At 62.4% G+C, this 57,671-nt stretch carries 35 protein-coding genes, 1 tRNA gene and 1 pseudogene (2 of these 37 running past the window's edge); 22 read left to right on the forward strand and 15 right to left on the reverse strand.

Translation table 11 applies throughout. The features are described 5' to 3' along the window. The 11 genes and pseudogenes from EYQ35_09870 to EYQ35_09920 all read left to right on the forward strand — a co-directional run. Positions 1–1,296: pseudogene (locus EYQ35_09870) on the forward strand (hypothetical protein) (it extends 894 nt beyond the left edge of the window). Positions 1,297–1,680: 384 nt separating this feature from the next. Then, positions 1,681–9,285 (forward strand): hypothetical protein, encoded by a 7,605-nt coding sequence (locus EYQ35_09875; protein ID HIF64442.1) that lies wholly within the window; start codon positions 1,681–1,683, stop codon positions 9,283–9,285. A gap of 266 nt (positions 9,286–9,551) precedes the next feature. Further along, positions 9,552–14,798: a hypothetical protein gene (locus EYQ35_09880; GenBank protein HIF64443.1), complete on the forward strand. Its 5,247-nt coding sequence runs from the start codon at positions 9,552–9,554 to the stop codon at positions 14,796–14,798. Continuing rightward, positions 14,798–15,331, forward strand: coding sequence for a hypothetical protein (locus EYQ35_09885; protein ID HIF64444.1), 534 nt, complete (start codon positions 14,798–14,800; stop codon positions 15,329–15,331). Before EYQ35_09880 ends, EYQ35_09885 begins: the two co-directional genes overlap by 1 nt. Positions 15,332–15,356: 25 nt before the next feature. Continuing rightward, positions 15,357–21,995, forward strand: coding sequence for a hypothetical protein (locus tag EYQ35_09890; GenBank protein HIF64445.1), 6,639 nt, complete (start codon positions 15,357–15,359; stop codon positions 21,993–21,995). 171 nt (positions 21,996–22,166) lie between these two features. Then, positions 22,167–24,035 carry a YncE family protein gene (locus tag EYQ35_09895; protein ID HIF64446.1) on the forward strand — a complete coding sequence of 623 codons (1,869 nt, stop codon included), beginning with the start codon at positions 22,167–22,169 and terminating at the stop codon, positions 24,033–24,035. Beyond that, positions 24,032–24,670: an SCO family protein gene (locus EYQ35_09900; protein ID HIF64447.1), complete on the forward strand. Its 639-nt coding sequence runs from the start codon at positions 24,032–24,034 to the stop codon at positions 24,668–24,670. The genes EYQ35_09895 and EYQ35_09900 overlap by 4 nt, the downstream gene beginning before the upstream one ends. Next, a complete protein-coding gene (locus EYQ35_09905; GenBank protein ID HIF64448.1) occupies positions 24,667–25,332 on the forward strand; it encodes an SCO family protein in 666 nt (221 codons plus the stop codon). The genes EYQ35_09900 and EYQ35_09905 overlap by 4 nt, the downstream gene beginning before the upstream one ends. After that, entirely contained in the window at positions 25,229–26,962 is a 1,734-nt protein-coding gene (locus EYQ35_09910; protein ID HIF64449.1) for a c-type cytochrome, read from the forward strand. The genes EYQ35_09905 and EYQ35_09910 overlap by 104 nt, the downstream gene beginning before the upstream one ends. A 266-nt stretch (positions 26,963–27,228) precedes the next feature. After that, positions 27,229–28,812, forward strand: a complete 1,584-nt coding sequence (locus EYQ35_09915) for a trypsin-like serine protease (GenBank protein HIF64450.1) — start codon at positions 27,229–27,231, stop codon at positions 28,810–28,812. A gap of 104 nt (positions 28,813–28,916) precedes the next feature. Continuing rightward, positions 28,917–30,776, forward strand: a complete 1,860-nt coding sequence (locus tag EYQ35_09920; GenBank protein ID HIF64451.1) for an HAD-IIIC family phosphatase — start codon at positions 28,917–28,919, stop codon at positions 30,774–30,776. A 6-nt stretch (positions 30,777–30,782) separates the two neighbouring features. Here EYQ35_09920 and EYQ35_09925 read toward each other — a convergent pair whose 3' ends face one another. From EYQ35_09925 to EYQ35_09940, 4 genes are all read right to left on the reverse strand, one after another. Further along, positions 30,783–32,060: an alpha/beta hydrolase gene (locus EYQ35_09925; protein HIF64452.1), complete on the reverse strand. Its 1,278-nt coding sequence runs from the start codon at positions 32,058–32,060 to the stop codon at positions 30,783–30,785. A 123-nt stretch (positions 32,061–32,183) separates the two neighbouring features. Then, the gene (locus EYQ35_09930) at positions 32,184–32,930 is read right to left on the reverse strand and encodes an SDR family NAD(P)-dependent oxidoreductase (GenBank protein HIF64453.1); all 747 of its coding nucleotides are present in this window, start codon (positions 32,928–32,930) and stop codon (positions 32,184–32,186) included. Further along, the gene (locus EYQ35_09935) at positions 32,911–33,660 is read right to left on the reverse strand and encodes an SDR family oxidoreductase (protein HIF64454.1); all 750 of its coding nucleotides are present in this window, start codon (positions 33,658–33,660) and stop codon (positions 32,911–32,913) included. Before EYQ35_09935 ends, EYQ35_09930 begins: the two co-directional genes overlap by 20 nt. Before the next feature lie 14 nt (positions 33,661–33,674). Next, positions 33,675–35,855 (reverse strand): TonB-dependent receptor, encoded by a 2,181-nt coding sequence (locus tag EYQ35_09940; protein HIF64455.1) that lies wholly within the window; start codon positions 35,853–35,855, stop codon positions 33,675–33,677. 85 nt (positions 35,856–35,940) lie between these two features. Between EYQ35_09940 and EYQ35_09945 the strand changes: the two genes are divergently transcribed. Continuing rightward, positions 35,941–36,627, forward strand: a complete 687-nt coding sequence (locus tag EYQ35_09945) for a nitroreductase family protein (protein HIF64456.1) — start codon at positions 35,941–35,943, stop codon at positions 36,625–36,627. 33 nt (positions 36,628–36,660) lie between these two features. Then, on the forward strand, positions 36,661–37,647 hold the full coding sequence (locus EYQ35_09950; GenBank protein HIF64457.1) for an LLM class flavin-dependent oxidoreductase: 987 nt from the start codon (positions 36,661–36,663) through the stop codon (positions 37,645–37,647). A 4-nt stretch (positions 37,648–37,651) separates the two neighbouring features. On the opposite strand, the gene EYQ35_09955 is transcribed toward EYQ35_09950, so the two are convergent. Then, positions 37,652–39,142 (reverse strand): mercuric reductase, encoded by a 1,491-nt coding sequence (locus tag EYQ35_09955; GenBank protein ID HIF64458.1) that lies wholly within the window; start codon positions 39,140–39,142, stop codon positions 37,652–37,654. Then, on the reverse strand, positions 39,139–40,143 hold the full coding sequence (locus tag EYQ35_09960; GenBank protein HIF64459.1) for a radical SAM/Cys-rich domain protein: 1,005 nt from the start codon (positions 40,141–40,143) through the stop codon (positions 39,139–39,141). The genes EYQ35_09955 and EYQ35_09960 overlap by 4 nt, the downstream gene beginning before the upstream one ends. 120 nt (positions 40,144–40,263) lie before the next feature. Here EYQ35_09960 and EYQ35_09965 point away from each other — a divergent pair, with 120 nt between their 5' ends. Then, positions 40,264–40,893 (forward strand): hypothetical protein, encoded by a 630-nt coding sequence (locus tag EYQ35_09965; GenBank protein HIF64460.1) that lies wholly within the window; start codon positions 40,264–40,266, stop codon positions 40,891–40,893. Here the strand turns inward: EYQ35_09965 and EYQ35_09970 are convergent. From EYQ35_09970 to EYQ35_09990, 5 genes are all read right to left on the reverse strand, one after another. Further along, positions 40,890–41,954, reverse strand: coding sequence for a dihydrodipicolinate reductase (locus tag EYQ35_09970; GenBank protein ID HIF64461.1), 1,065 nt, complete (start codon positions 41,952–41,954; stop codon positions 40,890–40,892). The two genes, EYQ35_09965 and EYQ35_09970, sit on opposite strands and share 4 nt — an antisense overlap. A gap of 175 nt (positions 41,955–42,129) precedes the next feature. Next, positions 42,130–45,204, reverse strand: coding sequence for an efflux RND transporter permease subunit (locus EYQ35_09975; protein ID HIF64462.1), 3,075 nt, complete (start codon positions 45,202–45,204; stop codon positions 42,130–42,132). 26 nt (positions 45,205–45,230) lie between these two features. Further along, a complete protein-coding gene (locus EYQ35_09980; GenBank protein HIF64463.1) occupies positions 45,231–46,232 on the reverse strand; it encodes an HlyD family efflux transporter periplasmic adaptor subunit in 1,002 nt (333 codons plus the stop codon). Position 46,233: 1 nt separating this feature from the next. Next, complete coding sequence (locus EYQ35_09985) at positions 46,234–47,547, reverse strand: TolC family protein (GenBank protein HIF64464.1); 1,314 nt, start codon at positions 47,545–47,547, stop codon at positions 46,234–46,236. A gap of 108 nt (positions 47,548–47,655) precedes the next feature. Further along, positions 47,656–48,054, reverse strand: a complete 399-nt coding sequence (locus EYQ35_09990; GenBank protein ID HIF64465.1) for a hypothetical protein — start codon at positions 48,052–48,054, stop codon at positions 47,656–47,658. A gap of 183 nt (positions 48,055–48,237) precedes the next feature. On the opposite strand from EYQ35_09990, the gene EYQ35_09995 reads away from it, so the two are divergent. Then, positions 48,238–49,008, forward strand: a complete 771-nt coding sequence (locus EYQ35_09995) for a hypothetical protein (GenBank protein ID HIF64466.1) — start codon at positions 48,238–48,240, stop codon at positions 49,006–49,008. 62 nt (positions 49,009–49,070) lie between these two features. Here the strand turns inward: EYQ35_09995 and EYQ35_10000 are convergent, their stop codons facing one another. The 3 genes from EYQ35_10000 to EYQ35_10010 all read right to left on the reverse strand — a co-directional run bounded on the left by EYQ35_10000 (position 49,071) and on the right by EYQ35_10010 (position 52,098). Next, a complete protein-coding gene (locus EYQ35_10000) occupies positions 49,071–50,045 on the reverse strand; it encodes an LLM class flavin-dependent oxidoreductase (protein HIF64467.1) in 975 nt (324 codons plus the stop codon). Positions 50,046–50,494: 449 nt separating this feature from the next. Beyond that, a tRNA-Asn gene (locus EYQ35_10005) sits at positions 50,495–50,570 on the reverse strand. Between the two features lie 97 nt (positions 50,571–50,667). Beyond that, positions 50,668–52,098, reverse strand: a complete 1,431-nt coding sequence (locus tag EYQ35_10010) for a hypothetical protein (GenBank protein HIF64468.1) — start codon at positions 52,096–52,098, stop codon at positions 50,668–50,670. Positions 52,099–52,151: 53 nt separating this feature from the next. On the opposite strand from EYQ35_10010, the gene EYQ35_10015 reads away from it, so the two are divergent. Further along, on the forward strand, positions 52,152–53,711 hold the full coding sequence (locus EYQ35_10015) for a hypothetical protein (GenBank protein ID HIF64469.1): 1,560 nt from the start codon (positions 52,152–52,154) through the stop codon (positions 53,709–53,711). Positions 53,712–53,724: 13 nt separating this feature from the next. Here the strand turns inward: EYQ35_10015 and EYQ35_10020 are convergent, their stop codons facing one another. Beyond that, the gene (locus EYQ35_10020; protein ID HIF64470.1) at positions 53,725–53,967 is read right to left on the reverse strand and encodes a hypothetical protein; all 243 of its coding nucleotides are present in this window, start codon (positions 53,965–53,967) and stop codon (positions 53,725–53,727) included. A 150-nt stretch (positions 53,968–54,117) separates the two neighbouring features. Between EYQ35_10020 and EYQ35_10025 the strand changes: the two genes are divergently transcribed. The 6 genes from EYQ35_10025 to EYQ35_10050 form a co-directional block, all read left to right on the forward strand. Next, positions 54,118–54,339 (forward strand): Flp family type IVb pilin, encoded by a 222-nt coding sequence (locus tag EYQ35_10025; protein HIF64471.1) that lies wholly within the window; start codon positions 54,118–54,120, stop codon positions 54,337–54,339. 228 nt (positions 54,340–54,567) lie between these two features. Continuing rightward, positions 54,568–54,738 (forward strand): Flp family type IVb pilin, encoded by a 171-nt coding sequence (locus EYQ35_10030; protein HIF64472.1) that lies wholly within the window; start codon positions 54,568–54,570, stop codon positions 54,736–54,738. A gap of 81 nt (positions 54,739–54,819) precedes the next feature. Then, positions 54,820–55,377: a prepilin peptidase gene (locus tag EYQ35_10035; protein HIF64473.1), complete on the forward strand. Its 558-nt coding sequence runs from the start codon at positions 54,820–54,822 to the stop codon at positions 55,375–55,377. Further along, on the forward strand, positions 55,353–56,120 hold the full coding sequence (gene cpaB, locus EYQ35_10040) for a Flp pilus assembly protein CpaB (GenBank protein ID HIF64474.1): 768 nt from the start codon (positions 55,353–55,355) through the stop codon (positions 56,118–56,120). The genes EYQ35_10035 and cpaB overlap by 25 nt, the downstream gene beginning before the upstream one ends. 9 nt (positions 56,121–56,129) lie before the next feature. Next, complete coding sequence (locus tag EYQ35_10045) at positions 56,130–57,338, forward strand: hypothetical protein (protein HIF64475.1); 1,209 nt, start codon at positions 56,130–56,132, stop codon at positions 57,336–57,338. A gap of 18 nt (positions 57,339–57,356) precedes the next feature. Beyond that, on the forward strand, positions 57,357–57,671 hold the 5' end (the start) of the coding sequence (locus EYQ35_10050) for a hypothetical protein (protein HIF64476.1). 879 nt of this gene lie beyond the right edge of the window; the window shows 315 of its 1,194 coding nt (coding positions 1–315); its start codon is at positions 57,357–57,359; its stop codon lies beyond the right edge, outside the window.

Here is a 57,671-nt window from a genome sequence, read left to right on the forward strand (position 1 = left end):
GGCGTAGAGACCTGCGACGCGGCGGCTGACTGCCAGGACAACGCCGACCCCAACGCGGATGACGGCGTGGGCTGTACCGATGACAGCTGTGACGAAGTCAACGACGTCATCGTCAACGCCGTCAACGACGGAAACTGCGATGACGGGCTGTACTGCACGGGCGTTGAGACCTGCGATGCCACCGCCGACTGCCAGGACAACGCTGACCCGGATCCCAACGACGGCGTGGACTGCACCGATGACAGTTGCGACGAGGAGACCGACTCGCTGGTCAACGCCGCGAACGACGGCAACTGCGATGACGGGCTCTACTGCACGGGCGTAGAGACCTGTGATGCCACCGCCGACTGCCAGGACAACGCCGACCCGGATCCCGACGATGGCGTGGACTGCACCGATGACAGTTGCGACGAGGAGACCGACTCGCTGGTCAACGCGGTGAACGATGGCAACTGCGACGACGGCTTGTATTGCACTGGCGTAGAAACCTGTGATGCCACCGCCGACTGCCAGGACAACGCTGACCCGGATCCCGACGATGGCGTTGCGTGCACCGATGACAGCTGCGACGAGGAGACCAACAGCCTGCTGAACGTGGCCGCTGACCCGTTTTGCGAAGACGAGAACGGTTGTACCGATGATCGCTGCGATTCGGCGTTGGGATGCGTGAACGAAGACAACGCGGCGTCTTGCGACGATGGCGATGCCTGTACCGTGAGTGACCTGTGCTCGGGTGGCAGCTGCCAGCCAGGATCGGCCGCTGACTGCGATAACGGCAACGTATGCACCGACGACGCCTGCGACTCAGTTCTTGGCTGTCACAGCGTGGACAATAACGCTTCCTGTGATGACGGCAATGCCTGTACGTTGGAAGACAGTTGCGACGGTGGCGGCTGCGTGCCCGGAGACAGCAGGCAGTGCGAGGACGAGAACACCTGCACAGACGATAGTTGCGATCCGGCCGATGGTTGCGTGTTCTCCGACAACGCGACCAGTTGTGACGACGATGACCCCTGCACGGGCGAGGATCTGTGCGGAGCCGGCTCCTGCTCAGGTATTTACCTGGTGACCGAATGCTGCGGTGACCCGGACTCCAGCGGCTGGGTGGGTGTGTCAGATGCCCTGCGCATACTGCAGAACGCGGTGGGCATGGACGTGCTTTGTCCGCTGGCCCTGTGTGATGTCAACGGCAGCGGATCTGTCACCGCCAGCGACGCCTTGATGGCGCTACGCGTAGCAGTTGGGACCGACCTGGAGCTTGCCTGCGAGCTGCCTACGCCGCCATCGGCCGAGTAAGCAGCAGGCCCGCGGCCAGCCAACTTGCCCGGCTCCAAGGGGCCGATCAGGCCTGAGATTACCCCCGGACGACATCGATCGGCCGGGGGTTTTTTCGTAACTGGGAACACGCACCCCCATTAAGGGGAAGTACTTTCCAGCCCCCCGGAAATCGGCTTGCCGTGTCACGGGGGGGGCGCTCCCCTTACTGGGGGGGGATGACCGCACAGATACCCCGATAGGCAAGAAAAGACTTGAGCTATTAACGATTTACCCGCTTGGGGGAGAGACAGCGAAGCTTTCTTTTGGCTAACTTCAATCCAGCGCCTTCAAGCGGGGTTTCTTTATGACCCTGGGGGCATTTTTATTTCATTCGAGTTTTTCTACGGGGAGGAGATTTAGAAAATGATAACTACCGCAACACGTACCTATAGGCGCGTACTCGCATTCACGGGAATTTTTGCCGTAACTACTTTACTTGCGCTTTCGATGGGCAGCGTGGAGGCCACCAGCCAACAGTTGTTAGATCTCGGCGCTGCCGCACCGCAGGACGGCTTGCACCTCAACTTGTGTCATGGCGAAGCCGGTGCAGTCGAGATGCTCGGTAATATCGACAGCCTGATACTAGATGATCCAAACGATCCATGGTCGGCGGGCATCATCACCGTTGCGGGGCAGACCGCGATAGTACCGAAAAACCTGCTGATTGATCTTCCGGCCAACCGCCTGAGCTTGCAGCAGCTGTTTGCCGACGCCCCGGCGGCCTGCGTGGTCACTGGTGAGAGCGGCCTGGCCTCGGCCGACGTCTGTACCGCCGGCGCCCTGGGCGGTGTGGCGGTTATTCTGGCCAACATGATGCCGGACTTCCAGATCATCGTCGGCGACATGTTCATCATGAAAGCCGGTATAAATCCCGGTGGCCTGCCCGCCGGCTTCATACAGTCCGGCCTGGTTACTTTTGCCGACTACGACGAGGGCTACGTGGTAATCAACGGCACTCCTGGCGACCCGACCACGGGCGTGATGATACGCCCGAACGATCCCGAGGGTGTGCACACGGTGCAGCGCGGTGCCGGTTGCTCCGTTGACGTCGGTGGCAATGTGATCAACAACTGCAGCCCTGACGTCCGCTTTACCAACGATCCTTCCAACTACACCTTCAACCATCTAACGGGTGTACCCTGGTGCTTACCGAGTACCGTTGCTCGGGATTTCACCGACGAGAACGGAAACGTAGTAACGGCTCAGTCCGACGTGTTTGGCGAGGGCGACGCTCTTTGCCCGGCCAGCAACAAGGACGACTTCGATCCCGCAACCACCAACTGGGTGGTCCCGGATTCGAGGCGCTTCGTGCCGTTGGCGGTGGGAGACCCCATAGGAGCAGATGGTAACTTCGAGACCGTTAACGGAGTAACGTTCTTCTCGGCCCACACCATAGTCATAGAGCTGTCCCCAACGACCCGGGATGACCCCAGCCAGCCCGACTACCTGCTGGTGGCTGAAGTCGGAGGCGACGTTTCTGGTTTTTCCAACGCACGCTTGAAGGGGATGGCCATAGGCATGGACAGTTTTGAGTCGCAGGTCGACGTGGCGGTGATCGACATCGATCCGGCGACCAACGAGGACAAGGCGCGCATTGTATTAAGCACGGTGGGTAATCCGCATACCGTTTGCATGGGAGTGAACCCGCTGCTGCCCCCCGGCGGCTTACCCGGGGCCGTTCCCTGCTCCGTAGACAACGGCGGTAACATATTCAAGATCATTTTTGACGTTGATTTTGTTGTCGGGGTGGGCCCAAAACGTTCGTTTTGCACCAACCTGTTCAACGCCGGGCTGAGGGCCTCGGCAGTTTGCAGCCTGGGTGAGGAAGTCGCGACGTTCTTACCGATAACGCGCGAAATGATAATGGTCAGTCGCCACCAGGCGGTTGTTAACGCAGCCGGCTCCGGCTCTCTCAACATAAACGGAAATCCGGCCGTCCACGGTGAGTATCTGTCGCCGCAAGGCGTAGGTCATCCCGAGTTCGACGAAGTGACTTTGACTAGTGTAGGCACTGCCTTTCAGTTTGACGGTATTCCCTGGAACCTCGACCGGCGCCTGGGCCCGGGTGGCTGCGTGGACACCGACGGCGACGACGAGGTCGATTGCGAGAGCCTGGTTGACTTTCCGGTGGGTAGCTTTGGCCTGGATCCTTTTCCTTGGGATCCGTTGGATCCCAGGGTGCGTGGTCCCCGCCTGGACGGCGACAATGTTGACTTACCGCTGGGGAGTGCACACCGCGTTCTGAGTCACTGGCCCCACAGTCCCGGCGCGGCCGCGGTGGTCGACGCCCAGGGGAATGTAATAACTCCAGCGATTGCGCCCGACCAGATTCCGTGGCCGCCTGCAACGGCTGCAGGACAAGAAGGGGGAGTTCTCGACTGTAGTGACGGTGACCCCTGCACGGTTGATTCCTGCGATGAGCATGAAGGCTGCTCGCATGTGCCCTCGACGGGTGACAATTGCGACGACGGAGACGCCTGCACATTGGGCGACGTCTGTAACGCCGGTGTGTGTGAATCCGGATCGCTTGATTGCACCGATAACACTTGCACGGCCACGTGCGACGACGGCAACGACTGCACGGACGACGGTTGTGCTGCCGGTGCCTGCACGACGACCAACAACGTGGTGCTTTGCGACGATGGAGATGAGTGCACGACGGGCGACAGCTGCAACGGCGCCGGTGTTTGCACGGGAGGCGTTCCGCCGATCTGTGACGACGGCGATCCCTGCACGGCCGACAGCTGCGATTCGCTGCTCGGATGCGTTGATTCCTTCGCGGCAAGCGGCACCTCCTGCGATGACGGCGACGCTTGCACGAGCAATGACCAGTGCGACGGGCTTGGTGACTGCCAGGGGGGCGGGGCTACCGGCTGCGACGATAGCAATCCCTGCACCGACGATTTCTGTAACTCCGCGGGAGGTTGCTTGAATGTATCCAACTCCGCGCAATGCTCAGACGGCGACGCGTGCACGGTGGACGACCTGTGTTTAGGCGGACTGTGTGTTTCCGGAGCCACGGACGACTGTGACGATGGTGACATCTGTACGGTTGATAGTTGCGATGCGGTTGGCGGTTGCGCCAACACTTTCGCTGGCGGGGCTTGCGACGATAACAACCCCTGCACCGACGATGTGTGCGACGCTTTAGGCGGTTGCGTGAGTACGGCCAACGCGGCTTCTTGCGACGACGGTGACCCTTGCACTACTGGAGATAGTTGCCAGGCGGGCGCCTGCGTTGGCGGAGGTCCGACCGACTGCAGTGACGACAACGTCTGCACCGACGACAGTTGCGGCGTGGGTGGCTGTGTACACACTGCCAACGTTGCCGCTTGTGACGACGGCAACGACTGCAACACGACCGACTTGTGCACCAATGGGGTATGCGTTGGTAGCGGCACCCCGAATTGCGATGATTTGAACCTGTGTACTTTCGATTCCTGCGACCCGATCTTGGGTTGTACCAACGATCCCAACACGTCGGCCTGCGACGACGGCGACGCCTGCACGGAGAACGATACTTGCGCTAACAGCGGATGCTCGGGCTCGGTGGTTGCGCCTGCCTGCGGCAACGGTTGCATAGAAGCCACAGAGACCTGCGGCGAGCCCGACATGGTGGGCTGCGTTTTGGGCGAGACTTGTGGCGCTGCGTGTACCTGCGAGGCCCAGAACTGTGCCGTCCTGTTGATGACCGGCCCGCCGGCCCTGCCAGCTGCCGGCCAGCCGCTGGTGCTCTTCGTGAAGCTCAACGTAGGGACGATCCCCTTGGGTAGCTATGCTGTAGACCTGTCCTGGGATCCGGTTGTGTTGCAGCTCGACTCGGTAGCGGGTGGCAGTAATGCGCAATTCGGTGGAGCGCCTACCTGCAACATAAACAACGCGGCCGGCACGGCCAGCTGTGTTGGTTTGAACGCCTCGGCGCTGAACCTCCCGTTTGGCGAGGTGCAAGTGGCTAACCTCAACATGACCGTTGTAGACGCGTCGGCCGGCGAGGCCACCGTGTCGGTGACCGCGGGCGTGATGAGCGATACCGCGGGCGACCCGCTTCCGGCTTGCAACGCGAGTGCTGACCTGACCGTGCTTAGTGGTTGCGGCGACGTTAACGGTGACAGCAACGTCAACATTGTCGATGCCCTGCTCACGGCCCAGTTCCAGGTCGGGCTGCGAACATGCAGCCAGATGGCCCGCTACGACGCCTGCGACATCTCGCCTGCGCCCACCGGCGACGGCTCATGTAACATTGCCGACGCGTTGAGGATGGCCCAGTGCAGTGTTGGCTTGATATCCTGCGACTTCGTCTGTTCGCCCCTGGTGTGCTCTGAACCAGCGGGCGCCATGATGATAGACCTCGGCGGCGAGACCGCGGATCTTCACCTGCCCAGCGGGCAGGCGGAGGTCAGCATCTCGCTGCCCGGGGGTACCCCGAGCCCCGGGCAGGTGATAACAGGCGAGCTGGTCATCGACACCGGCTCGTCCCTGGGTGCGTACGGGATCGACATAATCTGCGATCCCGCACTCATGAGGATCGTGCCTCCGGTGGCGGGGGGCACCACGGGGGAGTTTTCGGGCTCGCCCGTGCAGAACGTTTCGGGCTGCAGCGCCAGCCTGAGTGGCTTCCAGTTCTCTAACCTCGCCGGTCCCAGCGGACTTGTGAGCGTGGCCAGCGTGCAGTTCGAAGTCCTGGCCTCGGCCACCCCGGGCGGCACCAGCCTGGTTGACCTGGCTACCACAGTGATGGTGGATACTAGCGGAAACCCTATTTTAGCCACCGATCTTGATAGCACGGTAACTATCGGTGGCGGCTGCGGAAACGGAACACTTGAACTCGGCGAGCAGTGCGACGACGACAACAATGTCAACGGCGATTGCTGCTCGGCCTCCTGTAACTTCGAAGTCGGATCATGCTTCGACGGCGACTCCTGCACCACCGGCGATACCTGCCAATCAGGTTCCTGCGTGGCTGGAGCAACCCTTGATTGCGACGACAATAATCTTTGTACCGACGATAGCTGTGATTCTTTGAGCGGCTGCGTGAACGTGGCCAACACGGTTTCCTGCGACGATGGCGATGCCTGCACCGAGAGCGACGTGTGCTCGGGTGGAAGCTGCCAGTCCGGCGCGGCGGCCGACTGTAGCGACGGTAATATCTGCACCGTTGACTCCTGCAACTCTGCTTCAGGCTGCCAGAATCAGCCTTCTAACGCGGCCTGCGACGATGAAAATGCTTGCACCGACGACAGCTGCGCGGCCAATGCCTGCAGCAGCACGCCCAACTCGGCCTCCTGTGACGACGGTGACGCTTGCACCACTACTGACACCTGCGCGGCGGGTAGCTGCTCGGGTTCGGCCGTAGACTGCGACGACGCCAACTTGTGCACTACCGATTCCTGTGATGCTGCCAGCGGTTGTGCGTACGCGGCCAACTCGCTCGCCTGCGACGACGGGGTCAACTGTACCACCGGCGATACCTGCTCTGCTGGAATCTGCCAGGCTGGTGCTCCGGTAGTCTGTAACGACGGTGACGTCTGTACCGACGACCAGTGCAACGAGGCCGACGGAACCTGCTCCAGTTTTGCTAACACGGGGCCAGCCTGCGATGACGGCGATGCCTGCACCACGGGCGACGCCTGCTTCGGCGGCAACTGTGTGGGTGGCGCGGCGCCGGACTGCGGCGACGGCAACGTTTGCACTGATGACGTTTGTAACTCGGCCAGCGGTTGCTCCAACCCGGCCAACACGGTTGCCTGCAACGACGGTGACGCCTGCACCACCGCTGACACCTGTTCTGCGGGTTCCTGCGTGGGCGGAGCGGCTCCCGATTGCAACGACAGTGATCTTTGCACTGCCGACAGCTGCGACTCGGGCTCGGGCTGCGTGAACACGGATATATCGGCTGACTGTGGCGACGCTAACGTCTGCACTACCGACAGCTGCGATGCGATCCAGGGTTGCATAAACGCGCCCAACACGGTGGCTTGTGACGACGGTGATGCCTGCACACAGGTAGACAGCTGCGATGGCGCTGGCGCCTGCGCTGGATCTGACCCGGTGCTGTGTACGGCCAGTGACCAGTGCCACGACGCGGGCAGCTGTGCCCCGGCCAGTGGCCAGTGCAGTGACCCTGCTTCGGCTGACGGTACGCCCTGTGATGATGGCAACGCCTGCACGACCAACGACAGCTGCCAGTCCGGCACCTGTGTCGGCGGCGCGGCACCGAACTGTGACGACACTAACGTCTGCACTACCGACAGCTGCGATGCAGCCAGCGGTTGCCAGCACGTGCCGGTGGCGCTGTCTTGCGATGACGGCGATGCGTGCACGGTTGCCGATTCGTGCAGCGGCGGCGTCTGCTCGGGTACGACTCGTGATTGCAACGACAGCAACGGCTGCACAAACGACAGTTGCGATCCGGCCTCGGGTTGCGCCAGCGTTGACAACACAGCGCCATGTGATGACGGAAACGCCTGCACCACGAGTGACACCTGCGCCGGTAGTTTCTGCGTTGGTGGAGTAGCTCCTGAATGCAACGACGGCAATGGTTGCACCACCGACAGTTGCGACACAGCGTCGGGCTGCCTTTACTTGGATAACTCGCTCGCCTGTGATGACGGTAACGCCTGCACGGACAACGACAGCTGCTCAAGTGGGCAGTGCCAGGGCGGCGGAGCTGCGAACTGCGACGACTCCAACTCTTGCACGGTTGATCTGTGCGACTCGGCTACCGGTTGCCAGCACTTCAACGTAGCCATCGCGTGCGATGACGGCAACGCCTGCACGACCGACGACCAGTGCAGTAGCGGTGCTTGCGTAGGCGGCGCCCCGCCCAACTGCAACGATTCAAACGTTTGCACTGACGATAGCTGCGATGCCGGCCTGGGCTGCGTAAACACAAACAACACGGCCCAGTGCTCAGACGGCGACGCTTGCACCACCAGCGATATCTGTTCGGCTGGCAATTGCGGCGGTACCGACACGTCGGCGAGCGATTGTGATGACAGTAATGTGTGCACCACTGACAGCTGCAACGCGGTTTCTGGTTGCGCCAACGTGGTCAACGCGGTGGCTTGCGACGACGGAGACACTTGCACGACGGTTGATCTCTGTGTCGATGGAGCCTGCGTGGGTACGGTTCCGCCCGATTGCGACGACACCAACGGTTGCACGGACGATACCTGTGACAGTGCTACCGGTTGCGTGAGCACCGACAACACGGCCTCCTGCGAGGACGGCAACGCCTGCACAAGGGACGATACCTGCCAGGCGGGATCCTGTGTGGGCGGTGCGGCGCCCGACTGCGACGACGATAACGAGTGCACGGAGGATACCTGTGACGCTGCCTCGGGCTGCGCGCACGGTAACAACACCAGTAGTTGCGACGACGGCGATTCCACCTCGGTGGGTGACCAGTGCTTAGCGGGCAGCTGCGTGTCGGGTAACTTCGGCTGCCCGGCAGCCCCGGCGCCCGACTGCACCCAGCCTTACTTCGAGCGTAAGTCCAAGCTGCTGCTTAAGAACAACAGCCTGGACAGCAAGGACAAGTTGCTCTGGAAATGGGCCAAAGGTGGTGCCACGACCACGGCAGATATGGGCGACCCATCGGCCACTACCGAGCACGCACTGTGCATCTGGGACGAGGTAGGCGGTACGCCCGCCCTGGTCATGGAAAACCACGTCCTGCCGGGCAACGGTTGGCAAGTATCGGCTTCGGGCATTCAGTACAAGGACCGCGTAGGCGCTCCGGACGGCGTGGCTAAGCTGAAGATGAAGGCCGGGCCCGACGGCAAGGCCAAGATCCTGATCAAGGCCAAGGGCGCCGCCACGGGTCTTGCGGCCATGCCGCTGTCGCTGGACGACAAGCTTACAGTGCAGTTGGTGAACAACTCGGGCGGATGCTGGCAGTCGGATTTCGCTGCGCCGACCTCGCGTAATAACCCGGCATTGTTCAAGGGAATTTCTTCCTTCAGGTGACACGGCGAACTGGTGATTGTTCACCCGCCGCGTCGCCCAGGGGGGGCGAGTCGACGTCGGCCTGCCTTTGGCAACGGGGATGCCAGGGCAGCCGCGTCGACGAAGGATCCCGAAACCGGCAGAGCAGACGCTACAGCGTTTAACCGTGACGCATAATTACCCGTTCGGGGGGCGAGACAGTTTCCGAAATGGGGGCTAACGTCATTAGCAAGGATAGTCAGGGGGGGGGTCCTCCGATGTTCTAAGTTTTTTGGAGGTCTTGTTCGATGTTTGTATTCTCGGTTGTTACTAACGGTTTCTTTTCTCGTGCTGCTGTCTCGACAGCAGCCCTGGCCCTTATTCTCGGCTCGGCCGCTACGGCATTCTCACAGCCGGCACCGCCGCCTGCAGGTGAACCGTTGTTTGCCCCTCCACCGTCGTCGCTCAAGACGGCACTGGTTCCCGAACCGTCGACGCTCGCCGAGTACGTTGTCGACAAGCAGGCCGCCATCACCCTGGGGAAGGCCCTTTTCTGGGACATGCAGGTGGGCAGTGACGGGGTGCAGGCCTGCGCTTCCTGCCACTTCAGCGCGGGCGCCGACAGCCGCGATAAAAACACCGTTAGCCCAGGCCCCAACGGGGTGTTTGACAGCCTGGGGCCCAACGGGACGCTGACCGCTGCCGACTTTCCATTTACGAGTTTTGCCGACAACGACAACCGCCTCTCGACTCGTATTCACTCTGACGATGTCGTCGGTTCGCAGGGCGTTCACAAGGTCGATTTCCTTGACGTAGTGCTCGGTAGTCCCCTGGCCTTCGACCAGGGAACCGTGCTGCTCGACCCCACCTTCCAGGTTGGCGGGGTAAACACCCGGCAGTCAACCGGCCGCAACACCCCGTCGACCATTAACGCGGTATTCAACTGGCGTAACTTTTGGGACGGTCGTGCCCAGCCGCTCTTCAACGGTGTCAACCCCGGTGGCGCACACGATCCGTCAGCCCGCGTGATCGAAATACTCGCTGGTAGCGACGGTGTCCTCGGTACCCTAGACGACACCGTAGAGGCGGTGTCGGTGCTCATAGACAACGCCAGTCTTGCTTCGCAGGCGGTGGGTCCTCCCAACAGCGAAGTAGAGATGGCCTGGGCTGGGCGTATTTTTCCCAAGATAGGTAAGAAGATGCTTGCGCCCGGAATCATTCCGCTGGCCAAACAGCTGGTTCACTCCAGTGATAGCGTGCTGGGCGCGCTGGCCAAGACCAACACCAACCCCAACCTTCCGGGCCTCGATGCGAGCTACGAGACGCTCATACAGCAGGCTTTTGCGCCCCAGTGGTGGGATTCGGACAAGGTCGTGACTTTTCCCGGGACGGTTGCCTGTGGCGACACGCTCGGCATCGATGCCTCCACCTGCGCGGGCTTCCCGACCATTTCTGATCCCACCGGTGCGCTGCTGACAACGAATGAGTACACGTTGATGGAGGCCAACTTTTCGCTTTTCTGGGGACTGGCTGTGCAGTTATACGAGGCCACCCTGGTATCGGACGACTCGCGTTTTGACCAATTCATGGACGGCGGCGGCATAGGCGGCAACACCGAGCACCTGCTCAACGCCGAGGAGAGGTTGGGCCTGGATGTTTTTCGCAACATCGGCTTCGCGCCGGGCGTCAGCGCCGGGCTCTGCGTAGGTTGCCACGTGGGCGCGGAGATGACGGCCGCGGCTACCGCTGCCATCAACTCGCTGGAGCCTTTTTTCCCGGGTGAACCGCCTCCCGTGCCCGAGTTACCGGTCGAGCAGATGCTCATGGCCTTCGGCGTGGGGCTCAACAATCTGAACTTCCAGACAGATCCGCTGGCCATACTGACGCCCGAGTTTGCCGGGGTTCTGACCTTTGACCCGCGAGGATCGTTGATGCAGATCACACAGGACTCGGTGCCCACCGGCGCCTGCAACCTGGACGGGAGCTGCCCCAATGTCACCACAGCCGGTTTCGACGGAGTGCCGGGTACCGGTGACGACGGCAGTGTTCCCCAGCATTGCACCTGCAACAATTTTGACACAGCGACCCAGACCTGTGTTTCCGAGGGATGTGCGCCGGCCATTTTTACCCGCGACTACCTCGGTACCCCCGGCCAGACCCAGCTGGGTGCGACCCCCCCCGCCGACTGCGGCGTGGGGTCGACCCTGAGCGCCCAGCTGTTTCCTACCGGCGCCGGTTCGCTCGTAAACCCCTTGTCGTTCGCCAGCGCGCTGTTCGTGCAGCAGCCTGACTGCGCGGCCGACCTGTCGACCGGTACGCTCGGCCTCGCGCCGGGCGACTACAGCTTTTTTGTAGACGGCATAAACCGCGGCACCATGCGCGTGATTGCCGACGTGATCTATGACTTCGGCTTCTACAACATTGCAGTGACCCCGACCTTCGACGACGTGGGCGTGGGTGGCGATTCGCCTCCAGGTCAGCCGATATCGGTTGCCAGGCGCGCGGTCATGATGGCCGACGGAGAGCCTTGCGGCCAGGACCCCATTAACAACCCGCTGGTCTGCGACATGCCCGAACTCACGGGCGCGTTCTGCCTGCCCGGTGTGAGTGGCAACTGCACCATCCAGGATCCGTCGTTCGTGGCGCCCGGCACTCTCGAAGTGGTTGACGGTGCCTTCAAGGTGCCCCAGCTGCGCAACGTGGAACTGACTGGTCCGTACTTTCACAACGGTGGCAAGGGCACCCTCGGCCAGGTCGTTGATTTCTACAACCGTGGAGGCGACTTCCACGAGGACAACCTTCTGGAACTGGCACCGGAGATAATCTTTCTTGCCATGCCCCAGGTTGACCGCGACGCGTTGGTGGCCTTTCTCAAGACGCTCACCGACGAAAGGGTGCGCTACGAGGCAGCTCCCTTTGACCATCCGGAAATTTCGATACCCGTTGGCCAGGTTGGTGATGACCTCGCCGTGAGCGACACCAACTTTGACGGTAACGCTGACGATGTCTTCATGCACCTGGCAGCCGTTGGCGCACCGGGTAACTGCACGGGCGTAGACGGCTCAGCTCGCAGCTGTGATGACAACAACTCGTGCACAGATGACAGCTGCGTGCCCGAGTTCGGTTGCGTGAACGCACCCAATACAGCGCTCTGTAATGATGGTGACTCCTGCACCACGGCCGACCAGTGTGATGGAGCCGGCGGTTGTGCGGGCGTAGACACATCGCTGGTCGATTGTGACGACGCGGACGTGTGTACCGATGACAGTTGCGATGCGTTTGCCGGTTGCACGAACAGCTTCAATGCGTCCGGCTGTAGCGACGGCAACGCCTGTACCACGGGTGATACCTGCAACGCGGGTATCTGCGTTGGTGGACCGCCACCGGCTTGTGACGACGGCAACGTTTGTACCGCAGATCTTTGCGATAGCAGCGTGGGCTGCGTGTCGTTGCCTACGTCGGTGAGTTGTGACGACGCGGATCCTTGCACGATCGATGACTTCTGCGTCAACGCTGCCTGCGTGGGCTCCACGCCCCCGGACTGCAGCGACGGCAATGTCTGCACGGACGACAGTTGCGTGAGCGCGGCCGGTGGCTGTGTGAACCTGCCCAACTCGGCGCCCTGCGATGATGGCGATGCCTGCACGACCAACGACACCTGCCAAGCCGGTGTCTGCGTGGGTGGCGCGGCGCCCGACTGCGACGATGTCAACGGTTGCACCGACGACACTTGTGACAGTGCAATCGGCTGCGTAAGCGCAAACAACACGGTGTCTTGTGAGGACGGCGAGTTTTGCACCGACGGCGACCAGTGTTCGGGTGGCTCCTGCCAGCCGGGTGCGGCCAGGGATTGCTCGGATGGCAACGCCTGCACGACAGACAGCTGCGATGACGCTGCCAACCAGTGCCAGCACGTGGCCGACGATGGCTTCTGCGATGACAGTAACCCCTGCACGAACGATTTCTGTTCGACGGCAACGGGCTGCTTCTACCAGGATAACGGCTTTGCCTGCGACGACGGGGACGCCTGCACGACCATCGACACCTGCCAGGCCAGTGTGTGTGTGGGTAGCACGCCGCCCAACTGCGACGATGGAAACGGTTGCACCGACGACGTCTGCGACAGCGCGACGGGCTGTGCGAACAATGACAACACTGCCCTTTGCAGCGACGGCGACGCCTGTACTACCGGCGATGCCTGCTCGGCGGGCAGCTGCTTTGGCGGCGCCGCGCCTGATTGCGACGACGGTAACGTGTGCACGGCCGACACCTGCGACACAGCCCTGGGTTGTCAAAATACCAACGTAGCTGTCGCCTGCGACGACGGCGACGCCTGCACCACGACCGATACTTGCTCGGCCGGCGGTTGCGTGGGGGGTGCTGCCCCTGATTGTAACGACGCCAACGGCTGTACCGATGACGTCTGCAATAGCGCGACGGGTTGTTCCAATACTGACAACACCACGGCCTGTGACGATGGTGACGCTTGCACAACCGGTGATATTTGCGCGGCTGGTTCGTGTGCCGGTGTAGATACTTCGGCCCAGGATTGCGAAGACGGAAATTCCTGCACGCTGGACTTCTGCAACCCTGCGAGCGGTTGCGTGAACGCTGCTACGGCTGGTAGTTGCGACGACGGCGACGCCTGCACGGATGACGACCAATGTATCAACGGGTCCTGCTTAGGCGGAGGCGCGCATGATTGTGATGACGCCAACGGTTGCACCGACGACAGTTGCGACAGCGCGACTGGTTGTGCCAACAGCGACAACACGGCCGCCTGCGACGATGGCGACGCCTGCACCACGGCTGATACCTGTGCGGCGGGTAGCTGCGTGGGCGGGGTCGCGCCGGATTGCGACGATGGCAACGGTTGCACCGACGACACCTGCGACAGCACGAGTGGCTGCGCTTACTCTAACAACACAGCCACTTGCGATGACGGCGAACCGCTCACCCCGGTAGACCAGTGCATCGCCGGCCAGTGCGTGGGCAGTGGATTGCAGTGCCCCGTACAACCAGTGGCGGGTTGCCGACAGCCGGTCAAAATTGGCAAGGCCAGGCTGGCGCTCAAAAAGAATGCTGTGGTGACGGCCAAGGACCGCATGAAGTGGAAGTGGGCCAACGGGTCTGCCACCGCGGCCGCCGACTTTGGTGACCTCGTTGGTGGTAGCGGTGAAGGTCTCGCCATTTGCTTCTACGATGAAGTTGCCGGCCAGGCCTCGCTTGTGATGGACCAGCTGGTGCCCGCGGGTGGCAGCTGCGGCGGCAAGGATTGTTGGGTAGAAACACCCAGGGTCATTAAGTTCAATGATCGATCGGGCGCAGCCAGCGACGGGATAACGGCATTAACTATCAAGCCCGGCGCCGACGGCAAGGCCAAGATCAAGGTCAAAGGCTCTGGTACGCGACTGGGAGTGGGTTCGCTGCCCCTGTCGATGGACACCAAGGCTACCATGCAGGTCATAGCCGAGCCTGGTAGTTGCTGGCAGGCCGATTACTCGTCAGCTGCCAAGAACACCGACGGGCAGTTCAAGGCCAAGAGTTCGAATTGATGTCGAGTCTCCGGCTTGAAGAATATGCGAAGAAAGCCCTGCTCGGGGTAGCGGTAGCCATGATTTTGGCGGCTATCGCGACCCCTGGCCTGGCTGTCGCCTCCTCATCCGACTTGGACAAGTGCAAGTTAGCCATCGCGAAAGCCGACTCCAAGTACGTGGGCAAGTACACCAAGGCCTCGCGACGGTGCATGGACGACGGGGGCTCTGCTTCTGCCTGTATGGGTAGTACTGGCGGTGACGCTCGCTTTGTGGCCGCAGTGGGCAAGGCTCAGTCGCGGGCGAACAAGCTGGTCCTGAAAAAATGCTCCGCCTGGGGGGCCGCTGAAAAGGTTCGCTACGACCTCGGCTACGGTTCCAGCTGCCCAGGCATCGCCCAGCCCGGTAACTGTGATTTCGAACTTTCGGGGCTCGATATGCAGGGGGAAGACAATGACCTGCTCGAGTGCCTGGGGTGTCTTCATTCTCACATGGCCGAATGTTTGACTGCTGCTGCCTACAATATCGCCGTGCCTGGAGGTCGTTGTTTCTGACCAGCAGAAGCAGCCGAAGTCCGCGATGAACAATTCTCAACCATTTTATCTACCGGTCTTCAAGACGATTCGGACAGCGCTGTTATGTTCGGTGTTGATGCTGCTTGTTCCCTTGACGGCAGTGGGCGCCGAGCAACAGCAGGCAGGGGATAGATTTCCTTCTAATCCGCTAGGAGCCTGCAGCACCAAGCTTGCTGCAGGAGGAGACAAGCTGTTCAAAAAGGCGGCCAGGGCACTGCAAAGATGCCAGAAGGCCGACATGTCGACCTCGTGTCTACTCAACAGGCCGGCGAGCGTAGCGGGCGAGCTGTCGGGCTACGCGACCAAGGCACGACGTTCGATGGCGGGCAAGTGTTCGCGTATTAATTATGATTTGGCTGGATACCCTTCCACCTGTCCGGGTTTCGGAGACGCTTGTGATTTTACCGTGGCTGGCTGGGATGTCACCGGCGAAAAGAACGACATGCTTGACTGCCTGCTTTGCATGTACGACGCAGCAGCGAGGCGGAGCCTTGAACTGCAGGTCGTGGTACCGCGTTGCGGCGACGGCATGGACAACAGGCTCGACGAAATTTGCGATGACGGTAACGATGACAGTAACGACGCCTGCCTCGGAGACTGCCGCGCGGCGAGCTGTGGTGACGGTTTTGTCTGGGCCGGCCAGGAGAGCTGCGACAACGGTGACGCTAACTCCGATACAGAGGCAGATGCCTGTCGCAGCGATTGCACCCCTGCGGTCTGCGGTGATGGGACGGTAGACAGCGGCGAAGAATGCGATGACTCGGGTGAATCGGCCAGCTGCGACAGCGATTGCAGCCTGGCTGTCTGCGGTGACGGTACCGTAAATGCCTCGGCCGGCGAGACTTGTGACGACACGGGTGAATCGGCTAGCTGCAACAGCGACTGTACGGTGGCCTCCTGCGGTGACGGCACGACTAATGGCACGGCCGGCGAATCCTGTGATGACGGCAACGGGGATAACACCGACGCCTGTCTCAACGATTGTTCCCCAGCCTCCTGCGGTGACGGTTTCACATGGGCGGGCTCAGAAGACTGCGACGACGGGAATGCCGACAACAATGATTCCTGCCTGGACAGTTGCACAGCGGCGACTTGCGGCGATGGTTTTGCCTGGGCGGGCACCGAAGAATGCGACGACGGCAACGCCGACAACGGTGACTCCTGCCTGGATAGTTGCGTCACCGCGACCTGTGGCGACGGCTTTTTATTCTCGGGCAGCGAGCAGTGCGACGACGGAGCGGCCAACTCTGATACCGCGCCCGACACTTGCCGCTCTGATTGCGAACTGCCGAGCTGTGGTGACGGGGTAGCCGACAGTGCGGAGCAATGTGATGATGGTAACGCCGACGACAACGACTCCTGCCTCGGCTCCTGTGTCGATGCGTCCTGCGGCGACGGTCATACCTGGGCTGGAATAGAAGCTTGCGATGCGGCTGGCTATAGCGCTTCGTGCAACCTGGACTGCAGCGTCTCGGTGTGCGGTGACGGCAAGGCCAACCCGGCGGCGGGTGAGGCCTGCGACGCGGCGGGCGAGAGCGCGGTTTGTGACCTCGATTGTAGTCTTGCGTCCTGCGGTGATGGAACGATGAACACGACGGCAGGCGAGGCTTGCGACGCGGCGGGTGAGAGCACAACTTGTGATCTCGACTGCAGCCTTGCCTCCTGCGGTGACGGAACAACGAACGCCACGGCAGGCGAGACCTGCGACACGGAAGGCGAAAGCGCCTCCTGTAACGCCGACTGCAGTACTGCCGCCTGTGGTGACGGCAAGGTCAACAGCAGCGCGGGCGAACAGTGCGATGCGGCGGGAGAATCTGATTTATGCGACGGCGATTGCACGGTGGCTGCCTGTGGCGACGGCACCACTAACGCTACTGCCGGCGAGGCCTGCGACGACGGTAACAACAGCAACGGCGATGGCTGTCTCGATAGCTGTGCCACGGCCAGCTGCGGCGATGGCTTCGTCTTCGCGGGCGAAGAAGCCTGCGACGATGGCAACTCTTCAAACGCTGATGCCTGCCTGGCTGATTGTGCGGTTGCGAGCTGCGGCGATGGCTTTGTCTTCGTCGGCCAGGAAGCCTGCGATGACGGCAATTCCGACAACGGTGACGCTTGCCTCGACAGCTGCGAGACGGCGTCCTGCGGCGACGGTTTTCTGTTCGTCGGCGGGGAAGAGTGCGACGATGGCAACAGCAGCGACACCGACTCCTGTAGCGCGGCCTGTGATTCACAACGCGTAATTTCAGCCGGCGTGGTAGCGCTGGACCAGGTGCTTACCTACAACCGCTGGGGTAGCCACCAGGCTGCGGGGATGATTTTTGCGCTCCGGCGCGACGTGGTCGACATGGCCGGTAACCCAATAGGGGAGGGCGGAGTGCCAGGCCAGGTAATGCTCAGGCCAGGCAAGCGCCCGCGCCCGCTGGTGCTCAGGGCCAACGAGGGGGATGTTCTGCAGGTCCACTTTACAAACCTGCTGGCACCGGCCAGGCCCAACGCCAAGGGAACGACCACGAGGCTGGCTTCGATGATGGTAAACGGCACGCGTGTGCTGGGCAACACCCACGACCCGGTCGTGACCGGGCTCGAGGGAATCGCACCGGGGCAGTCTACCGACTACTCGTGGAAGGCCGGGCACGAGGGCACAAAGTTGTTCTACAGCCTCGCCGGACCGGCTGGCGGTGGTGGCGACGGTGGCCAGCTTTCGCTCGGACTTTTCGGAGCTTTAAACGTCGAGCCCGAGGGCAGCAGCTGGTATCGCAGCCAGGTGACAGCGGCAGAGTTGGCGACGGCGCGGTCCCAGGCCGAAGCACCTGCGCTGCTTAACTACGACGCGGTAGACATTGCAGGAGTGCCGGTGCTGCGCATGCTCGACGACGCCGGTGAACTTGTGCACTCTGATCTCAACGCGATCATCGCCTACGACCAAGCAGCAGATAACGTGCAGTCGACCTCCGAGGCCACTTTCAGGGAGTTCTCGGTAATCTTTCACGACGAGATCGAGCTGACCCAGGGATACCCCCAACTTGATAACGATGTACTCAAGCCGGTGAGCGATTCTTTTGCCATCAATTACGGCTCCGAGGGCCTGGGCTCGCGCCTGCTGGCCAACCGCCTGGGCGAGGGGCCGGCTGCGAACTGCCTGGAGTGCCCCTACGAAGAGTTCTTCCTCGAGTCAGCCGTGAGCGGTGACCCGGCCCTGCTGAATGTTTTCGAGGATGATCCCTCCAACGTTCACCACAGCTATATCAACGACAACGTAAAATTCCGCAACCTGCACGCGGGCCCGAGAGAAACGCATATCTTTCACCTGCACGCTCACCAGTGGCTGGCCAACGCGGGTGAGGGTATCGACGACAACTCGGTATACCTTGATTCGCAGGCAATAAGCCCGATGAGTAATTTCACCTACGAGATCCAGTACGGTGGCGCGGGCAACCGCAACAAGGTCGTCGGTGATTCAATTTTTCACTGCCATCTCTATCCCCACTTTGCCCAGGGCATGTGGGAGCTGTGGAGAGCACACGATGTACTGGAGGATGGAACCCGTCGCCTGATGGACGGAGAACTGGGACCGGGAACAAACCCGCTCACCGGGGTGACGGTTGGCGGCACGCCCATACCCGCGCTTGTTCCAATGCCCGACTACGCGATGGCCCCCGATCCCAGCTACGGGCCGAACGCATTGCCCGGGTATCCTTTCTACATGGCGCAGGTCGCGGGCCACCGGGCTCCACAAGCACCGCTTGACGTGGCCAGCGACGGCGGACTGCCGCGACACGTGTTTACTGACGGCGGCCAGCGAAGCACGGGTGCGGGGGCTGCCAGTTTTGATTTCCACGTCGACGTGCAGGTCGCCAACATACAGGTGCTGCCCCAGGAGGGAACGGCGCTTGAGCAGGCCGCGATGGCTTTTCACGCCAGCCCCGGTGTGACTACCACCACCCCCGAGGGTGACGCAGCTTTCTTTGAACTGAACGGCTTGCCTTCCACCGCCGGTGCCCCTTACGCTGAGCCCTGTCCGCCCCTATGCGGCAGCGCCCAGCAGGGCGAGTACCAAGCAGCTTGCATGGACGGCTGCACGGGCAAACCCTGGGATCCCGAGTGCTCATTGCGTTGTGAAGACTGCACCACGGCCCACCGCACCTACCACGTGTCGTACATAGAGCTCGACCTGTTGGCCAACGCGGCCGGCTGGCACGACCCACAGGGGCGCATAAACGTGCTCGACTCAGACGTTTCTCTCTACGAGGGACAAACGACCACGGCGGATCCGTTTTTCTTCAGGGCTAACTCGGGTGAGTGCGTCACGTTCAAGCACACCAACCGCGCGCCCAAGGAGTTTGACCTGGATGATTTCCAGGTGAGGACGCCCGCTGATGTGGTTGGCCAGCACATCCACCTTGTCAAGTTCGATGTGACAAGCTCCGATGGCTCGGGCAACGGGTGGAACTACGAAGACGGTACTTACTCTGCTGAAGCCATCGCCGAATGGACGGCGGCCAGCAATGCTCTCGGTGGGTCGGCCACCTCGGGATACGACGCGGCGGGCAACCCCGTCAACGTGTGGGGCGACGGCGCAACCTCGGGGGTGCCCACGACGCTGACGGCCGACGGTGGCTTTCAGACCACCACGCAGAGGTGGTGGGCAGACCCCTTGCTCAATAAGCATGGCCAGGACCGCAGCATAAGAACGGTGTTTACCCACGATCACTTTTTTCCGTCTACCGGCCAGCAGCACGGTTTTTACAACGCGCTCACCATAGAACCTGCCGGTTCGCAGTGGCTCACGCCCGACCTGACCGATGATCTTTCGCTGCCGCTCGACCCCGCCCGCGGTGTGGGTACGCAGGCATACATAATTGCCGCGGACAGCAAGACCTGCACGGTGAGCGGGGAGGCGGTAGCCGTTGAACCGTTGCCCTGCAACTCGGACGCCGACTGCCCTGAAGAAGAATGGTGCATGAATATGGACCACCGTGAGTTCATGATGGCGGTGGCCGATCTTGCACTTCTTTATACGCCCCTGGGTGTGCCCATAGGCGCGCCGGCCCAGCCAGAGGCCATATCGAGTAAGGGTGGAACAGACGTAGTAAACTACCGTAACGAACCTTTTGCCGGACGCGGCGGCCCTCATCCCGATGCCGATTTGGATACGCTGAACTCGGGTAACGGCGTACCTTCCGGCGCGTTCAGCTCCTGGGTAAACGGCGACCCCTTTACCGAGATATTCAAGGCCCGCGAGGGCGAACGAATGCAGGTGCGGCTTATACAGGGCGCACAACAGGCCCAGCACAGCTTCAACCTTCACGGCGGGTTGTGGCCCGAGGCCATAGACGACTCTGGGTCCCCGATGGTTCAGGGCCAACCCATAGGTATATCCGAACACTTCGAGTGCGACATGGGCGTGGCTCCGCCGGTGACCGGCGGCGGCGTGGCCGATTACCTGTACCATTTCGGCGCCAATGATCATTTGAACGACGGAAGCTGGGGTCTCATTCGCGTGTTTGCTGACGGGCTTTCTTTTGATGCCAGCGACTCTGAACTCAGGTCGGCGCAACTGGCCGCCGCGGCTGCCGGCGAGCGCAACGACTGCCTTGAGGATTCACCCGCGCGCTTGTTCGAGGTCGAAGCCTGGCGGGCCGCCGACCTGCTGCCCGGCGGCCGGCTGGTGTACAACCAGCGCGAGGACATTTACGACCCCAACGCGCGTATCTTCTTGCTGGCCGAGGACCGGGCCGCACTGGCGGCGGGTACCAAGGCCGTCGAGCCGCTCGTGCTCAGGGCCAACTCCGGCGACTGCATCACGGTGTCGTTGACTAACCACATGCCAGACACCGAGGTATCGATGCATCCGCAGCGCGTGTCCTACGACGTACGCTATTCTGACGGTGCCAACGTGGGCTTGAACTTTCTCCAGACCGCTATGCCCGGTGAGACTATCAACTACCACTGGTTCGCCGGCTATACGTGGCACGGATTTTCCGAGCCTGAGGAGCTGGGTCCGGGCAACCTGCGCTCCTACGGCGACTTCCTGGTCGATGCTCGGCAGGGCTTGCTCGGCGCGTTGGTAATAGAAGAAGCCGGTGCCAGCTGGACCGACACCGTGACCGGCACGGCGGCTTCGTCGGGAACAGCGGTAGACGTGACCACGGCCTCTGGTGAAACCTTTCGCGAGTTCGTAGTTCTCTACCAGGAAGACCTGGACTTGTTCACGGGCCAGGGAAGGATTCCCGACGCCAAGGTCGATCAGGCCGAGAAGGCGTTCAATTACCGAACCGAGAATTTCTGGGCGCGGCTGGGCGTTCCTACTTCCGTAGACTTGAATGACGTGGCGTTTCCCTCCGATTTTTTCAGCGGCCCTATCGAGACACCTTTGTTCAGGGCAGCCGACGGGCAGAAGGTTCGTTTCCACGTACTGCAGCCCTCCGGCGGTCCCCTGCAGCACACCTTCCTCGTGCAGGGGCACGACTATCCGGACAACCGCCAACCGATGGCGGGCACCGGGGGGGCGAGCATTATAGCCCCCTTCGTGGCCCGTACCATGGACCTGGAAGGCGGCGCGCGCGCCGGCACATGGCTCTATCACGACGGCACGGGGTACGGTCGGGCGGGTGGCCTCTGGGGCCGGCTGGAAGTCGACTGACGGCTATAGCCCGGCAACTGGCCCGGTCGCTGGCGGATTAATTTGTTCTGCCCCCCTAACGGGGGGTACGGGCCGCTGTTTCCCCGTTTGGGGGCTTGTTGAACTCCCCCGACAGGGTAACTTTTTATAAGGGGTTACAGCTTGCGGGGGTTTCCTAAATACGAAAGAAAGGTGGGATTGTCGGTGGCGATCCTGTTGCCGCTGGCGATGGTTTTCGGCTGCCCGGTGCCGGTGGATGCCGCGGATTCCAAGCCTGCGGGCGTTGAATTCTCGGTACACAACCTGGATTCCAAGGCGGGTCAGGCAATCAGGGCGGGCGGGGACCTTCTGGTCAAGTTCAGACTGTCTGATCCCGATTCTGGCTTCGGACTGTCGCAGTTGCACCCGGCTGCCTGGCTCAGCCCGCGCGAGAAGGGCGCTCCCGCGCCGTCGCAGCAGGAGTGCGAAAACCTGATACGCGGCATGGGGCAGTTCGGTGTCACGCACGCCGACGACGATCTCAACGGTTACTACATCCTCACCCTCAACGCTGACAATTCAGTCTCTATTCTCAACCCCATGGTCAGCCTGAACACTTCCAACCAGAAGGCCCACATTCTCCTGGACGGCGAGGCGCACGCATGGGATTTTGACCCCAACACGGCGCTGGCCTGGGTGACCTTGCCCGACGATAACAAGGTGGCCGTTGTTGACGTCAAGGGCCGACGAGTCGCTGCCTACCTGGCAGTGGGCAACGCGCCGCGGTCGATAGAAGTACAACCCGACGGTCGTTTTGTGTGGGTGGGCAACGACGATTCGGGTACCGTCAGCGTGTTGGCCCCAAGCGGCCAAGGACAACTTCGTTCGATCGAAGTGGGGCGAGGCCCGATAGATTTTGCCTTCGACGAACAGGGGCGCTACGTGATCGTGTCAGCGGGGGGTGCCGGCCGCGTGTCGGTGATCGATACGGGGAGCATGAAAGTCGTATCTTCTCTCGAAGTGGGCGAAGGCTCACTTCAGGTCGCCTGGGCAGAACTGGCCGGCGCTTTTTACCTGCTCAACCCTTCGCGCAACACGGTTACGGTCGCTTACCCCCGCGAGGGCCGGGCTGCCGTGGAGATCGATGTCGCCGAGGGCGCCACGACGATTGAAGCCGATCCGCAGGGACGCTGGGTATTCGTGATCAACCCCGAGGCGCGCGCGGTTGACATCATCGATACCGCAGCTGCGAGGCTGTCGCGCAGGGTAGCGCTCGAGGAAAAACCCAGCCACGTTCTTTTCAGCTCGATCTTCGCCTACGTCTACCACGCCGACAGTTCCAACCTGTCGCTGGTAAAGCTCTCTGCGCTTGCGGATGCTGAAGCTGCACCGGTGCTGATCATCCCCATGGGAGTTGAGCGACCCGAGGGAAGAATGGTGCGCCCGGGCCTGTTGCCCATGGACATTCTGCCCGATGAGGGCGGCGCCGTGGTGGCCAACCCGGTCGAGAAGGTCATCTATTTTTACACCGACGGAATGATGTCTCCGATGGGTTCGTTCAAGACATGGGCGTCGAACCCGCTGGGCGTGATTCTCTACGACCGCTCGCTGCGGGAGCGCGGCAACTCGGGCGTCTACGAGACGGTTACCCGCCTGGACGAACCCGGGGTGTACGATGTTCCCTTCGTGCTGGGCAGCCCACGGGTAGTGACCTGTTTTGAGTTCGAGGTCGCGGGAGAGCCCGGGCACGGGGAAGCCGTGAAGCCGTTGTTCCGCGGACTGTTCGTGGGCGAGGATCTCGCCCCGGGTGACGAGGTGACCCTGCGCTACCAGGTGGTCGACGGTCGCGATGGCCGTCCCCTGACCGGTCTCGACGACCTGAGATTGATAACCTTTCGCGCGGGCGAGAACTGGAGCGCGAGGTCCTGGACCAAGGAAGTAGAAGACGGCGTGTACGAGGCGGGTGTCACCTTTCCGCGCGGCGGCCGTTACCTGGTGCAGGTGGAGGCACGCTCGCTGGGCATCGGTTTCGGCGATGCTGGAAGGGACTACGCCGACGTGTCGCAGGGAGCGACGAGATGAAACAAGGCTTGCTCACAGTGCTGCTATCGGCAGCGATGCTTGCTTGCCCGTTCTTGATGCGGGCGGCAACGGCCGCGGGCGTGAGCGCGGGGGGAAACGACGCTGGCGACGTCAGGCTTATCGACGTGCCGCTGCTCGACCAGGATGGCAAGCGCATGATGCTGGTCAGTGACCTGGTCGGGGAGAAGATCGTGGTAATGAACTTCATTTTTACTACCTGCCCGTCGGTGTGCCCCATGCAGTCTGCAATTTTTGCAGGCCTGCAGAAGGAGCTGGGTGATCGCCTGGGCAACGAGGTCAAGCTGTTGAGCCTGAGCATAGACCCGGTCACCGATGTGCCTGCGAGGCTGGCGGAAACCGCCGCTCGCTACGGGGCGCGAGAGGGCTGGACCTGGCTCACGGGCGAGAAGGCCGACGTCGACAGGGCCCTGGTCGGCCTGGGTGCGTACTCGAGCGAGGTTGAATCGCACCCGGCGATGATCCTGGTGGGAGACGGCAGCACGGGCGATTGGACACGCTTCTATGGTTTTCCGCGTCCGGTAGACGTGCTGGCCCGAGTGGACGCGCTCGTCGCGGCACGGATCGCGGGGCCGGGAGCGGTTGCCGCGGAGCCGGCAGAAGAAAACCAGCGATGAAATGCTCGAGCTCTAAAACTTCGACGATTAGTTTCGCAACGGTGAGCGTGACGGCCCTGGTGTGCTTTCTGCTGCTCGGTGTAACCCGTTCCGCCGCGGCCGCCGCCGCCGAGACTCAAGCTACTACCACCCCCGTTTCTGTCACTGCCGCCCGCGACGGAGACGAGGCCGCGCGAAGCTGGTTCACCGAATCCATCTTGCTTGACCAACGCGGTCGAGAGCTGAAGTTCTACAGCGATGTTCTCAAGGACCAGGTAGTGGTCGTCAACTTCATCTTTACCCGTTGCCCCGGCACTTGCCCGGTGCAGACGGCCAAGATGTCGGAACTCTACAAGGAACTCGGTGGAGAAATGGGGCGGACGGTGCGCTTCGTATCGATTTCGGTAGACCCCGACAACGACACACCGGCGAAGTTGCTTGAATTTGCAGACCGCTACAAGGCTGGTGACGGCTGGTTTTTTCTTACGGGTGAGCAAAAAAGTCTCGACCAGGTAACGCGCAGGCTCGGTGCTCACAATAGTCTTGCCGAGGCGCACTCGCCCTTGTTCCTGCTCGGAAATGTCAGCCGCGAACACTGGGTCAAAATGCGCCCGAGCGCTTCGGTGGCAACGCTGGCGGGTGAAGTACGAAAACTGCTCGCGGTCGATAAAGAAGATGGCTGACAGGATGACGGCGGCACTGCCAGCGCGGTTACTCGTCGTGGCGGCGCTGGGTGGGGTGCTGGTTGCCTTGGTTGCCGATCCGGCAGTGGCTGGCTGGGGCGAACAGGAGCAGCGCGGCAAGTCGGTTTACGAGCAGGGCAGGGCCACGGGCCAGGTGAAGGCACTGCTGGCGGGGCCGGGCCTCGAAGTCGATGCGGCCCAGTTTCCCTGCGTAAACTGTCACGGCCACGACGGCGCGGGTGTCATTGAAGGTGGCGTCACCACTGCCGACATCAGGCCGTCGCGCTTAGCGTTCGCGGCCGATGCCACCAGGGACTTCGGCAGGCAGCGGCCGGCCTACGACAACGAGGCGCTGGCAATGGCGATCAGGTCGGGTCTCGACCCAGGTGGCAACAGCCTTCACCCGGCCATGCCTCGCTACCGTATCAACGACGACGACTTGGCCGACCTGCTGGCCTACATGCGCCACCTGGGGCGAGAGCCTGTAGCAGGGGTAGCAGAAGATGCGGTGAGGGTCGCCGCGTTGCTGCCTTCCGCTGGACCGCTGGCCGCCCCCGCCCGCGAGGTTGAGCGTGTGCTCGCGGCCTTCGAAGAATACACCAACGAACAGGGCGGGGCCTACGGTCGGCGCTTGCTGCTGGAGCTCAAGCACTACGATCCGTCGGTGGATGCCGGTGGCGTTGCCGCGGTGGACGAGTTGCTGGCGGGCGAACGCCCGTTCTGCCTCTTGTCGAGCATGGGCCTGGGGGCCGCTGCGTTGGCCACGCTTGAACAAGCCGGCGTTCCGCTGGTCGCGCCGCTGGCGGTACCTGCCAGTGACGGCTACGGCGCCGCCCGAAACACCTTTTTTGTTTTTACCTCCGTGGCCGACCAGGCCAGGGTATTGGTCGATCATCTGGTGGCCGAGCTACCCGGCCTGGGCGGGGGCGCGGTGCTGCTGCACGACTCTGGTCCCGAGGGGCTGGCGGGCAAGCTGGGTGTAGAAAGCCAACTGTCCGGCTACGACCAGACGCTGTCGGCGAGTATCCAACTGGCAGCTGCGGGAGGCGTTGAGTCTGTCGTGGCGGAGCTCGTCGCGGCCGGAACAGCGGGCCAACGGCCCTCGGCTGTATTTTTCTTTGCCGATGGAGAGCGAGCGGCAGAGTTCCTGCGCCTGGCCGCTGCCGAAGACTGGCACCCGCTGCTGTTGGGACCCGCCGAAAGGCTGTCCCCCGGCCTGGCCGGCCTGCCCCCGGCTTTGCTCGCCGGACTGCGCCTGGTTTCGCCTGCCGGGGTGCCGGACCTAGACGCCGGCCGTAGCAGGGAGTTTCTCGCGGTGATGGAAAGAGAAGGAATTGCGGGGAGCTACCGCGCGTTTCAAATCTCGGCCTGGGCTGGAGGCTTGCTGCTGAGAGAAGGGTTGCGGAGATCTGGCCGTCGTCTTACCACACCTCGTTTCATGGCATCGCTCACCGGCCTGCGCGGGTTCGATACCGGCTTGCTGGCGCCGTTGTCATTTGACGAAAACAGCAGGGTGGGTGTGGCCGGCGCCACGGTGCTGCGGTTTTCAACGGCCGGCCCGGGCTTGTCGGTTGCCCGTAGATGGCGCGAACCCCTGGCGGCATCCGCCGTTGTAGAGCCTCAACTGTAAAACACCTCAATATTCACTGGGCTAAGCTGGGCTGTACGGCCCTTGTGGTGTGCAGGCGGTATCAACACAAAGATATCTGCAGTGTTTATCTATAATTCGGATTTTATCACTATGCGGCGCTTCCCTAGCTTCGGGCTAGCTGTTATCTGCCCGTCTCCCCTGCAGTCTTTTGTCTGGAAGACAACGGGGGGCTGGAGTGTCAGGTGGTTCCCATTCGGTACAGGATCAGGTCGGCCGCGATTGCGTGCGCGCTCGTGTTGGCCATTGTGTTTACTGCCGCTTTGGCTACCGGGGCTGCCAGCGGGAGGATAGTCAACGGTACCGCGACTTTTGACTATCCCGAGGTGGGAATGCTTCTGCACGGCAGCAACCCGTGGAACTCGGGCATGACCTGCAGCGGCACGCTTATCGGTTGTCGTAGTTTCCTGACCGCGGCCCACTGCGTCTGCCCTTGGTCCGGTGGGCAGTGCCAGGGAGCGGGCGCACCTTACAAGGGCCTGTACTCAGTTTACCTGCAGGGCTCAGGCGTGTACCGGGCTGAATCGGTGCTGGTGAACCCGGGCTACAGCTACCCTGTTGGCGATCTCGCGGTGGTGACCCTGGATCGCCCGGTAGAAGGAATTGTGCCCGCCGCGATGGTCGGCGTCACACCGGCCGTGGGCAGCGCGGCAGTATTGGTAGGCTATGGTCGCACCGACGGCGCGGCCTCTGATTTTGGCATCAAGCGGATGGGGGACGTCACCACGGTTGGCTGCGAATCGGGCTACGACAACGGCAACATCTGCTGGAACTTTGACGGCAGCACCTCGAATACTTGTCACGGCGATTCCGGTGGCCCGCTGTTCGTTGACCAGGGAGATGGCCCGAGGCTGGCGGGCGTGACCTCGGGTGGTACCCGCTCCGACTGCGGTCCCGGTGATCACAGCTTTGACACCAGCGTCGCCGCCTGGGCTGACTGGGTGAACAGCATTGTCGATGAAGCCGCCGGCTGCGAAGGAGCCGAACAACAGGCAGCCGTGATTTTTGACGCATCGGCCAACGTGGGCTTTGCTGATGCCCTCGCGGACAAGAAGGACCAGGACCACCACCAGTTTACCGTACCGGCTGGTTCGTCCGCGGTGGCAGCAACCCTCAATTCCGTCGATGACAGTCACAGCGACCTGGACCTTTACCTGCGCGCAGGGGCGCCGGCAACCGAGGCTGACTTCGATTGCCGCAGTATTGGAGGTGGCCCGTTCGGCCACTGCTCGGTCACTGAACCCCTCGCTGGTGACTGGTACGCGATGGTTGCCTCTGCCAAGGGCGCAGCCGAGTACCAACTGCTGGCAGTGTCGCTGCCCAGTCCGGCATCGTCCTGCGGCGATGGGCTGCGCGAATACGGAGAAGAGTGTGACCAGGCCGACGACCAGGCCTGCCCAGGGCAGTGTGACTCGTCCTGTGCCTGTCCGCAGGCTTGTTCGGCTAATCTCTTCGAAGTTCGCAAGTTAGAGTCCCGTGGAGGGAGGCTTGCCCTCAAGGGTCTGCTCCTGGATTACTTTGGCGATTTTACCAGTGCAGATCCCAGGCTCAATCTATCTCTCGCCGAGGTTGGTGCCCCGGAGGGCCAGGGCTTGTTTATTGCCAGCGACGATACCGGTTGGAACCGCTCGCGGCCGGGGCGCGGACGTTACACCTGGAAGGGAAGCGCCTACGGTCTACCCGCCAAGCTCAAACTAGTGGACCGGAGCCGTAGGAAGTCGGTCTGGAAAATCAGCGCTCGCTTGAGCCTTGACGGTGGCGATGTGGTCCCCGCGGCCAGCCTGCGACTGGACTTTGCCGGACTCTGCGCTCTTTCGAACGGCTCGCGCTGAGCGCTTTTTTGGGCCGGTGGGCTGCGTGGGCCCGGGCGCTGTCTTGACTAGCGGGCTAAGCTGTCTCTATTGTCAATGAGGTCGCCCGCGCGGCTGTTTCTCTCATGGCAGGCAGCGACCATTCCAGGACCTTAAAAGAAAGCGTTCAGGCCTACCTGGCCGACGGTGACAAGGCTGCGGCCCATCGCCTGCTCGTTGAACGCTGCTTTGCAGGGGCCCCGGCCCACGAGTACCGCTGGTTGGCCGACCGGATGGCCGAGACTTCAGTTGATGCGGTTAGCTTGAAGGTCGCATTTCTTTCTACTTACACGGTTGAGCCCCTGCGCGAGCTTCTGCGCGCGCTCGCGCTGGCGCACGGGGTGACCGTGGAGCTCTACTTCGGTGGCTTTGGCCAGCTGGAACAGGAGGTGCTGAAGCCGGGTAGTGGGCTCGCGGCGTTTAAACCCGATGCCGTGGTGCTGGCCTGGCGGCTTGAAGACTTGCTGCCTGGCCTGTCCGGGGTCGGCGGTCGCGACGACGAAGACAGCGAGCTCGAGGCCCGCCTCGCTGTGTTGCTGGACGGGCTTGCCGACGGCTACCGGGGGAGCACGGTACTGGCCCACACCTTTGATTGCCCAGCGGCTGTGCCCCTGGGGGTGGTCGACTACGAACAGCCCGGGGGGGTACGTGCGCGAGTCGAGCGCTTCAACGCAGTGCTTCGTCAATGCGCCGAGTCGAGGCCGGCGCTGCACCTGGTCGACACTGAGCGCGTGGCTCGGCGCGCGGGTGCCGCCTGGTTTCAACCCCGCCACTGGTACTCGGCGAGGGCACCGCACGGGCCGGCCGCCTTGCTGGAGCTGTCGCGCGAGTACGCAGCTTACCTGCGAGCGCTGGCCGGCAGGACGGCCAAGGTAGTGATGCTCGATCTCGACAACACGCTGTGGGGTGGGGTGCTGGGCGAAGACGGCGCCGATGGTGTTGAGCTGGGCCCCGACTACCCGGGCAATGCTTTCGTGGCTTTCCAGCAGGAGCTCAAGGAGCTGGCGGCCCGCGGCGTGCTCCTGGTCCTCAACAGCAAGAACAACGAGGACGAAGTGCGAGGGCTCTTCGCTTCGCACCCCCACATGCTGCTGGGGTGGGGTGATTTTGCCGCTACCAGGGTCAACTGGCAGGACAAGGCGAGTAACACCGAGGAGCTGGCCGAAGAGCTGTCGCTGGGGCTGGACAGCTTTGTGTTCGTCGACGACAGCCCGCATGAGCTGGAGGTCGTTGGGTCGCGCTTACCGGGGGTGAGCACCGTGCAGGTGCCCGCCGAACCGGCCGAGCTGCCGGGCCTTCTCTCCCGCCGGGGCTACTTCGAATCCTTGTCGTTCAGCGCCGAAGATTCACGCCGCGGCGAACTCTACCGAGCCGAGGGAGAGCGTAAAACCCTGCGCGGCAGCAGTCGCTCGCTCGACGACTTCTACCGCTCTCTCAATATGCGATTGCGCGTGCACGAAGTGGGCGAGGGCGAACTGGTGCGGGTGGCCCAGCTCACGCAGAAGACCAACCAGTTCAACATGACAACGCGGCGTTACAGCGAAGCCGAGACCGCGTTGTTGTTGAATGACGATGCTACCGCCGTACGAGCTTTCTCGCTGGTCGATCGTTTTGGTGACAGCGGCATTGTCTCGGTCGTTATCGCGCGCGAGGGCTCCAAGGCATGGGAGCTGGACAGTTTTCTCATGAGCTGTCGGGTCATAGGCCGCACGGTCGAGACCGCCATCCTGGCGCTGATTGCCGACGAGGCCCGTGCTGCCGGTGCCGGTGCACTGGTCGGTGATTTTTTACCCACGAAAAAAAACGCACCGGCCTCCGGTGTCTACGAAGCTCATGGATTTGTTGAAAGCGGTGGTGCCGACAGCGAGGGGGGACAACGCTGGAGTCTGGACCTCGGCAGCGACTCGGTGCCTCGGGTGCCTGCCTGGATAGAGATAGCCGACTGAACCCGGTCAGGCTGCGCGGCTCGCGTGCTCGCTGCTACGCGCCGCGGCTGCGCGAGACATGCCGGTCGAGTCCAGCGCGTGGCCAATGAAATCGTTGACGCCCTGGTCGAGGTTGAACGACAGGTGCGTGCCCTGGTACCAGTGCAGGTTCGGTCGCTCCCAGTGGTGCCAGAGCTCGTTGACCTGTCCGCGAGAAACCAATCGATCCGCCACGCCCGCAAATATGTGTCGCCCGCGGTGAGGCGTCCGGCAGGGCAGGGACATCGGTGAGATCACTCGCTGGAGGTTGTCGATCATCGTCCAGTTGACCCCCGCGCGCTCGAGCCAGGTGCGCACAGAGGCAGGCAGGTGCTCACGCGCCAGTGCCGAAAAACTGGTGGCGGGAATGCCGGCAATCACGCAGTCGAGCGCGCCGTCGAGGCTGCTCAGCAGCGAGGCGTGGTAGCCGCCCAGCGATATGCCGTAAGCGCCCGTCGACACCGCTTCGCCGGGTCCACGGACCCAGCTGAGCAGGCGGCGTAGATCCCAGATACCCTGCGATACCGCGAACAGCGTGTCCATGGAGTCGGCGACCATGAATCCCTCGCCGCTGCGATGGCGCCCGGCGCGCGGACCGTGCAGGGGCAGTACGGGCATGACCAGGTTCAGCCCCAGCTCTTCGTGCAGGTAGCGGGCGTGGAAGGCCGCAAGCCCGGCCGAGGCCTGGCCCATGCGGTAGCCGTGTATGCACATCAGCCACGGCCGCGGGCGGTCGTGGTGTCGCAGCAGCCAGGCGTGTCCCTTACGGTTTGCGCTGCGGGCCAGCCAGCGGTCGGCGCCCGGCTCGCCGCTGCGCGGCTGGTAGTCACTGTCAAACTGCAGGTGCTCGACGTCGAGCCCCAGAACCCTGCGGCGAAAAATCTGCGGCGAAGTGATCGGCGGTGGCTGGCGGTGGTAGAGAGCAGGATTGGCGCTCCAACCACGTGACTCGTACAACGCAGCTGCCTCCTGAAACTCACCTCGCACGCGGTGCAATTCGGCGGCAGAGGGCAGGGGGAGGTTGGGTACGAGCATCGCCCGGACGGTTTCGTCTATGGCGACCTTTACGGCCATCGACAGGTTGGGTTTGACCAGCGGCATACCGTCACCGGGGCCACCGAGGCCGGCGAGATCGCGCCAGCTCAGGGCCATAAAGCCAGCCGTTCGCAGTCCCGGCATCGCGAGCGTAGCGCCGCGCTCGGCAATGTGCGCCAGCCTGCGTGCGAAATCGCTGTTGAGTACAGAAGCCTTGCTTGAAAAAGCCACGATTCACCCATGCTAGCCGACAGGGGGGCTGACTTCTATGGACTGTTCTGAGCTTTACCCGCGTGGCCTTTTTTCACGTTGTTTTACGGGTGGTTCGCAGCGAAAATATTTGGGGCAGCGGGCTTAGAAACTCTCGCTCCACGGCCTCAGGTCAAGCTCGTGGGTCCACGCTGAGCGTGGTTGCAGGTGTACGTTCCACAGTGCATCGGCAATGGCGTCGGGGTCGAGCATGCCACTTTCACCCTTCTGCTCTGCGAGGTCTGGAAAACGAGAGAGCAGGCGCTCGCCCGCGATACCGCCATCGACCAACATGTGGACAACGTGCAAGCCTTTCGGGCCCAGCTCCCTGGCCATGGACTGGGCCACCATTCTCAGGCCGGCCTTGGCCGCGGCAAAGGCACCGAAGGCAGCGCTGCCGCGCAGCGAAGCGCTCGCCCCGGTAAAGCTGATGGTGCCGCCCGCGGGAAGCATGCGTCGCGCTGCCTCGCGTCCGACCAGAAAGCCGCCGAGGCAGCCTACCTTCCAGGCTTTTTCGAAAACCGCTGTTTCGGTGTCTACGAAAGGCGATATGACGGCGTTGCCGGCGTTGTAGGCAACCAGCACCGGCGGTGACGACGCGTCGGCCTGCACGCGGTCGAACAGGGCTGCTACCTGCTCTTCCCGGGTGGTATCGGTGGCCACGGCGACCGCTCGGCCGCCCTTGGCCGCTATGTCTTCGGCCAGTTCTTCGAGGCGCGAGAGAGTACGGCCGGCGGCATAAACCGTGGCCCCCGACGCTGCCGCCCGTCGGCAGATTGCTGCGCCCAGGCCACGCGCGGCTCCGACGCCGACCACTACTACCGACTGTTGCTCAGGCACGGGTGCCACCATCCACGCGTATGTATTCGCCGTTGATGTGGATGCCGTCTTCGGAAACCAACATGGCCACCACTCCTGCCACGGCTTCGGGCGGTCGTGCCCCGGTGAGCGACATTACCCGGTAGAGCAACTTGAGGTCAGCTCCCTCGGGAAATACGAAGTTCTCGGTCATGCCCGAAGTGATGTCGCCCGGGCAGATCGCGTTTATTCTCAGGCCGCGCTTTCCGTATTCGACCGCCAGGGTGTAAGTCAGCGCCAGCACGCCGCCCTTCGATGCAGCGTAGGCAAGCGAAAACGGCTGTCCGCTCAGGCCGGCGATGGATGCCATGTTGACGATAGCGCCCTTCGTTTCGACGAGGTGGGGGAGCGCAGCCTGACACATGAGGAAGGTGCCGGTGAGATTGATGTCAATCATGCGCTGCCAGATTTTAAGGCTGACGTTGGAGGCTATGTCGGCGTGCAGCACACCGGCTATGTTGCAGAGCGCGTCGAGTCCGCCGTGACGTTGCACGGCCGCGTCCACGCAGGCGTCCACCTGCTCGGGATCGGCCACGTTGCAGATCATCGCCGACGCTGTTCCGCCGTCAGCGCTTATGCTCTCGCAGGTGGCCGCGAGACCAGCCTCGTCGACGTCGCTCGCCAGTATCTTCGCGCCCTCTGACGCCAGCCTGATGGCGGTGGCACGGCCTATGCCCGAGGCGGCGCCGGTAACAAGTATTGATTTTTTAACTAAGCGTTCCATGCCTGGATGTTCTCCTACCAGAGGTAATGTAGCCCGGCCGACAGCGTACGCCGCTGACCCGGTTGAATGTAGTGGTCGTCGTCGCTGTCCGCCACGACGGTGGAAACGTGGCGCCGGTCGAGCAGGTTTTCTACTTCCAGCGTGATTTCGAGCTGCTCGTTCAGTTGCCAACCGGCGGCGAGGCTGTACAGTTCCCAGCCGGGTACCGCTTGCGTGCCGAGGCCATTGGCCGAGTAGTCGTTGACAAACTCCATGCCCGCGCGCGCCCAGCAACCGTCCTCGTGCTGGTAATCGAGGGCCACGCCGCCAAAGCGTGGCGGCACCGCCGGCATCTCGTTATCGCCGTACAGCGGGTCGTCGACGTAGTGAAATTCCACTGCGTTAAGGGTCAGTGACAGTTCCAGGCTGTCGTCGCCAGCACGTCCGCGGCGCTGGGCCAGCCCCCGCGCCAGCAGCAGGTCCAGGCCCAGCTCAATTCCCTGGTGCCGGGAGGCTGACACGTTGGTGAAACCGGGTATCGTGAAACCGGCGCCGGGAAAGGGAGTGGTGTTGATGTTTATTATCTCGTTGCGCAACTCGCTGTCGTAAACGGCGAGGTCCCATCGCAGCCGTTCGCCCTGCTGGCCGCGCCAGCCGGCTTCGAACAGCCAGGCGCGTTGTGGTCGCAGGGTGTCGAGATCGCTCTCGAGGTTTCCGGTCGACGTTATCTCGAGCAGCACTGCCGGCTCGTAGCTGTGCGACGCTGACAGGTAGACGTGGTGATTTTCGCGCGGGTGCCAGGAGAGTCCCAGCGACGGCGAGGCCGACCAGTAGTGGGTCCCGTCGTAGTCGTCCGACAGTCGGTCTTCGCGCGAGCGGTGCGAGTACTGCACGCGCGCCCCCAGGTCGAGGTCAACGCGCTGGCCCAGGCGGATGGACTGGTCGGCGTAAAAAGCCGCGTTAATGGCTTCGCCGACGAAGCGGCTGCGCAGGTCGCCACGCAGTCCGCCGTTGGCGCGGTAGAGTGAGCGCAGCTGGTGAGCCCTGGCCAGTTTAACCCCGGCGTCCAGTCGCCGAAGTCGCGAATCCGCGTCGCCCCGCGACAGCAGCCTCGCCTCGGCCGAGAGGTTGTCGAGCTGCCAGTCGATTACACCAAAACTGAGAGGCTGGTCCATGTCTTCGTAAGCGGCTTGTCCAAACAACGACAGGGTGGACGACGGCGATAGCGGCACGTCCAGTCGGCCGGCGGCGCGGTAGTACTCGAGATCTCGCGCCGCGCCCTGGTCAACGTAACTCTGCTCGGCCGCGCGGTCGTCGATGGAATAACTGTCGGTGCAGGGCGCCGGCGGTGCGGGGCAAGTGGGCGTGAGAGCACCGGGCAGGTCGGTGTTGCTGTGCGCGTAAATGAAATCGCCTCTCAAGGAGCGGCCTTGTTCAAGGCGTCGTCCCAGTGACGCGTACACGCGCTGCCGGTCCCAGGCCGAGTGGCGGCGAAAGCCACCGCTACTGCTATGGCTGACGGCCAACAGCGAGTCCGTGTTCTCGTCGGCGTGGCCGGTGCTGACGTGAAGCTTACTGGTGTCCCAGCTACCGGACTCAAGCCAGGCTTCGCTCCCCGAACTCCCGTTGCCGGCAAGATCGTGGCCGGTGCGGGAGATCATGTTGATCGCACCACCGAGGGTGTCGCCGCCCCAGCGCCGGGCCTCGCCCCCGCGATAGACTTCAACCCTTCGCAGGTTGAGCAGGTCTAGGGCCTCGGTCTCGGTAAAACCGTCGGCACCGGTGAACGGAAAGCCATCGATGAGTACGGTCACGCCGCGTAGGCCGAAATTGCTGCGCAAACCCGAGCCCCTGATGGACAAGCGTTCCTGCTCGCCTGTGTAGCGACGCAGCAGGAGCAGGCCCGGTACCCCGGCAAGCACGTCCTTGAGGTCGCGCGCGCCTGATTTTTCGATATTTTCGCGGCCGACGAGGCTCACGCCACCCGGGCGCTGCTCGATCAGAAGGCGCGCGCTCTCTTCGTCGGCGAGGCGGTCATCGGCCAGGCGGTCGTCGTCGACCAGCACGGTCGGAAGCAGGGCGGCTTCTTCGCCGGCGGCGGCTTCTTCGCCGCCGGCCACCCCTGGCGACGCTGTCACGAGTGCAACCAGGCCGAGCGAGGCGAAGATAACAATGCGAAAACAAGATGCTGCAGGTAAGGCCAATTGAATTTTCACGAGTTTTTTAAAGCGACTCCCGTGGGCACGCGGGGCCGTGGGTTTCGTCGCTCGGGCCGCGCAGCTATATCACGGGGGCGGCTGCATGAAACAAGAACCCCCAGTTCCGGGCCAGGTAGATGTGGCCAGCATAGGTGAAGACGTACCCCTGCTCGAGGGCATACGTACCACCTTGTCGATACGGCGGTTGCGCCCCGATCCGGTTCCGTCGGGCTTGCTGCGCAAGGTCTGCGAGGCGGGGACTTTTGCGCCCAGTGGCGGTAACCGCCAGCCCTGGACTTTCGTGGCCGTGACCGAGCCCGAACGCAGGGCCTGGGTGGCCGAACGCTACCGTGCCGCCTTTGACGCCTACATAGCGCCGGCCCGCGAGGCGGCCGAGGCGCCTGATTTTCCGGCTGCGAGGCGGCGTAACATAGAATCGGCCGCCTGGTTGTCCGATCACCTGCACGAAGTGCCCGTGCATCTTTTCGTGGCCGGTCGGCTGCGCCGCGGTGACCCGCAGTTCCAGTCGGTGTTTCCGGCCATACAGAACGTGTTGTTGGCCTGCCGTGCGGTTGGACTGGGTGCCTGCCTGACGATGCTGCACCTGGCCCACGGTCGCCAGGTGGACGAGTACCTGGGCTTGGCCGAGGACAACCCGAGCTGCGCCCTGATAGCCGTGGGCTGGCCGGCGGTCGCCTACCGTCGGCCCGTACGCAGGTCCGTGGACGAGGTGCTGCATTTTGAACGCTACCGCGATGCCAACGAGAAAGACGGGAAGAAAAAAACTTGAAAGGACTGCCACGGGCAGGATGAGGCAGGCAGGATGAAATACGGAATAGTACTCGCGGCCCCGACGATAGCCGACCAGGTGAGGGTGGCCCGGCGCGCCGAGCAGGCCGGCTTCGACTCGGCCTGGACGATAGAGTTTTTCAACCAGAACGGCCACGTGCGCCTGGCGGCCGTGGCCGCAGCCACCGAGAGCATCACGGTGGGTAACGCCATTGCCTACGCTTTTATGCGCACCCCCTTGCTGACCGCGTCGGCGGCCATGGACATCGACGAGCTGTCGGGCGGACGCATGGTGCTGGGCCTGGGCAGCGGAACCCGCAGCATGAACGAACGTTGGTACTCATCTGCCTGGCAGACGCCGGCACCCGCTAGAATGAAAGAAGTAGTGGCCCTGGTCAGGGCTGCCTTTGCCGCTTCAGGGGGTGGTGGGCTCAAGTTCGAAGGAGAGTTCTACAATGCCAACGTTCCGCTCTACGCCCGGCCGGGAATGGTGCGCGACAGCATCCCGGTCTACGTGGCCGGCGTCGCTCGGCCCATGGTGCGCGCCGCGGCCGCGGTGGCCGACGGCCTGGTTGGACACCCGGTGTACACCCGTAAGTATATTGCCGACAGCGTGCTGCCCATTCTCGAGGGTTCCGACTGCGAGCTGGCGCCTTACGTCATCTGCTCGGTCAGCGACGACGTTGAGCAGGCCCGCAACGAGGCGCGCATGCAGATCGCGTTCTATTTCACTACCCGGCTCTACCACACCATCCTCGACGCGCACGGCTGGCGCGACAGGGGCGAGGTTATAGCGGCGGCTTTCAAGCGCATGGACTTTGCCGCCATGACCGCCGAAGTGAGCGACGAGATGATAGACGCTATTGCCATTACCGGCCGCCCCGATGAAGTGCGCGACCAGCTGCGGCAGTGGGACGGTCTGAGTGAGCAGGTCTTGCTCTACCCCCCGACTGTAGGGGTGGCACACGAGCGCGTCAGCGAAAATCTCGACGCCATGGTCGACGCGTTTGCCGTTTCTTAAGGGTTTACCTCAGGGTTCGAAGTCTCAGCAATACTTTTAACAGCAAGGCCGACGCGCGGTTCAATCGGCCTTTCTGCCACTGGTCTCCCAGTTTCTTCCATGCCTCGGCAACGGTTGGGTAGGGCTGGATGACCGAGGCCAGGGATCCGAGCGGAACAGCCGAATTAATCGCCTGGGTGACCTGTCCTATGGCTTCGCCCGCGTGGTCGGCCAGGAGGGTAGCACCCAGTATTCGACCGCCTCGGGCAGAGACGTGCACCCGGGCAAGACCCCTGGTGCTTCCGGCCAGCACCGAGCGGTCCAGGTCTTCGAGCGGCACGGTGAAAGTACTGATTTTTTTACCCATCGACTGTGCCTCGTGGGCGGTCATACCGACGTGAGCAAGCTCGGGGCTGGTGTACGTGCACCAGGGTATGGTCAACCTGTCCACGCGTTCGCGTCCCCCGAAAAGGGCATTTCGAAGGACTATCCGCGCCATTGCGTCTGCCGCGTGGGTAAACTGGAAAACCGAACAGACGTCCCCCGCGGCATAAATCCTGCGGTTGCTGGTTCGCAGCCTTTCGTTAACGGTTATACCACCGGTCGTGTATTCCACCCCGGCTGATTCCAGCCCGATATCCTCTACCACCGGTCGACGTCCGGTGGCGACCAGGACCTGGTCAGCTTCGATTTCAGATCCTTCATTAGCTACTTCAACATTAAGTATAGTCGCTCGTTTACGGAGACTTACCCGCGACAAGTGGCAGTTGAGAATTAACTCTACGCCTTCGTTGGTCAGTGCCGACGCGAGTTGACGGGAAGCATCCGGGTCTTCGTTGGGGAGTATACGGTCGGCGCTGTCGATCAGGGTGACGTGCGAACCGAGGCGGGACATCGCCTGCGACAGTTCGCAACCGATAGGACCGGCGCCGATCACGACGAGCCGGGCCGGTTGTTCTTCGAGGTTGAAGAAGTTCTCGCTGGTCAGGGGCTGTACGTCCGATAGGCCTGGAACCGGTGGTAGCGTGGGAACCGCACCGGTGGCGACCATCGCCCGCCGGAAGAGGAGCGTGCTTCCATCAACTTCCAGGCGGTCGGTGCCGGTAAACCGGCCGTGTCCTAGAAACACGTCTACACCGAGGTCTGTAAACCTTCTCGCGCTGTCTGCTTGTGCCAGCGTGGCCCTGATTTCCCTCATCCGCTCCATTACCGCGGAAAACTGGTAGAGCTCGGGGTCACCACCGGGATTGTCCCAGGCCTTCCTCGCCGCTTCGAGCAGCGCCTTGGAGGGCACACACCCAGAATTAAGACAGTCTCCGCCAAGAAGCCCTTTTTCGACCAGGGCAACGCGCGCGCCGAGGGAGGCCGCGCCGGCGGCCGCCACGAGGCCAGCTGGACCACCTCCGAGTACCAGGAGGTGGTAACGCCGTTTCGGGTCAGGGTTTGTCCAGTCCCGGGGGTGGACGTGTTCAAGCAGCTCGGAATTGTAGCTGTCGTCGGGTGCCAGTTGGTTCATACGAGGGCGCCCCCACAGCCGGATCCAACCCCGGCGGTGCAGCCGAGGCAATGGTCTCCCGTTACCACGTTCTGGTTCGCCAGGTCATCCAGGTCCGAGATCTGCCACACGTTGGCCCCGGTTTTGTCGGCGACGTTCGGAGCGAGTTCCAGCATCTGGTTGAAGTCACAGTCGTAAAGCCCTCCGTCCCACGAAACGCTGACCATGGAACGGCACATGAGGGAGGGGGCCGTGGCCGCATTGAAAGAATCAACAAGCAGTTGCATGTAGCTCTCGTACTGGCCGCGTTTATGCAGCCACTCAGCGAACCTGAGTACCGGTAGGTTGGTCAGGGTAAGCAGGTTGTTGAATTGTACCTGGTGTCGTTCGTAGAGTTCCTCTCGGTAACGCTTTTCAAGCTCATCCTGCGGCCCGGGAAGATGCGCACCACCGGGGTTGTATACCAGGTCGATGAAGAGGTTGGAGCCAGGCATGCCGTACCCCGTTGAGTTGAACAGTTTCAAGGCTTCGATGCTTCGCCCGTAGACGCCGTTTCCACGCTGGGCATCAACGTTCTCACTGGTATAGCAGGGCAGGCTGGCCATGACGTGGACAGCGTTTGCGGCAAGGAAGTCCGCCAGGTCATCCATGCCGGGCTCCATCAAGACCGTCAGGTTACAACGATCGATCACGTGTTTATTGAGCGCGCGGGATTGGCGGACGAGGTGCCGAAAGCCAGCATTAAGTTCGGGTGCACCGCCGGTGATATCCACGGTCTTCACGCTGGTGCTGTTGGCTACAAGGTCCAGGATCCTGTCGATCGTTTCTCGGCTCATGTCCTCGGTCCGGGAAGGACCGGCATCGACGTGGCAGTGGGAACAGGCCTGGTTACATACTTTTCCTACGTTTACCTGGACAGTCGTAACCGCGCCGCGGGCCAGGGGGGCGAGGCTGTGGGCGGACAAGCTCGACTGGAAAACGCCCGTGTCCGGTTCCTGGGTGTGGGCGTTTCTGACTCGCATCGGTAAAATAGTCCCCGGTATTCGCCGAAAAAGCGACAGAAATCGATAGTTGCTTCACACAGATAGAGCGAAAGTGTTTAAGGGGCCGGTCTCTGTGGGACTGGCGGTAGGTATTTACAGGTGAACAGGCGGAAATTACTCTGGCTCGCATCGGCGTTACTCTACGCTGCTTTCGTTTGTTGGTATACGGATTTCGGAGGGCCTTTGCGACCGGCGGAAATCGAATATCACGTTGAACGCATGCAGGCCTGGGGGGCTCCGCCTTCCGCGGTAGGGCGCATGCGAACGTTCATGGAGAACGACAGCGGACGCCAGTTCCTCATGCTCAACGCCCTTGATATGGCCGATAGCCCTTTGCCGGTCGAGGGCGCGGAACCGGGCGAAAGCGCCGAACAACTCATGGGCCGCTACATGGAATACATGTACCCGGAATTGTTTAAGCGTGCGTGTCACCCGGTGGTTTTTGGAGACGCGGTAAACGCGGCCATGGACGTGGTAGGATTAGAAGGAGTCGATAACTGGGACGCCGGTGCTATGCTACGCTACCGTAGCCGACGCGACCTGGTAGAAATCGCGTCGAATCCAGAGATGGGTAAACGCCATCATTTCAAGGTCGCGGCGCTGGATAAGACCATTGCCTATCCTGTCGAAACACGGGTCTACCTGGGCGACGCCAGGGTCCTGGTCGGGCTGCTGTTGCTTTCAATTACGGCGCTGGTCGATATCGCCGTCTACGGTCGGCGCGGCTAACCACGGGCCAAGCCCGGCGCGGCCTTCCCGGTGGCAATCGGCAGATCGAGATAAGTCTTTACCCCGGGATCGGCCCTGCACACGGCCGGGATGGCGTTTACGTTGTGCATCGCGGTCGCCACGATTCCGCGGTTGCGGGCCAGTCCGGACTCTATGCTGTCTGGGTGAAGACCGTGAAACACGGTTTGCACGGGAGGGTCACCGTCTATGGCTATTTCGAAACGTTCACCTTCCGGACCGAAGTTCCAATCCGGATCGAGATGCTCTTCTCCCATCAGCCAGTTCACCCGCGCCGTGATTACCGGTGTGCCGTTCACGGTAGCCTGCCAGGTGAAGCGCTGGGCGGCCACTCGACCGGGCTGTATGGGGCCTATCGGTGAGTCGATGGGGTGGGTGGCAACGGCCATTTCGTGAAGGGTTCGCTTCTCGGCATCAACGGCGAAGCCCAGCGTGTCGGCTAACATGTTGACCGACTGCATGAAGCCGCCGCCGAGAATGTCGAGCATTGGACTTTGCGCGGCTTGGTCGGGGGTGTGCCCGAACAACATGACGTCGCCTACCACGGCAGGCGCGTCGTAGGTTCTTATGTCAGAAAATTCCTCGGCCCGTACGTGGGTGATCGAACCCGACAGCGCCGAGATCATCAGGGGGAATCGCTCGGTGATTCCTCCCGGGTGAATGCCGGTGCCGTGCAGGGTGGTACCACCGGTGCTGCAGGCAGCCTCCATTACCGCTGTGTCATCACCCGGGACCGGGTAGAACCAGCCCAGCGGCGTGACCACGTTTTTTCCGGATTCGAGCAGGGACACTACCTCGGAGGGAGTGGCCAGCAGGGGGCTGTAAAGAACACAGTCGGCCTCCGTGGCAAGTATCTCGTCGATATCATCGCTGGCGGCTACACCGATAGGCCCGATGCCCGCTATTTCACCGGCGTCTCGCCCGGCCTTGTCAGCCGAGTGAACCCAGCACCCCGCCAGTTCCAGTTCTGGATGGTTAACGATTCCCTGTATGGCGGCGCAACCGAGTCCGCCGGTCGCCCACTGTATTACCCGGTATCCCATGTATAGGTCACCTCCTGGTTTGTTCGCGGTCTATCCGGGCTACCGGCAGTGTTCGCAAACGTTTTTTTAGGACGGGTCTCGCCTTTAGTCTAGTGGACGCCTGGACACTTGCTTGCCAACCGCCTCCACAGGGCCAGGTCGGGGTCGTGGGAGACAAAAGCCTGGCTGGCCGTTGCTACGTTGAAGGCTCGCTGAACCAGCGATAAAGCGCGGGGATCACCAGCAACGTAAGTATGGTCGATGTCAGCAGGCCACCCACGACCACGGTGGCCAGTGGGCGCTGCACTTCGCTGCCGGTTCCGGTGGAGAACAGCAGCGGAAAGAGACCGAGCGCGGTGGTCGCGGCGGTTATGAGCACCGGCCTCAGGCGTTGGGTTGCGCCGCGCACCGACGCTTCGTTCACCGCTACGCCGTCTTTCACCAGTTGGTTGAAACAGGTGACCAGCACCATGCCGTTTTCAAGCGCGATGCCGAACAGCGCTATGAATCCTACCGAAGACGGTACCGACAGGTTCTGCCCGGTTGCCCACAGGGCCACTACGCCGCCCACCAGGGCCAGCGGTATGTTGGCAATGATAAGCAGCGAGTTGGCTATCGATCCGAAACTGAGCAGCAGGAGGAAGAACACGATGAGCAGGGTGATCGGCACCACCACGGCCAACCTCTGGTTTGCTTCCTGCTGCAGGCGAAACTGTCCGCCCCAGGTCAGCAGGTAGCCTGGAGGGAGCGTGACCGCGGAGGCCAGCTCCTCGCTGGCTTCGGCCACGAAGGAGCCGATGTCACGGCCGACGACGTTGAGCTGGATGGTGATGAAACGCTGGTTGTCCTCTCGCGTGATCTGCCTGGGCCCGACTATTTCTTCTATGTGGGCAAGTTCGGACAGGGGCACGCGCACGCCCGAGGGCCCGTCGACCAGTATGTCGCCTATGGAGTTCGCCGTGCTGCGATAAGGTGCTGCAAAACGCACGTAGATATCGAAACGGCGGATACCCTCGAAGACCTGCCCGGCCACCTGGCCGCCGACCGCGGCACGGATGGTTTTCTGCACGTCGGCCACGTTCATTCCGTAACGTGCCACCGCCAGCCGGTCGACGGTGATCAACAGTTGCGGCGTACCGGCCACCTGGTCGACCTGTACGTCAACGGCTCCCGGCACGGTCTCGACAATACGCTTGATTTCGTTGCCCCTGGCTATGAGTTCGTCGAGTTCGTCGCCGAAGAGCTTTATAGCCAGCTCGGCCCTGACGCCCTCCAGAAGCTCGTCCACCGTCATGGCTATGGGCTGGGTAAAGTTGGTGGCTATGCCGGGAATGTCGCCGAGGTCGAGGCGAATCTGTTCTTCGAGCTCGGGTTGGGTACTCGCGTTACGCCACTCGTCGCGGGGGTGCAGGAGGATATACATCTCGGCGCTGTTGACTGGATCGGTGTGGGCGCCGATTTCACCGCGGCCGATACGCGTCACCACGCCGCTAATTTCGGGGATCTTCATGAGCCTTCGCTCGACTATCATGGTCAGTTCGGTGCTCTTGGTGAGCGATACGGAGGGCGGCATCGTCAACCGCAGTACCATGGTGCCTTCCTGCAACCTGGGTGTGAACTCCGAACCGAGGCGGGGAAACACTGCCGCCCCGACAAGGAGCAGACCGACGGCAAGCGCGATGGCGTAACCCCGTCGCTGGACGAAGAACGAGACCGCCGGCTCGTAGTACGCGGTGAGCCGACGCAACACCGCACCGCGCGCGCCGCTTGTTTTCTGTCGACGCATGAGCAGGTCGGAAAGCGTGGGCGCGAGCGCTACGGCGAAGATCAGCGAGCCGAGCATCGCCAGTGCTACCGTGTAGGCCAGCGGCCTAAACGTTTTGCCCTCCACGCCTTGCAAGGTGAAGAGCGGGAGGAAGACGATAATGATGATCGATATGGCGAAAACGATAGGCCTGGCGACCTCGAGGCAAGCGCGGCAGACCACTGCAGTCCGCGACTCGTCGGGGTCGGCTTCGGCGAGGGCCCTGTCTACGTTTTCGACGATGACGATCGTGCCGTCCACCATCATGCCTATGGCTATGGCCAGGCCACCGAGCGACATGAGGTTGGCCGATATGCCGAAGTAGCCCATGCCGAGGGTCGCAAACAGGAATGAAAATGGAATTGCCAGCGCCACGACGAGGCTCGCGCGCAGGCCGCCCATAAAGGCCATGAGCACCAGGGCCACCAGCAGAATACCCTGCACCAGCGCGCTCGTGACGGTGGTCACGCAGGCCTCGACGAGGGTTTTCTGCTCGTAGTACGGCACCAGGCTGATGCCGTCGGGCAGGATGCCGTTGATTTCTTCCATCTTGTCTTCGACCTGGCCGATGACGGTGGAGGAGTTGCTGCCGAAGAGCTTGACGACCATGGCTGAGACGACTTCTTCAGTGCCGTTTCTCGTCTGTACGCCGCGTCGCACCGCGCCGCCGATCTCGATGTCGGCGAGGTCGCTGAGAAACACCGGAGTACCGTCCTTGGATTTGACGACGATGTTCTTGAGGTCGTCAACGCCCGAGGCCAGGCCCACCGAGCGCACGATGTATTCTTCGTCGTTTTTCTCGATGAACTGCGCGCCAACGTTGAGGTTGTTCTCGCGTATGCGCTCGATGACGTCGGCGATGGTCACGCCGTAACCGAGCAGGTGCTCGGGGTGAACGTTGACCTGGAACTGCTTTTCGTAACCGCCGATACCCAGAATCTCGGTCACGCCGGGAACGGTCTGCAGGTGAAATTTGACCAGCCAGTCCTGGATGCCGCGAAGCTCTTCGAGCGAGTAGTCACCGGTCGCGTCTTCGAGGTAGTAAAAGAGGACCAGTCCCATGCCCGTGGAGATGGGGCCGAGCTGCGGTTCTCCGAATCCTTCCGGGATGAGCTCGCGCGCTTCCTGCAGGCGTTCGCCGACCACCTGGCGGGCAAAGTAAATGTCTGTTCCGTCTTCGAAGTAGATGTTGACGACCGAGAGGCCGAAGTTCGATACCGATCGGAGCCTGGTGACCTTCGGCAGCCCGTTCATGGAGGCTTCGATGGGGTGGGTGACGTATTTCTCGACGTCGCCTGGTGCGAGGCCTTCGGTCTCAGTGAACACCTGCACGAGGTTGGGCGAGACGTCGGGGAACGCGTCGACCGGGAGCTCGCGGTAAGCCCGGTAGCCCGCGAGCCCTACGAGCAGGCCCAGCGCGAGCACGAGCAGTCGGTTGCCGAGTCCAAAGCGTATGAGTGTATCCATCGTCGGTTTACCCGGCCGCCCCTTAGTCAGTGGCCGTGGCCCTGGTTGAGTTCTGAGCGTCCCAGCTCGGCCTTGAGAATGAACCCGCCGCTGGCCACGTAGGTTTCGCCGCTCGAGATGCCCGAAAGAACCTCGGCGTAGGTTGTGCTTCGACGCCCGAGTTCAAGTTGGCGGGGTTCAAACACGCCGTCGCGCTGCACGAACACGACCGAGTGCTCGTCCACCGTCTGGAAAGCGGTGTTGGGCACGACCACGGCTACTTCTACCGAGGCGATGTCTACGCGCCCGGTCACGAACATACCCGGACGCCACTTGCCCGTGCTGTTGTCGAGCACGACGCGGGCCCGGGCGGTGCGGGTCTCCTCGTCGACCACCGGGCTGACGTAGGAAATGGTGCCGCGCGTGTCGGCCTGGTCGTGGCCCAGCGAGACCAGCACCGACTGGCCTACCTTGACGCTGGCAAGATCGCGTTGGTAGACGCTGAGCTCGATCCACACGTCGCCCAGGTCGGCGATGACGAAGGCCTGGGTCTGGCGGGTGACCGCTTCGCCGCGGGTGATATGCTTGTCTATTACAGTGCCGTTGGTGAGGGTCGATAAGCCGTAGGACGAGAGGCTTTCGCTGCTCTCGATTATTGCGAGCACGTCGCCGGCAGCGACCGTGTCGCCGATGCGGCTGCGAACTTCCTTGACGATACCCGCGTAGCGCGGCACCAGGTGGGCAATGCGGTCTGCATTGGGCACGACCTCACCCGGGAGTACCACCTCGGTGGCTATGCGGCCGTGCCCGGCTGTTGCTACCTTGACGCCGAACTCCAGTATGTGGTCTCTCGAGATCGTAACGGTGGTTTTGCCGGGAAGATCTTGTGCGTCTTGCGAATCATCGGCGTGTGCATCTGCTGCGTGGGCAGAGCTGCCGCGCTGGCCGTGGTGCTCGTCGTTGCCGCCGCTTGCGCCGTAGACAAGCAGTCCTGCAAAAAGCAGTAACGCTGCCGTGTAGCTTAACTTGTTGAATCCAAGAACTTTCATTTCAGGATCTCCTGTCGTCGCTGCGTATATCTTCGAGGCTGCTACCCACCAGTAGCTCCACGTCTACGGTGGCTGCGCGGTAGGCCGCCAGTGTGTCGATGTACTGGCTGCGCAGACTGAACAGTGTTTTGCGAGCATCGACCAGTTCGAGATAGCCGTAAACGCCTCGGCGGTAAGCGGTGGTGGCGCCCTCGAAGGCGTTGTGGGCCAGTGGTAGCACTTCGTCCCGCAGGGAGATGACCGCTGCCCGCGTTGACGCGAGCGACTCGTAGGCCGTTGCCAGGCCGGTGCGCGCGCGCAGCCTGGCAGCCCGTTGTTCCTGGACGGTCTTGGCCAGCCGGCGCTTCGCTTCGAGTGTGCCTGCGCGGTTGCGATCAAAAATCGGCAGCGGCGCACTCAGTTCAAAGACAAAGGCCCTGCTGTCGCTTTCTCTCGACCAGCGGGGTCCGCCGGTGAGGGTGAGGTCGGGTGTAGAACGGGATTCGGCCAGTGCCAGTTGGCTGCGGCGCTGGGCCAGCTCGGATTCCCAGCGAGCGAGCGCGGGGGCTTGCTCTGCCAGTTGCTGCAATCGCGCTAACGGCGGCAGGGCGGGCGGGGCCGCGCGCAGTTGCCCGTCGGCCCGCGAGAAGTTATCGCTGCCGCTGCCCCAGGTAGCAGCGAGCCGTTTTCTCGCCGAGGCGAGTTCTGCCCGGTGTCGCTGCAGTGCGATCAGCGAGGCTGCCAGGGAAACCTCGGCGCGGTATTTTTCTATGCTCGATACAGCGCCCGCGAGCAGTTGTTTTTCGACGGTTCGCAGCACGGTTTTTCCGACGGCTGCCAATTCCTCTGCCAGGGCGAGCCTCTCCTGCGCGGCCAGTACAGCGACGAAGGCGCCTTCGACCTCGGCCAGGGTTTCAATTCTTGCGGCGCGCCAGGCCCAGGCCGATGCGTCTCGTTGGTGGCCGGCCAGTTGCCGCCGCTTGCCGCGCTTGCCGCCCAGCTCGATGAGCTGGGAGATGCGCAGGGTCTGCTCGGAGGCTCCGAAGCCGCTTTCTTCGTTGGTGCCGGCAAAGTTTTCTATTTCGAACGAGAGTTCCGGGTTGGGTAGCAGGCCAGCCTGCGACACCCGGGCTTCGCGCGCCTTGAGCTCCCAGGAAAACGTGGCGAGGCGAGGATTGTGTTCGAGGGCAAGCTGTATTGCCTGCTGCAACGAGACCGCAGCGCTGACCTCGGCATGTACTGTTGGCGCGGCTGCGTGCAACAGCAGTGCCGCGGCGAGCGCAGCGATGGTCGGCGCCTTACTTTGCGTCGTTTGTCCTTTGTTCTTCTGGGTCATCAAGCGGTTCTCCGGTACGAGCAGGGTCGGGCCGCGAGCTATCGCGCGGCCTTGCAGAAAGCCCACCACCGCCCGGGGGGCAGCTGCGGGCGCCAACGGGGTTGGCTGCTAGACTCGGAGGACGGTGCTTTTGATGAACGCGGCGTGCTGGGAGCAGTGGCCGGCGAGGAGGCAAAGAGCGCGGGCCGGTTGTCGGCCTGCTGTCGCCGGCGCAACGATGGCCGGCAGGGCGTGGGAAAAAAGCGAAGCGTCGCCGGGCTTTTCGTACTTGCTCGACAGCTGGCCGAGCAGGGGGATGTCGGTGCAGGCGTCGGAGGCCAGGGAAACGCCGCTGCTGTTGTGGCCGGCGGTGGCGTGGTCATCGGCCGCAGAGCCGGTCGTGTCGCAGGGAGCAGTTGCATGGGCGAGTTCTATGCCGCTGTGACCGTCCGGCCCCACGCAGTAGACCAGCTGGGAGCCCAGGCCCATGGTAAGCCCCAACCAGGCCAGCAGGCCAAGCGTTGCCATCGCACGTGCTGTGTTAACTGCTTTCATCTCTTCGCGTCGGGGAGGGCGGTGCCCAGTGGCGTCCGTCCAGCTCCATCGACTCTACCAGCCTAACACGGGTTTTTGCCTGCAGGGGATTGTTTTTCGGGGGGTTTTTTGTCCGGGCAACTGGTTACTTCCTGCCTATCGGTGCAAGGTGCTGCGGTGCGCGTTGTCATTCCTCTTCCGGCCGCCGACTTTGATCCCACCGAGGTCTCGGTGCCGTGGTCTATTCTGCGTGCCGAGGGCTACGAGGTCGTTTTTGCTACGCCCCTGGGACAGCCGGCTCATGCTGATGTGCGCATGCTCGATGGCAGGGGATTGCTCTTCTGGGCTCCCGTTCTGCGGGCTCGTCGAGAGGCCCGCGAGCTTCACGACGAGATGATCCGTTCGCCGGAGTTTCTCTCTCCGCTGTCCTGGTCGCAACTCGCGCAGTTAGAAGTCGACGGGCTGATTCTGCCGGGGGGACACGCGCCGGGGATGAAACCTTATCTCGAATCGCCCGAGGTGCAGGGCCTCGCGCTGCGCTTCTTTTCCGAGCGGAGGCCGGTCGCTGCTATCTGTCACGGCGTGGTGGTGCTGGCCAGGGCCGTTGATTCTGACACCGGTCGCTCGGTCCTTTTCGGTCGCAGGAGCACTTGCTTGACCAGGCCCATGGAAATGAGCGCCTGGTCGATGACCGCCCTGTGGCTGGGGAGATACTATCGAACCTACACGCAGACGGTTGAAGAAGAAGTGTGCGCAGCCCTGGGCGAGGGTAATCCGGGAGCCCCACCGCTTTTCAGTCGGGGACCTTTCGCGTTGTTCCGCGACGGACCCGAGGTGACCAACAGGGGCTACACCGTGAGGGATGGGCAGTACCTTTCAGCGCGATGGCCGGGGGATGCCTACGCGTTTTCGCGTGATTTCGTGGAGATGCTTGAAGACCGTCCGTAACGCCCGGCCCGGCCCGACCAGTCGCGTCCTGCGGCGGTGCCGAGCACCGAGCCGCCGGCTGGTCAGACTTGAGGGAGTACTTCGCCGGCGATCAGTTTGAGGCTGGGCCAGGCCAGTTCCGGCGGTAAGCCGCCGCACAGGGGTTGGGTGATCAGGAAGCCGGTCTGCTTGATGTGCTCCACGGCCTGTTGCGGGGTGAAGACGCGGTAGGGGCCCTGCTGCTCGCGGAGCTCGTCTACGCTGCTCGCCGTTGACAGGGTAACGGCCCTGTTGTGGTCGCCCAGCCAGGCCGCGTAGGAGCGCGCGTCGTGCAGCAGGTACGGCCCCAGTTCGGCCCACGCGCGGTCGGGGTCGCTGGCGACAAAAGCCGTGGTCACCGTGTCGCCGGGCGGGTTGATGCAGGCGCCCGGGGTGGTTCCGATCTTGCGGCATTCACGCTCGTAGATCTCGACCATCTCGCTGTTGGAGCCCTGGGTGAGCATTCCCAGTCCGAAGCGCGCCGCCCGTCGTGCCGCCGCCCTGGTGTTTCCGCCCAGCAACAGGCCCGGGCCCTGGGGCGTAAGCGGCGTGGGGGTGACCCTGGCGTTGCGACCCTCGAACTCGAAAGGCTCTCCCGTCCAGGCCTGCCTCAGGGCTTCAAGACACTTGTCCATTCTCTTTCCCCGTTCGGCGAAGTCGTGGCCGAACATGGCGTATTCTTCGGGCCGGTAGCCGACCGCCAACACGTAGGACACGCGGCCGTTGCTGGCAATGTCGAGCACTGCCATCTCCTCGGCCAGGGCAACGGGATCGTGCAGTGGCAGCACCAGTGCCGCCAGTTGGATACCGATGCTGCGAGTCCTGCCAGCCATCGCGGCTGCCAGGATCAGCGGCGCGGGCAAGTAGCCGTCGTCGGAACCGTGGTGTTCCGATACGACCAGCTGCAGGCAGCCGTGTTGTTCCGCCCACTCGGCCATGTCGAGGGCGGCAGCGTAGAGGTCGGCACTACCCGCGGGGCTCATGGCCGGCAGTCGCATGTCGAAGCGCATTATGAACAAGAGCGGTGTTCTCCTCGCCCGGCCGGGCGCGCCTACGCCGGGCGTAAAGGTTTTGCATGTGGCAGGGCGGTCCGCAAGCCGAAGGTGGCGAGCTGGCGAGGATCGGGAGAGGCAATAGCTCTCTTAAATCACCAACATCCAGAGAATGGGCTCCCCGCAGCAGTTTGAGTTGGAACCAAGCGCGGGAATGTCTCCGAAACTTGGAAGAGCTTCGCCGGGCTCTTTCGCAGTAGGCTGAAGAGCGGGTGTTGCGCTTGTTCCGAGGTCAGAGGTTCCGAAAGCAGACGGTCCCGTAGTGTCCTAAAACTCGGCCTAACGGATTTCGAAGCTGGGATTGCGAGGCAGCGTAAGGCCTCAGCTTAGTTTTCGCCCACTACTGGAAAAACCGCGCACCGCCGACCATCAGTATGGTGACTGCGCGATCCAAAAAAGTCCGTGTAGAAAAAGAGTGGCTCCCCGGGCCGGACTCGAACCAGCGACAAGGTGATTAACAGTCACCTGCTCTACCAACTGAGCTACCGGGGATCGTTGGGCGAATCCCATTGTATAGCCCAGCCATGGCGAGCGGGCAAAAAAGATATCACGGCAAAGCGACCGAGCGGGGGGTGGTAGCGGGTTAAGCTCAGGGGTCTACGTAGCCAAGATCGCGTAGCTTCTGCTTGAGCTCTTCGGGAATATCGTCGCTGCCTTCACCGTCGCTTTCGGCAGCTTTGTTACCGCGGCCCGGCCCTTTGCGATTGATCAGCTGGTTGGCCTCGGCCCATTCGTCCAGCCCCGCCGCCCAGGAGTATACGCCGTGGCGGCTCGGAAGGGCGTTGAGTTCTCCGGGATCAACGCCGAGATCGTAGGCCTCGTTGCTGTCTTCGTCGGTGTAGCGCACGAGCTTCTGCGAGCCGCGCCTTTCGGCGATGACCGCTCCCCGGCTACCTAGTTTGCCGGCCGCCGTACCGGCTTCGCTGTATATCGGGGTCTCGGTCGACCAGTTCGAAGCGGTGGCGACCGCGCCTGCACCCAGCAGCCCCACGAGCGACGGTCCTGGCATCGAGTGCTCTACTCCGACCAGCTCGAGCAGGGTGGACGGCACGCTTATCGACGCGGGTACGGGTTTTTTTATCCGTGGTCCGTGATCGGTGAGCCCGGGTACGCGGAGCACCCAGGGCACGTTGACGACCTCGGCGTAAACAAAACGCACGTGGTCGCAGTTGCCGTGTTCAAAGAATTCTTCGCCGTGATCCGAGGTCACCAGCACCACGGTCTTGTCGGCGAGGCCGAGTTTGTCCAGCTCGTCCAGGAAACGGCCCACGTGGCGGTCGCCGCCGCGCACAGACGCGTCGTAGAGCGATACAATGGCGTCCAGGTTGGCCGGCCGCTCGCGTTTATCGCGACCGCAAAAGCCTTTCGATTCTCTTCGCGAGACGTTGCCGAGGCCGAGTGCCTGGCGATCAGCCGAAGTGGAATAGTAGGGACGATGGGCGTTGTAGCCGTGCAGGAACAGGAAAAAAGGCCGATCCTGGTTGAGACGCAGCCAGTCGAGAGCGCCGTCCATGTTGTGTTCAAAGCGCCGACCGTCGGCCTGGTAGACGTCAAAACCACGGGCAAACCCGAAGTGGGCCGACACAAATCCGCCCCCGGTGAAGGCCCCGGTCGCGTACCCGGCGTCTTTGAATTCTTCGGCCAGCATGCGCGCCGACTGAGGTAGCCGCCGCATGGCGGGATAGCGTACCACCCCGAGCACGCGCGGTTGCAGGCCGGTCATTATCGAGCCGTGGGCGGGTAGCGTCCACGGTGACTGGCTCACGGCTTGCTCAAAAAGCGCTGATTTAGCGGCGAGTTGATCCACCGAGGGTGAGGTGTCACGGGAGTAACCGTAGCAGCCCAGGTGGTCGGCCCGTACCGTGTCCATGGAAACCAGCACGACATTGCAGCCGGGGCAGGCCGCGGTGGAGAGGGTAGTGCCCGGGCCGGTGCCCGGGCGTTCGCTGCAGGACGCGAGCAGGGCCAGCAGGGTGCCGAGGCCGACGCGAAGCAGCCGTGGGAATAGAGAAAGGGTCATGCAGTGGCTATGATAGGCAGTCTGCGCGGGCGGGTCTATTCCGCCGGCGCTGAATCGCCGACCGGGGGCCTGGGGCTGGAAACGAAAAATTCTGCGGGCCCCGTGCTTCGTGGCAACTTGGGTCGGCCCAGGGAGAAAAACGAAAGGTGAAACGATCTACACCGGTAATTGTACTGGCCGCGCTGCTGGTACTGGGCGTGCTGGCCCTGCCCGGGCAACGCGCCGGGACGCTGGCCCAGGGCCGTGTGCTCGTGCTTGGCGTGGACGGCGGCACCTGGGACGTGATCGTGCCCATGATCGAAGCGGGCGAACTACCGGCCCTGGCAGGCCTCTACCGGCACGGGGTTCACGGGATTCTCAAGACTCGCCCGCCGGTAATTTCGCCGGTGGTGTGGTCAACCATGTTCACCGGCAAGCTGCCCGCCGAGCACGGCGTCCTGAACTGGAAAACCTCCCACTCTACTCACCGCAAGGTCAAGGCAACGTGGAACATAGCCAGTGACGCAGGGCTTCGCAGCCACGTGTACAACGTGCCCGGGTCATGGCCGCCCGAGCAGGTCAACGGACGCATGGCTTCCGGTTTTCCACTGAGCGGTTCGACGATAGGCGGCAGCACCGGCGAGGTTTACGATCTTTCGCTGGCCGATCCCTCCGACGGCAACCGGATCTTCGAGGACAACGAGACGGCCATCCGCGGGGCCGCCCGCGGCTTGGAGCCGGGGCAGTGGAGCGACTGGTTCGACGTTGGCGCGCTGCGCAAGCCAGCGCTCAAGGGGCGGATGCGCGTGCGCAAGCTGGCGCCCGACAGGATCTACGCTACACCGTTTTACAGGTCAGACGCGGGCCTGGTAGTTACCTGGCCCGAAGAACTGGCGGAGGAGCTCAGGGCCGAACTGGGGCAGGCTTACATTCCCGAAGGGCCAGGCTGGAGCCGCCACGCCGAACCTGACACCCCCACTTTCCTGGCCGAGCATCTCGCCCAGGTCTCGCGGCTGCAAAGCGGGGCGGCGGGTCTTTCGATTGCCGACGACTGGCAGCTGTTTATATACGTGCATACGCTCGTGGACCGGGTGTCTCACCCATACTGGGCCTACATGCGCCCGGACGACTACGAGGGCATGGATGCTGAAAAGGCGCGCCGTTACGGGGAGGCGGTGCCCGATGCCTACCGCGAGACCGACCGGCAGTTGGGGAGATTGCTCGCCGAAATCGATGACGACGTCTACGTGGTGGTGGTTTCAGACCACGGATTCAAGTCGAGCAAGAACCGCAGCCTGCTCATCGGCACGCACGATTTTGACGGAATCTACCTGGTCGCGGGTCCGGGAATCGAGCCGGGTGACGGGCCCGAAACTAACATCGAAGACGTGGCACCCACGCTGCTTTACTTACTGGGATTGCCCGGAGCGGCAGACATGGTGGGCAAGATATTCCCGCCCGTGGTCGATTCTCTCGGTGGAGGACGGCTGAAAGTTGCCAGCTACGAAGACCTGCAGCGACCGGGTAACGATCAACCGGTAGACAAGTCCACCTGGGAACAACTGCGAAGCCTGGGCTACGTGACCGGTGACCCGCCTGCGGCGCGCGAAAACGAAGCCGGGCAGGCTCGCTGATAAGAGTTTTGGCTCAGTGACGGACCGGTTCTTCGGCCCCGTCGTCCTCGAACACAATCTCGCCGTCGTTGACCAATGCCAGGACAACAGCGTCCAGGTCTGCCAGGGCTCTGCCCTTGAGGCTGAAATAGGTCACGCCGCGCCGTATGGCATCGGCCAGTTCCGTGACGAGAAACACCGTATCGTGTGAGCTTCCGAGCAACTCGGCACCGGTAATAGGGGCACGCACAGTGGATGTGGAACGCGTCGATCTCATGTCCTTTTGAAACCAAGAAGTGTGCCACGGCGCCTCTTCGGTCACCCGCTTTTCCTGCGGGTTTGTACGCGGGTGTTCGATAGCGTCCACCGACAATCCTGCGCCTGGCCACCTGCGAGTTGCAGTTCTGCATGATCAGCCTGTTCGTTAATGGCACGCCGTTTGCTCACTACTGCGAGCCCTAGGGGCAGACAAAGGCGAGGAGAAAGAACGATGACAAAAATACTGAAACGGCTAAGGGACGATGAGCAGGGAGCATCCATGACCGAGTACGCGTTGCTGTTGGCAATGATTGCCCTTGGTACCGTGGGTGCGGTCACCGCTTTCAGTGACCAGATACTTACGCTCTTCAGTTCATTAGACCAGTTCTGAGGCAGGATCGTGACACCGCAATGCCCAGGGCAGCAAGTGGCAAAAATGTGCCGCTACAAGTCCAACAATGTCCGTTCAACGGGCGTGGCTGGCGCAGCGACGGCAGTAAAGCGCGGAAAAACGAGCCCTGGCAATAAATTCTCCGGTGGCACAGAGATTGCTGTTTACCACCGGGAACAGACGGGCATCAAGCCCTGTTAACAAACGAAACCCAGGAGGAAAGAGAAAATGGAACTTATCAAGGCACTGTGGAAAGACGAGCAAGGCGCTTCGATGGCCGAATACGCGTTGCTGATGGCTCTCATAGCCGTTGCGACGATTGGTGCGATCACCGCGCTTCGCGACCAGATCATATCGATCTTTAACGACGCTACTACGACGCTGTCCACCGCCAGCTGAAGTGGTTGGGTCAAGTTGAGCCGGGTGCCGTCTCACCGACGGTACCCGGTTTAGCTTATGCTCACCGCAAGGTGACAAGACGTGGAATACTCTCTTAATACACTTGTTGCGGTTCCCGCGCTGATTTTCATGTTCCTGGCTGCGGCCAGTGACCTGAGGGCGCGCAGGATTTCCAACAAGCTTAATCTTTGCGCGGCCCTGCTCGGCGCCTGGTTGCACTTCGTGACCGGCGGCGTGGAGGGTCTCGGTATGTCGCTGGGCGGTATGACCGCCGGTCTCGGCTTGCTGTTCGTGCCCTTCGCGGCGGGAATGGTTGGCGGCGGCGACGTCAAGTTTGCAGCGGCCGCGGGTTCCTTTCTCGGGGCCGGGCTGTTGTGCATCGGGCTGGGCGCTGGCGTGGTCCTGGCAGGCGCCGTGGGCGCCGGGTCGATACTGTGCAGTGGCAAGGCCAAGGCCGTAATGATCGGGCTCTGGGCTGATCTCAACATGATCGCCTCCGGGCAGAGGCCAGGGACTCTCAAGGCTGGAGAGGGCACGCGCACCATGCCCTACGGATTGATGTTGGCAGTGGGCATGGCCGGGACGCTGGTTCATGCAACGTGGAGGATAGAAACATGGCTAGGCCCTTTGTCCTGGTAGTGGCTGGAGTGCTGTTCGCAGCGCTTGCCGGCCTTATGACTTTTTCATGGCTCGACGGCCAGGCCGGCTCACTTGATGCGCCGGTGTTGCAACACAGGAGCGTGGTGGTTGCCGCGCAGACGGTGGGCAGGGGCCAACTGGTAGAGCCGAGGCACCTGAAGGTCGTCGACTGGCCGGCCCACTCGGTACCCGAGGGGACCTACCATGATCCCAGCAAGCTTGTCGGCAAGGTAGCGAGGGTTTCCATCATGGCTAACGAACCCGTTACCGATGCTCGATTGTCGCGCAACCGCAGTACCAGTCTCCTTTCAATGCTCGTGCAGCCCGGCAGGCGCGCGATCTCGGTTCGGGTGAATGAAGTTACCGGTATTTCCGGTTTCGTGGCCCCGAACAGCCGCGTGGATGTGCTCGTAACGATAGGGCGACGCGAAGAGCTCGAAGCGAGGTCAAAAGTCATCCTGCAGGACGTCAGGGTGTTGGCCATCGACCAGGAGGTCGAGCAGGTGGACAACAAGCCGGTGACGGTAAAGACGATCACCCTCGACGTCACCCCGCGGCAGGCAGAAACCCTGACGCTGGCGGTTCACGAGGGCAGTCTCTACTTCGTCCTGCGTAACGACAAGGACGGCGACGGGGTAGTTACCTCGGGCAGGACAGTGAGCGAGGTGCTGGGCGGTTCATCGGGTAACCGCCACACGGTTGAAGTGATTCGTGGCAGCTCGGTAGAGAATTACATTTTCTGAGGAGGCGGGATGGTCATGCAGAAGCAAGAAGAAAAACAGAACTCGTTGTTACGGCTTTCCGTTTCGGTCCTGGTGTCGGCGGCGCTGCTGCTGACAAGCGGGGCCCCGGTTTCAGCCGGCGACGCGGCCCTGGTGAGCAGGGTTTCACCTGTGAAGGCAGCCTATCGTAACGACGAGGGGGACAAGGTGCTTCACGTCATGGCCGGTAAGACCGTGGTACTGGACTTCAAGGACCGCGCCAAGCGTGTAGCGGTGGCTAACAAGGACGTCGCCGACGTCGTGATAGCTACGCCCGAGCAGTTGCTGGTAAACGGCATTTCGGCCGGCGAGACCAGCCTCGTTGCATGGAGCGATAAGGGCAACTACAGCATTTACAATATCGTCGTAACCGAGCAGGCCCGCGAGCAGGTGATGCTCGAAATCACGGTAGCCGAGGTCAACAAGGCCGAGCTCGAGAAGCGCGGCATAGACATTCGCGCCATGGGGGGACAGTTCGGTGCCCTGAGCCAGGCCGGCGGCGTAGCCCCGGTGTTTGGACAGCACGCGCCTCAGGCCAACCAGCCTCCGTTCCCCGTGAGCCTGGGATCCGGTCTTTCGTTGGCGGTCGTGGATTTCAGCAACGACATAGCCGGTTTCATCAAGGCGACCAATGACGACAACGTTGCCCGTATACTGGCCGAGCCCAAACTCCTCGCGCGTAGCGGCGAGAAAGCCAGCTTCCTTTCCGGCGGCGAGATTCCCATTCTTATCAGCGAAGACCAGCAGACATCGGTCTCTTACAAGGAGTTCGGGGTGAAGGTCGATTTCGTTCCCGTCGTGGCCATAGACGGCACCATAGAGCTCGACGTTTTCGCGGAAGTCAGTGAGCCTGATTTTTCGCAGGGGGTCGAGCTGTTCGGCTTTACCGTACCAGCCTTTGTCAGTCGCCGAGCGCAGACGAGCGTGAGTCTTACGAGTGGCCGTAGCCTGGTAATTGCCGGTTTGCTCAAGACCACAGAGCGGGACTTCACCTCGAAGGTGCCCGTCCTCGGAAGCGTGCCGATACTAGGTGCGCTTTTCAGGCGCAGCGAGAAAGAAAAGTTTGAAACCGAGCTGATCATGGTGGTAAAGCCCGTACTGCTCGGTTCCGGTGGCTTCGATGCCTCGGCGACCGCCTCTCAAGGAGACGGAGCCGTGGACTTCATCCGCAAAAAGACCGAGGGATCCCAGCTTCGCTGAGGAATACGGAAACCGGCGATGAAACGGGATAGTATCCGAACACTTACAGCCTTTAGAGGGCAGGACGATTCGGCCTTGAGGTCGGTGTTGGAATCCTTGCCCGGATTCGACGTAGAGGTATGCTCAAATTCTTACGAGCAAGTGCTCGCGCGCGGTGGTCTTGAAGACGTCCAGGCCGCGTTTGTCTACCTCGACGGAATCGAGGACGAGGGGCTCAAGCTCGTCGGACGGCTCATGGCCTCGCAGCCGGACCTCGCGGTGTTCGTCGTGTCGGAGAAACCCGGTACCGACCTCGTCGTAAGTTCTATAAGGGCCGGGGCCGCCGACGTGGTG

The sequence above is a fragment of the Candidatus Binatota bacterium genome (assembly GCA_012960245.1).
In the GTDB taxonomy this organism is placed as follows: domain Bacteria; phylum Desulfobacterota; class Binatia; order UBA1149; family UBA1149; genus UBA1149.

Coding starts and splice junctions, on each gene's coding strand:
- EYQ35_09875 (HIF64442.1), top strand. CDS start 1,681: ATGATAACTACCGCAACACGTACCTATAGGCGCGTACTCGCATTCACG.
- EYQ35_09880 (HIF64443.1), top strand. CDS start 9,552: ATGTTTGTATTCTCGGTTGTTACTAACGGTTTCTTTTCTCGTGCTGCT.
- EYQ35_09885 (HIF64444.1), top strand. CDS start 14,798: ATGTCGAGTCTCCGGCTTGAAGAATATGCGAAGAAAGCCCTGCTCGGG.
- EYQ35_09890 (HIF64445.1), top strand. CDS start 15,357: ATGAACAATTCTCAACCATTTTATCTACCGGTCTTCAAGACGATTCGG.
- EYQ35_09900 (HIF64447.1), top strand. CDS start 24,032: ATGAAACAAGGCTTGCTCACAGTGCTGCTATCGGCAGCGATGCTTGCT.
- EYQ35_09905 (HIF64448.1), top strand. CDS start 24,667: ATGAAATGCTCGAGCTCTAAAACTTCGACGATTAGTTTCGCAACGGTG.
- EYQ35_09910 (HIF64449.1), top strand. CDS start 25,229: ATGTCAGCCGCGAACACTGGGTCAAAATGCGCCCGAGCGCTTCGGTGG.
- EYQ35_09920 (HIF64451.1), top strand. CDS start 28,917: ATGGCAGGCAGCGACCATTCCAGGACCTTAAAAGAAAGCGTTCAGGCC.
- EYQ35_09930 (HIF64453.1), bottom strand. CDS start 32,930: ATGGTGGCACCCGTGCCTGAGCAACAGTCGGTAGTAGTGGTCGGCGTC.
- EYQ35_09935 (HIF64454.1), bottom strand. CDS start 33,660: ATGGAACGCTTAGTTAAAAAATCAATACTTGTTACCGGCGCCGCCTCG.
- EYQ35_09945 (HIF64456.1), top strand. CDS start 35,941: ATGAAACAAGAACCCCCAGTTCCGGGCCAGGTAGATGTGGCCAGCATA.
- EYQ35_09950 (HIF64457.1), top strand. CDS start 36,661: ATGAAATACGGAATAGTACTCGCGGCCCCGACGATAGCCGACCAGGTG.
- EYQ35_09955 (HIF64458.1), bottom strand. CDS start 39,142: ATGAACCAACTGGCACCCGACGACAGCTACAATTCCGAGCTGCTTGAA.
- EYQ35_09960 (HIF64459.1), bottom strand. CDS start 40,143: ATGCGAGTCAGAAACGCCCACACCCAGGAACCGGACACGGGCGTTTTC.
- EYQ35_09970 (HIF64461.1), bottom strand. CDS start 41,954: ATGGGATACCGGGTAATACAGTGGGCGACCGGCGGACTCGGTTGCGCC.
- EYQ35_09975 (HIF64462.1), bottom strand. CDS start 45,204: ATGGATACACTCATACGCTTTGGACTCGGCAACCGACTGCTCGTGCTC.
- EYQ35_09980 (HIF64463.1), bottom strand. CDS start 46,232: ATGAAAGTTCTTGGATTCAACAAGTTAAGCTACACGGCAGCGTTACTG.
- EYQ35_09985 (HIF64464.1), bottom strand. CDS start 47,547: ATGACCCAGAAGAACAAAGGACAAACGACGCAAAGTAAGGCGCCGACC.
- EYQ35_09990 (HIF64465.1), bottom strand. CDS start 48,054: ATGGCAACGCTTGGCCTGCTGGCCTGGTTGGGGCTTACCATGGGCCTG.
- EYQ35_10010 (HIF64468.1), bottom strand. CDS start 52,098: ATGACCCTTTCTCTATTCCCACGGCTGCTTCGCGTCGGCCTCGGCACC.
- EYQ35_10020 (HIF64470.1), bottom strand. CDS start 53,967: ATGAGATCGACGCGTTCCACATCCACTGTGCGTGCCCCTATTACCGGT.
- EYQ35_10025 (HIF64471.1), top strand. CDS start 54,118: ATGGCACGCCGTTTGCTCACTACTGCGAGCCCTAGGGGCAGACAAAGG.
- EYQ35_10030 (HIF64472.1), top strand. CDS start 54,568: ATGGAACTTATCAAGGCACTGTGGAAAGACGAGCAAGGCGCTTCGATG.
- cpaB (HIF64474.1), top strand. CDS start 55,353: ATGGCTAGGCCCTTTGTCCTGGTAGTGGCTGGAGTGCTGTTCGCAGCG.
- EYQ35_10045 (HIF64475.1), top strand. CDS start 56,130: ATGGTCATGCAGAAGCAAGAAGAAAAACAGAACTCGTTGTTACGGCTT.